This window comes from Paraburkholderia caffeinitolerans (genome assembly GCF_902859945.1).
In the GTDB taxonomy this organism is placed as follows: Bacteria; Pseudomonadota; Gammaproteobacteria; order Burkholderiales; family Burkholderiaceae; genus Paraburkholderia; species Paraburkholderia caffeinitolerans.
Genome location: NZ_CADIKL010000022.1, coordinates 57,282 through 113,860, shown reverse-complemented (window position 1 = coordinate 113,860; position 56,579 = coordinate 57,282). Strand labels below are relative to the sequence as shown.

Annotated in this window: 53 protein-coding genes; 23 read left to right on the top strand and 30 right to left on the bottom strand. The window is 62.6% G+C overall.

The window, feature by feature from the left end; translation table 11 throughout:
• Positions 1–282: 282 nt before the first annotated feature.
• Positions 283–888 carry a recombinase family protein gene (locus tag HV773_RS21350; RefSeq protein WP_129562398.1) on the bottom strand — a complete coding sequence of 202 codons (606 nt, stop codon included), beginning with the start codon at positions 886–888 and terminating at the stop codon, positions 283–285.
• A gap of 551 nt (positions 889–1,439) precedes the next feature.
• On the opposite strand from HV773_RS21350, the gene HV773_RS21345 reads away from it, so the two are divergent.
• The 4 genes from HV773_RS21345 (at position 1,440) to HV773_RS21330 (ending at position 8,337) form a co-directional block, all read left to right on the top strand.
• Positions 1,440–3,944 (top strand): type VI secretion system Vgr family protein, encoded by a 2,505-nt coding sequence (locus HV773_RS21345; RefSeq protein WP_129562397.1) that lies wholly within the window; start codon positions 1,440–1,442, stop codon positions 3,942–3,944.
• A 65-nt stretch (positions 3,945–4,009) separates the two neighbouring features.
• The gene (locus HV773_RS21340; protein WP_129562396.1) at positions 4,010–6,997 is read left to right on the top strand and encodes a muramidase; all 2,988 of its coding nucleotides are present in this window, start codon (positions 4,010–4,012) and stop codon (positions 6,995–6,997) included.
• Complete coding sequence (locus HV773_RS21335; RefSeq protein WP_129562395.1) at positions 6,975–7,880, top strand: hypothetical protein; 906 nt, start codon at positions 6,975–6,977, stop codon at positions 7,878–7,880. Before HV773_RS21340 ends, HV773_RS21335 begins: the two co-directional genes overlap by 23 nt.
• A gap of 205 nt (positions 7,881–8,085) precedes the next feature.
• On the top strand, positions 8,086–8,337 hold the full coding sequence (locus HV773_RS21330; RefSeq protein ID WP_129562394.1) for a PAAR domain-containing protein: 252 nt from the start codon (positions 8,086–8,088) through the stop codon (positions 8,335–8,337).
• Positions 8,338–9,085: 748 nt separating this feature from the next.
• On the opposite strand, the gene mauJ is transcribed toward HV773_RS21330, so the two are convergent.
• Entirely contained in the window at positions 9,086–10,066 is a 981-nt protein-coding gene (mauJ, locus tag HV773_RS21325; RefSeq protein ID WP_129562393.1) for a methylamine utilization protein MauJ, read from the bottom strand.
• Positions 10,067–10,340: 274 nt separating this feature from the next.
• Entirely contained in the window at positions 10,341–11,024 is a 684-nt protein-coding gene (locus tag HV773_RS21320; RefSeq protein ID WP_160113456.1) for a response regulator, read from the bottom strand.
• 546 nt (positions 11,025–11,570) lie between these two features.
• Between HV773_RS21320 and imuA the strand changes: the two genes are divergently transcribed.
• The 3 genes from imuA to HV773_RS21305 are packed head-to-tail and all read left to right on the top strand — an operon-like array spanning position 11,571 to position 17,517.
• Positions 11,571–12,428 carry a translesion DNA synthesis-associated protein ImuA gene (imuA, locus tag HV773_RS21315; protein WP_129562391.1) on the top strand — a complete coding sequence of 286 codons (858 nt, stop codon included), beginning with the start codon at positions 11,571–11,573 and terminating at the stop codon, positions 12,426–12,428.
• Positions 12,310–13,968 carry a Y-family DNA polymerase gene (locus tag HV773_RS21310; RefSeq protein WP_129562390.1) on the top strand — a complete coding sequence of 553 codons (1,659 nt, stop codon included), beginning with the start codon at positions 12,310–12,312 and terminating at the stop codon, positions 13,966–13,968. Before imuA ends, HV773_RS21310 begins: the two co-directional genes overlap by 119 nt.
• 21 nt (positions 13,969–13,989) lie before the next feature.
• Positions 13,990–17,517 (top strand): error-prone DNA polymerase, encoded by a 3,528-nt coding sequence (locus tag HV773_RS21305; protein WP_129562389.1) that lies wholly within the window; start codon positions 13,990–13,992, stop codon positions 17,515–17,517.
• A 125-nt stretch (positions 17,518–17,642) separates the two neighbouring features.
• On the opposite strand, the gene HV773_RS21300 is transcribed toward HV773_RS21305, so the two are convergent.
• Positions 17,643–18,560 (bottom strand): dTDP-4-dehydrorhamnose reductase family protein, encoded by a 918-nt coding sequence (locus HV773_RS21300; RefSeq protein WP_129562388.1) that lies wholly within the window; start codon positions 18,558–18,560, stop codon positions 17,643–17,645.
• A gap of 13 nt (positions 18,561–18,573) precedes the next feature.
• Positions 18,574–18,780 carry a heavy-metal-associated domain-containing protein gene (locus HV773_RS21295; RefSeq protein ID WP_129562387.1) on the bottom strand — a complete coding sequence of 69 codons (207 nt, stop codon included), beginning with the start codon at positions 18,778–18,780 and terminating at the stop codon, positions 18,574–18,576.
• 161 nt (positions 18,781–18,941) lie between these two features.
• Between HV773_RS21295 and cueR the strand changes: the two genes are divergently transcribed.
• The 3 genes from cueR (at position 18,942) to HV773_RS21280 (ending at position 20,360) form a co-directional block, all read left to right on the top strand.
• The gene (cueR, locus tag HV773_RS21290) at positions 18,942–19,358 is read left to right on the top strand and encodes a Cu(I)-responsive transcriptional regulator (protein ID WP_129562386.1); all 417 of its coding nucleotides are present in this window, start codon (positions 18,942–18,944) and stop codon (positions 19,356–19,358) included.
• Positions 19,359–19,686: 328 nt separating this feature from the next.
• Complete coding sequence (locus tag HV773_RS21285; RefSeq protein WP_129562385.1) at positions 19,687–19,833, top strand: DUF3563 family protein; 147 nt, start codon at positions 19,687–19,689, stop codon at positions 19,831–19,833.
• A gap of 239 nt (positions 19,834–20,072) precedes the next feature.
• A complete protein-coding gene (locus HV773_RS21280) occupies positions 20,073–20,360 on the top strand; it encodes a hypothetical protein (protein WP_160113455.1) in 288 nt (95 codons plus the stop codon).
• 42 nt (positions 20,361–20,402) lie between these two features.
• Here HV773_RS21280 and HV773_RS21275 read toward each other — a convergent pair whose 3' ends face one another.
• Together HV773_RS21275 and HV773_RS21270 are read right to left on the bottom strand one after the other, a co-directional pair.
• Positions 20,403–21,248 (bottom strand): 23S rRNA (adenine(2030)-N(6))-methyltransferase RlmJ, encoded by an 846-nt coding sequence (locus tag HV773_RS21275; protein ID WP_129562384.1) that lies wholly within the window; start codon positions 21,246–21,248, stop codon positions 20,403–20,405.
• Between the two features lie 169 nt (positions 21,249–21,417).
• Positions 21,418–22,389 (bottom strand): potassium channel beta subunit family protein, encoded by a 972-nt coding sequence (locus HV773_RS21270; protein ID WP_129562383.1) that lies wholly within the window; start codon positions 22,387–22,389, stop codon positions 21,418–21,420.
• Between the two features lie 238 nt (positions 22,390–22,627).
• On the opposite strand from HV773_RS21270, the gene HV773_RS21265 reads away from it, so the two are divergent.
• Positions 22,628–23,431, top strand: coding sequence for a 3-hydroxybutyrate dehydrogenase (locus HV773_RS21265; protein ID WP_129562382.1), 804 nt, complete (start codon positions 22,628–22,630; stop codon positions 23,429–23,431).
• Between the two features lie 114 nt (positions 23,432–23,545).
• Entirely contained in the window at positions 23,546–24,805 is a 1,260-nt protein-coding gene (locus HV773_RS21260; protein WP_129562381.1) for a DUF3734 domain-containing protein, read from the top strand.
• Between the two features lie 94 nt (positions 24,806–24,899).
• On the opposite strand, the gene HV773_RS21255 is transcribed toward HV773_RS21260, so the two are convergent.
• Complete coding sequence (locus tag HV773_RS21255) at positions 24,900–26,099, bottom strand: amino acid aminotransferase (protein ID WP_129562380.1); 1,200 nt, start codon at positions 26,097–26,099, stop codon at positions 24,900–24,902.
• Between the two features lie 267 nt (positions 26,100–26,366).
• Here HV773_RS21255 and uvrB point away from each other — a divergent pair, with 267 nt between their 5' ends.
• The 6 genes from uvrB (at position 26,367) to HV773_RS21225 (ending at position 32,477) form a co-directional block, all read left to right on the top strand.
• Positions 26,367–28,448: an excinuclease ABC subunit UvrB gene (uvrB, locus tag HV773_RS21250; RefSeq protein WP_129562379.1), complete on the top strand. Its 2,082-nt coding sequence runs from the start codon at positions 26,367–26,369 to the stop codon at positions 28,446–28,448.
• Between the two features lie 179 nt (positions 28,449–28,627).
• On the top strand, positions 28,628–29,176 hold the full coding sequence (locus HV773_RS21245; RefSeq protein WP_129562378.1) for an iron transporter: 549 nt from the start codon (positions 28,628–28,630) through the stop codon (positions 29,174–29,176).
• A gap of 50 nt (positions 29,177–29,226) precedes the next feature.
• Complete coding sequence (locus tag HV773_RS21240; RefSeq protein WP_129562377.1) at positions 29,227–29,580, top strand: cupredoxin domain-containing protein; 354 nt, start codon at positions 29,227–29,229, stop codon at positions 29,578–29,580.
• A 70-nt stretch (positions 29,581–29,650) separates the two neighbouring features.
• Positions 29,651–30,496 carry an FTR1 family iron permease gene (locus HV773_RS21235; protein WP_129562376.1) on the top strand — a complete coding sequence of 282 codons (846 nt, stop codon included), beginning with the start codon at positions 29,651–29,653 and terminating at the stop codon, positions 30,494–30,496.
• A complete protein-coding gene (locus HV773_RS21230; protein WP_129562375.1) occupies positions 30,493–31,923 on the top strand; it encodes a 4Fe-4S binding protein in 1,431 nt (476 codons plus the stop codon). The genes HV773_RS21235 and HV773_RS21230 overlap by 4 nt, the downstream gene beginning before the upstream one ends.
• Before the next feature lie 146 nt (positions 31,924–32,069).
• On the top strand, positions 32,070–32,477 hold the full coding sequence (locus tag HV773_RS21225; protein WP_129562374.1) for a heme-binding protein: 408 nt from the start codon (positions 32,070–32,072) through the stop codon (positions 32,475–32,477).
• Positions 32,478–32,775: 298 nt separating this feature from the next.
• Here the strand turns inward: HV773_RS21225 and hemP are convergent, their stop codons facing one another.
• The 4 genes from hemP to HV773_RS21205 all read right to left on the bottom strand — a co-directional run bounded on the left by hemP (position 32,776) and on the right by HV773_RS21205 (position 35,198).
• Positions 32,776–33,030 (bottom strand): hemin uptake protein HemP, encoded by a 255-nt coding sequence (gene hemP, locus HV773_RS21220; protein WP_129563360.1) that lies wholly within the window; start codon positions 33,028–33,030, stop codon positions 32,776–32,778.
• Positions 33,031–33,232: 202 nt separating this feature from the next.
• The gene (locus HV773_RS21215; RefSeq protein WP_129562373.1) at positions 33,233–33,718 is read right to left on the bottom strand and encodes an SRPBCC family protein; all 486 of its coding nucleotides are present in this window, start codon (positions 33,716–33,718) and stop codon (positions 33,233–33,235) included.
• Positions 33,719–33,756: 38 nt separating this feature from the next.
• Positions 33,757–34,155 (bottom strand): OsmC family protein, encoded by a 399-nt coding sequence (locus HV773_RS21210; RefSeq protein WP_129562372.1) that lies wholly within the window; start codon positions 34,153–34,155, stop codon positions 33,757–33,759.
• A gap of 161 nt (positions 34,156–34,316) precedes the next feature.
• Positions 34,317–35,198: a pirin family protein gene (locus HV773_RS21205; RefSeq protein ID WP_129562371.1), complete on the bottom strand. Its 882-nt coding sequence runs from the start codon at positions 35,196–35,198 to the stop codon at positions 34,317–34,319.
• A 122-nt stretch (positions 35,199–35,320) separates the two neighbouring features.
• Between HV773_RS21205 and HV773_RS21200 the strand changes: the two genes are divergently transcribed.
• Positions 35,321–36,340 (top strand): LysR family transcriptional regulator, encoded by a 1,020-nt coding sequence (locus tag HV773_RS21200; protein WP_129562370.1) that lies wholly within the window; start codon positions 35,321–35,323, stop codon positions 36,338–36,340.
• A gap of 432 nt (positions 36,341–36,772) precedes the next feature.
• Here the strand turns inward: HV773_RS21200 and HV773_RS21195 are convergent, their stop codons facing one another.
• From HV773_RS21195 to HV773_RS21155, 9 genes are all read right to left on the bottom strand, one after another.
• A complete protein-coding gene (locus HV773_RS21195) occupies positions 36,773–37,192 on the bottom strand; it encodes an ExbD/TolR family protein (protein ID WP_035522840.1) in 420 nt (139 codons plus the stop codon).
• Between the two features lie 19 nt (positions 37,193–37,211).
• A complete protein-coding gene (locus HV773_RS21190) occupies positions 37,212–37,937 on the bottom strand; it encodes a MotA/TolQ/ExbB proton channel family protein (RefSeq protein ID WP_129562369.1) in 726 nt (241 codons plus the stop codon).
• 55 nt (positions 37,938–37,992) lie between these two features.
• A complete protein-coding gene (locus HV773_RS21185; RefSeq protein WP_129562368.1) occupies positions 37,993–38,745 on the bottom strand; it encodes an energy transducer TonB in 753 nt (250 codons plus the stop codon).
• A gap of 285 nt (positions 38,746–39,030) precedes the next feature.
• Positions 39,031–39,282: a (2Fe-2S)-binding protein gene (locus HV773_RS21180; protein ID WP_129562367.1), complete on the bottom strand. Its 252-nt coding sequence runs from the start codon at positions 39,280–39,282 to the stop codon at positions 39,031–39,033.
• 259 nt (positions 39,283–39,541) lie between these two features.
• Positions 39,542–40,402: a glutamate racemase gene (murI, locus tag HV773_RS21175; protein ID WP_227875305.1), complete on the bottom strand. Its 861-nt coding sequence runs from the start codon at positions 40,400–40,402 to the stop codon at positions 39,542–39,544.
• Between the two features lie 8 nt (positions 40,403–40,410).
• The gene (gene bfr / locus HV773_RS21170) at positions 40,411–40,890 is read right to left on the bottom strand and encodes a bacterioferritin (RefSeq protein WP_129562365.1); all 480 of its coding nucleotides are present in this window, start codon (positions 40,888–40,890) and stop codon (positions 40,411–40,413) included.
• Positions 40,891–41,122: 232 nt separating this feature from the next.
• A complete protein-coding gene (locus tag HV773_RS21165) occupies positions 41,123–42,646 on the bottom strand; it encodes a fumarate hydratase (RefSeq protein ID WP_129562364.1) in 1,524 nt (507 codons plus the stop codon).
• A gap of 57 nt (positions 42,647–42,703) precedes the next feature.
• Positions 42,704–43,321 (bottom strand): TIGR00645 family protein, encoded by a 618-nt coding sequence (locus HV773_RS21160; protein ID WP_129562363.1) that lies wholly within the window; start codon positions 43,319–43,321, stop codon positions 42,704–42,706.
• A 124-nt stretch (positions 43,322–43,445) separates the two neighbouring features.
• Positions 43,446–44,363, bottom strand: a complete 918-nt coding sequence (locus HV773_RS21155; RefSeq protein ID WP_129562362.1) for a DMT family transporter — start codon at positions 44,361–44,363, stop codon at positions 43,446–43,448.
• A gap of 226 nt (positions 44,364–44,589) precedes the next feature.
• Here HV773_RS21155 and acs point away from each other — a divergent pair, with 226 nt between their 5' ends.
• The 4 genes from acs to HV773_RS21135 all read left to right on the top strand — a co-directional run bounded on the left by acs (position 44,590) and on the right by HV773_RS21135 (position 50,007).
• Positions 44,590–46,572, top strand: coding sequence for an acetate--CoA ligase (gene acs, locus HV773_RS21150; protein WP_129562361.1), 1,983 nt, complete (start codon positions 44,590–44,592; stop codon positions 46,570–46,572).
• 114 nt (positions 46,573–46,686) lie between these two features.
• Positions 46,687–47,052, top strand: a complete 366-nt coding sequence (locus HV773_RS21145; protein WP_129562360.1) for a DUF4212 domain-containing protein — start codon at positions 46,687–46,689, stop codon at positions 47,050–47,052.
• Positions 47,049–49,067 carry a sodium:solute symporter family protein gene (locus HV773_RS21140; RefSeq protein WP_129562359.1) on the top strand — a complete coding sequence of 673 codons (2,019 nt, stop codon included), beginning with the start codon at positions 47,049–47,051 and terminating at the stop codon, positions 49,065–49,067. Before HV773_RS21145 ends, HV773_RS21140 begins: the two co-directional genes overlap by 4 nt.
• 685 nt (positions 49,068–49,752) lie before the next feature.
• On the top strand, positions 49,753–50,007 hold the full coding sequence (locus tag HV773_RS21135) for a head-tail connector protein (RefSeq protein ID WP_227875304.1): 255 nt from the start codon (positions 49,753–49,755) through the stop codon (positions 50,005–50,007).
• A gap of 263 nt (positions 50,008–50,270) precedes the next feature.
• Here HV773_RS21135 and arsN2 read toward each other — a convergent pair whose 3' ends face one another.
• The 9 genes from arsN2 to HV773_RS21090 are packed head-to-tail and all read right to left on the bottom strand — an operon-like array spanning position 50,271 to position 56,111.
• The gene (arsN2, locus tag HV773_RS21130; protein WP_129562358.1) at positions 50,271–50,720 is read right to left on the bottom strand and encodes an arsenic resistance N-acetyltransferase ArsN2; all 450 of its coding nucleotides are present in this window, start codon (positions 50,718–50,720) and stop codon (positions 50,271–50,273) included.
• Between the two features lie 53 nt (positions 50,721–50,773).
• A complete protein-coding gene (locus tag HV773_RS21125) occupies positions 50,774–52,018 on the bottom strand; it encodes an MFS transporter (protein WP_129562357.1) in 1,245 nt (414 codons plus the stop codon).
• 3 nt (positions 52,019–52,021) lie between these two features.
• Positions 52,022–52,771, bottom strand: coding sequence for an arsenical resistance protein ArsH (gene arsH, locus HV773_RS21120; RefSeq protein WP_129562356.1), 750 nt, complete (start codon positions 52,769–52,771; stop codon positions 52,022–52,024).
• A complete protein-coding gene (gene arsC / locus HV773_RS21115) occupies positions 52,737–53,171 on the bottom strand; it encodes an arsenate reductase (glutaredoxin) (protein ID WP_129562355.1) in 435 nt (144 codons plus the stop codon). The genes arsH and arsC overlap by 35 nt, the downstream gene beginning before the upstream one ends.
• 19 nt (positions 53,172–53,190) lie before the next feature.
• Complete coding sequence (arsB, locus tag HV773_RS21110) at positions 53,191–54,261, bottom strand: ACR3 family arsenite efflux transporter (RefSeq protein ID WP_129562354.1); 1,071 nt, start codon at positions 54,259–54,261, stop codon at positions 53,191–53,193.
• 22 nt (positions 54,262–54,283) lie between these two features.
• A complete protein-coding gene (locus tag HV773_RS21105; protein ID WP_129562353.1) occupies positions 54,284–54,778 on the bottom strand; it encodes an arsenate reductase ArsC in 495 nt (164 codons plus the stop codon).
• A gap of 13 nt (positions 54,779–54,791) precedes the next feature.
• Positions 54,792–55,286, bottom strand: coding sequence for an arsenate reductase ArsC (locus HV773_RS21100; protein WP_129562352.1), 495 nt, complete (start codon positions 55,284–55,286; stop codon positions 54,792–54,794).
• A gap of 9 nt (positions 55,287–55,295) precedes the next feature.
• Positions 55,296–55,775 carry an ArsI/CadI family heavy metal resistance metalloenzyme gene (locus tag HV773_RS21095; protein ID WP_129562351.1) on the bottom strand — a complete coding sequence of 160 codons (480 nt, stop codon included), beginning with the start codon at positions 55,773–55,775 and terminating at the stop codon, positions 55,296–55,298.
• A gap of 12 nt (positions 55,776–55,787) precedes the next feature.
• On the bottom strand, positions 55,788–56,111 hold the full coding sequence (locus tag HV773_RS21090) for an ArsR/SmtB family transcription factor (protein WP_129562350.1): 324 nt from the start codon (positions 56,109–56,111) through the stop codon (positions 55,788–55,790).
• Positions 56,112–56,579: the final 468 nt, after the last annotated feature.

Sequence of the window (56,579 nt, the reverse complement as noted above, 5' to 3'; positions counted from 1 at the left end):
CAGAAGCGCCTGCTTTCTATCCAACCACGCCGTCGCTTATTTTTTCGACGTTTGATGATATACGAACACCAGGTTCATCGGAACCGTGAACCTGCCAGCCCTCGGCGGGAATCGGAAGCTGAGATGGTTGAGCCACCGCCAGTGCGTGCAGTATCTTATGCTGCAATGCATTCTCCGCAAAAAATACGCCCAACAAGGAACAGCGCCGCTGGCGTCCCAGAAAGCGAAAGACAACTGCAACCACACTTGTTGATCGCCGTTGGCACACCTTTCCGCGCGTGGCTACAGGCTAGGAACTCTTTGCTCTGCACATGCACGCTTTACCGTTGCCGTTCCCACTCCAAATTTCTCAGCGGTCTCCCGTATGCTCGCGCCGCTTTCAGCCCGCCATGCCTTGATGGCTGCGTAGTCGTGGGATCGCGCGCGCCCCTTGTATTTTCCTTCTGCTTTCGCAATCGCTACGCCGCGACGCTGCATCTCTGCTCGGTTGCGGTAGTCCGCTTCGCCCTGTGCCGCCATGAATGCCAGCACTGCATCGCGCGTCGCTTTCTCGATGGGGTCTTTAGCTTTCCCGTCAAAAGCCATCCCATTGAGTGTGCATTCGACGCGAACACCGAGGTCCATCAACCGGCGCATCGTCCGGTGTAGTTCGTCGTAGCGTCGGCTGATCCGGTCAAGCCAGCGTACGATGAGGACGCCGCCGTGGCGCAGATCGTGCTCCGCTTTTCGCCACTGTTCCCGCTCGTCGGGCGCGACGTGGTATCCGCTCACGCCCTCGTCAATGAAAACGTCCTTGTCCTGCACGCCGTGGGCTTTGGCGTCGTCGTACTGACTTGCCGAGGACTGGCCGTCCGTGGTGGAAATCCGCCCGTAGTAGAGCTTGCGCATGATTTGTATGGATCATTAATATATATGGATCAATTATAGCATGGCTCAAACTTACGGTTGATCCTGTTGATCCAAGTGCCAGCATCCGTGCCGCTGACTCGTTACGGTGTACCCAAAAGAGCTAGTGGTTCTCCGTCTACTGTGGCAGCCGTCTCCGCCCGGGCCAGCAGAAGCGGCAAATGTTTCGATACGCATCGAGACAACACTCAAACGGGCCCAGCTATCGCTTTTCCGGACATGTAACTGCGTTGAGGTTCGACACGTTGAATATATATGGTGCATGGACGCCCATGCTGGAGCTGCGAGAATCCGGCATGGCCGGCGATGCTGGATGCATAGTATTCAGGCTATCCCTGTCAGATATTGCAGCCTGATTTCCAGTAACTGCATTCTTCACACTAAAATGCGGGGTCGCGTTGCCTTGCGGGATTATGTCTGGGGGCAATGTGATTTTCCGGATTACCGCTCTCTGATTATTTTGACTGTATCCGCGCCCAAGCGGCATGCGTCGTGAAAGAGCGGTTTCTTCAGACCCAGATCGGGGAAACGGGATGAGCAACGTGCTGTTGAATACACTGCGCAGTGGATATGTGCAGACCAACCGGCTGGTCAGGCTGGATACCCCGCTCGGTGCCGACTGGCTCGTTCCCTTGCAGGTGCGGGGCTTCTCGCGTCTTGGCAGGGATTACGAGTTCGTGGTCGATGCCGTCAGCACGCATGGCAGCCAGATCAAGCTCAAAGCGCTGATCGGCCAGCCCGTCACGCTGTGGATACAGCAGACCGATGGGAGCTATCAGCCCCATCATGGCTACGTTCACCAGTTCAGTCGCCTCGGATCTGACGGGACACTGATTTTTTATCAGCTTCGGTTCTCGTCGTGGATGTACTTCCTGCGGCTCAGGCGCGACATGCGCGACTGGCAGGAGCAGCCACTGGAACAGATTCTCAGCGATGTGTTCAATGAGCACGAGCAGGCGAAAGGCGCATACCGGTTCGTGACATACCGCCCCCTGCCGTCGTATTCGAACCGTGTGCAATACGAATCCGACTGGAATTTCGTACATCGCAATCTGGAAGAAGTGGGTGTCTTTGGTTATTTCGAGCAGGCATCGAATGGCAAATCACACACGCTGATGCTGACGGACGACCTGTATGCGGTACCGCAGCTTCGCGACCGAACGGTTCGGTTTGCCCGCCATGGTGTCGGTCAGGAAACGGATGGCCTGACGCAGTGGAACGAGCGGCTGCAGATCGACAGTGAGCAACTCACCACACGCACGTTCGACTACAAGCACGAAGCGCAGCCCAATGAGGCGAGCGGCCCGACCGGCGACCTGCCTGCGCACGGCGAGATATACGACTACACCGGTGCCTACCGCGGCTCGGACAGCACACAGCGTGAGCGGTTGCTGTCGGTACGGCTGGAGGAGCGGCTGTCGCGCATGAAGCGATTCGTGGGTGTGGGCGGCCTGCGCAGTGCGATGCCGGGTTACTGGTTCGACCTGGCGAATCACCCCGTGCATGATGCGGAGCCGCAACAGGACCGGGAGTTTGCGATCCTCTCGGTGGAGTGGACCATCCGCAACAACTTGCCGGGTGCGTCCGGCGTGGTTGAACTGCCGGGTGGCCTCGGTGCTGAAGTCGCGCAGGCCGTGGCCTCGAAGCTGGGCGACGCGGTCGGTCATGAAGATGGCAGCGAAGGGTTTTTCCATGTTCGCATCGAGGCCCAGCGGCGCCGGGTGGCGTTCAGGAGCCCATTCGAGCACGTGAAGCCGGTCATGCAGTTGCAGTCGGGTATCGTGGCGGGGCCGCAGAAGGAAGAGGTTTATACGGACTCATTGAACCGCGTGAAAGTGTGGCTGCCCTGGAATCGCCGCAACGAACGCAACGAGCAGTCTTCGTGCTGGATACGGGCGGCGTTTCCCGACGCCGGATCGCGCCGGGGTGGCCATTTCCCGCTGCGCACGGGCGATGAAGTCATCGTCGGGTTCATGGACGGAGACTGCGACCGCCCCGTGATCCTGAGCCGCATGTATGGAGGCTCGACGCCGCCGATCTGGAATACCAACGGGTTGTTGTCGGGGCACCGGTCGAAGGAATACGGGGGTAATGGCTATAACCATCTGCTTTTCGATGACTCGACGGCGCAGAATCGCGTTCACCTGTACTCGACGAGCAGCCAGTCACACCTGCATCTGGGGTATCTGGTGCAGCACTCGGACAACACGCGTGGGGCATTTCTCGGCAACGGCTTTGATCTGAAATCGGATGCGTACGGTGCGATTCGCGCCGGTCAGGGGCTCTACGTCTCGACCCATCCTGCTTCGGTGGCGCAGCCGCTGAACGCGACACAGGCAAGCCAGCAACTGGTAAGTGCGGAGGCGCTGGTTGAAACGCTGTCGCAGGCCAGCGTCGCGGGGCGGGCGGAGAGTCTGCAACCCGGGCAGGACGCGCTCAAGGCGTTCACCGACGCCACACAGCACAGCGTGGCGGCCAATGCCTCGGGCGGGCAGACTGCGGGAGGCGGCATGGGTAACGCCAATGGCTTCGCGAAGCCGGTCCTGCTGATGGCGAGCCCGGCGGGCGTCGCGATTTCCACGCAGCAGTCGACACAGGTGACGGCCGACCAGCACGTGAACATCGTGAGCGGCCAGAACACCCAGGTCGCCACCGGCAAGTCGTTGATCGTGAGCGTCGCGGAGAAGATCAGTCTGTTCGTGCAGAACGCGGGCATCCGGTTGTTTGCAGCGAAGGGCAAGGTGGAGCTCCAGGCACAGACCGATGCGATGTCCCTGAGCGCGCTGAAGGACCTGACGATCACAAGCGCAAACGGGCGGCTTGTGCTGACAGCGGACAAGGAGGTGTGGATTGGCGCGGGCGGCTCGTACATCAAGATCGGGCCGAACCTGATCGAGAACGGGACCGCGGGCCAGATTCTCGAGAAGTGTGCGTCGTGGGACAAGCCTTCGGCGTCGTCGTCGACGCTGGCGAACACACTGGCCACGCCTGGCAACCTGGCATCGAAGCCGGGGCATCTGCTCGATTACTCGGGCTAGAAGCGGCCCAGACCAGCACCCGACAATTACGATACGGCTGAACCAGAAGAACGCCAGCGCACACCATGAGTACACAGAGCCCCACGCAGCCCCAGACCGCTCCTGCGGCCACGACCGCGCCGAATGCCACGCAGGCGCAGCCGGCACGACTACCGCTGAAATGGAGCTATCCGTTTGCGCCGAACAACGACAAGGCGACGGGGAGCCCGCAACCCTATCTGGACGCACTTGGCAAGGCCGAAGACGGGTTCTATCCGCTCGGTGCGAACGGCATCTGGCACGGCGGCATCCATTTCGACGAGAAAACGGCCGGCATGCTCAGGCAGGATGCGGGTGTGAGCGTGATCGCCGATGGCGAGATCGTTGCATACCGGCTCGACAGCAAGTATCCCGAACTCGATTACCCGGACGGCCACAAGGCCCTGTACTCGACCAGTTTCGTACTGGTACGGCACAAACTCGTCATGCCCGCAGCACCAAAACCGGCCGCATCGTCCCCTGCGCCCTCGGGTGCGCAAGGGGCCTCAGGCGCGTCGTCTACTGGTGCACACAGTCCCGCTTCATCTTCTTCCCCTTCAGCCACGCCGGCTTCGTCTGCATCATCGACGTCCACGGCAGCGTCAAACGCCCCGCCACCCGCCGACGAAGTGCTGGAGTTCTACAGCCTGTACATGCACCTGCTCGACTGGGCGCACTACGACTCTGCGGAGAAGGACGCGGCGGCCCACAAGGGGACACCCACGGTCCAGCGCATGCCGTACTGGAAAGGCGACCAGAAGTTTACCGTCGGCAGCAAGGCACGCGACAAACAGACCGAGCCAGCCGGGCAGCCGGTCGCCGGAGACGACCCGATCGGCGATCTGATCCGCAACAATTACCGGGCGCCCACGGCGGTCCCCGTCATTACTGGTCTCCATATCCGCGAACTTCCCGACAGCCGGTGCAAGATTCTCGGCCTGCTACCGCAGGGCAGTGAAATCACTGTCGCGGGCACGGCGGGCCAAGGCTGGGCACGAATCTCGAAGGTGCTGAAAGGTACACCGGTCGGAAAAGTCGCAGGAGAGGATGCGCCAGCGGCGGCAGCGACCGGCTGGGTCTTTCTCGGTGAACTCGATCCGGAGACGATCCCGAATCCGCTCGACACGGTGGTCGTGCTCGACCCACCCGTCTCCGTCAAGGCGGGCGACAAGGTTGGGTATCCCGGCCACTATCTGCGCTACAGAGACACATCTGAACTGCCACCGCAGGCTTCCCGGCCACTGCTGCATCTTGAAGTCTTTGCGGGCGACAAGCTCAAGGCATTCATCGAGAAAAGCGCGGCGCGGGCAAAAAATGCGCCGGATTCGGCGAAGACCATGCTGGTTGTCTCGCCGGGCGCGAAGCTCGTCACGCTTCCGAGGCCCGGCCAGGTTGTTGGGCAGGGGCTGAAGCTCCTGCCTGTCGCGGGTGCGTCGACGAGCGGCCGGTGGGCGAAAGTACAGCCCACGCGGATGCCGGCTCCTGCCGCGCACGGGCACGGGCATGCGTCGTCACACCAGGTGCAGGGCACACCGGAAGGCCAGCCGGTGTGGGTCGAGCGAAATCTGAGTGGTCAGGTGGTGCCAGCCGGCGGTATCACGGGATGGGCGGATTTCCCGCTGAAGATCGCAAACGCGCAGGGACCGGCAACCACGTTTCAGGATGTGTTCACACCGGGCGAGTTGCAGCAGCTCCACTCGACGGAAGACGACCAGAAGCATAAATGGTGGGAAATCACGGTCGGGACTGGCAAAGGCGAGAGCACGACCGGCTGGGTTTGCGGCAAGGATCATCCGAACGTTGCATGGCAGAGCCCGTGGCAGTGGCCAGGGTTCGAGATCGTCGATAACAGCAGCGTCTCGATCGTGGACGCGTTCAAGCGATCCCTCTATGTCAAGCGGGAGCTGTTCGACAGCGAAGAGCAGGAGTTCAAGCCGACCGCGCTGGATGTGAGCGGCAGCCCGCTGATCACGAAGCTTGAGAAGGCGATCGACCATGATGGCAACGGCACGATCACGGCGGTGGAACTAGCGCAGGCACAGGGCACGCCATGGCTGTCCGAGGCGCTTTCGCATCTGATCGTGCGCTACGAGAGCGAATGGGGCGGCAGCATGGGCAAGTGGGACGAGCTGTCGTCGCTGATGAAGGAGCACAAGGACATCTGGCAGAGTGAGCTGGAACGGATCACGAAGCTGCAGTGGTGGGACAAGGTCAGTACGGTGAAGGGATTTCCGGCTTCGCCGGTCGTGTATCACTTGCATCCGATCGGGTTGATCGGGAATTTCCTGCAAAGTACTTGTTCCTGTAATAAAGATATTACCGAGGAAGAACTGGATTTACTCTTGCCAGCAGATGTCAAGTCGAAGGGGCTTTTTCATGCGGCTCACGATACGTCAGTGCGTGGGTTTGATAAAGGCAAATTTCTTGGATTGCTGAATAAGTACATGCGTGAAAATGACATGATGACTTGTGTTAGAAAGGTACATTTTTTGTCTCAAATGTCTCATGAATGCGATGAGCTCAGGACAAATGAAGAATATCGCAATAGGGATGGATCGATACCTTCTGGTTGGAATAATTATCATGGTGGATCAAATTTCCACGGTCGAGGTTTGATTCAGCTTACTCATGATGCAAATTATATTGCCTATGGAAAATTTGTTGCAGATCCAGCCATTGGGACTAGTCCGGACAAAGTAAGCTGCAGTGTTGAGCATACCACTCACTCCGCATGTTGGTATTGGAGGCAGGGAAGCCATTGGGGAGATATTAATCCAAAGGCGGATATGAATGATTTTTATGCTATTACGGTTGCGGTCAACGGTGGCTTCAATCATGTGGATGATAGATTTGTTGCATTGAATAAGCTGGCAAAATTGCTCGGGGCGCAAAAATGCACAACGAACCCGGGATTGGTCTTTGATGATTATCAAATTGAAAAAAGTACTCTTTATGGGACTAAATTTTACAAAGGGCACTCGGAAGGCATCCGGAAAGCTGTGGAGGCTGTTAATGAAAAGAAATCGAAAATTTGATTCAGGAATAAGATTCCTGTTTTCGCTTGTGTTCTGGATATTCGTTGCGTCTGGTGCTGCGAGAGCGGAATCCGTGCACGGGAAATTTTTCAATGGTCAAACGTATGAAGGGGATTATTCCGTTACGGAAGGTAGCAATTCGGACGGAATGCGGGTCAACCCTTTGACCATAAAACTGAGGGTGGACGGAGGGAAAAGCCCATTGATCTATACCTATGTTGCCGATGATCTTCCGTCTGTCAAAGCAAGTGATATGGGTTTTCTGTCAGTTGTTGTAAATTCGGGCGGTATGGAGGGGAGTGTTACATATAATTATGTGATTCCAGATCGAGGGGCGCTTGTGTCAATTGGCATTGTTCAAACAACACTCCATCTTGGGAAGGTCGAAAGCATCGATGTGCAGCCAAATAGCAGGTTGACTAAAAAAGAAGTCAATGAATTTATTGAAGGGATTGTGAGATTTAATCTCCCTGCGTTGAGTGCCCCTTTAAACGCGTATTCAATTTCGATATTGCTACTTCTTGGTCGTGGTGATTTTTTGACACCTGAGGATAATTCCAGATTGTCAGCTATTTATATGAGCAAGGAAATATCCAATGATCCAGTTCTGTTGAGGGCAATTGAGAAAATAATTGGTCCCGGGATTCAAAGTGGCAGTGACGCTCGGGGGGTGAATGATAGGGTGATTGTTAATAATCGGGCATATTTTTTCAATTCCCCTGAAGGTGCGGGGGTCGAGAAATCTTATTTGATTAAAGGGGATGTCGTGAGTTTGGTGAAAAAATCAAATGACGGCCGATATTGGCTCGCGGACTACGTGTCGCCCCGTGGTAAAAAAGTAGAAAAATGGCTTCGTTGTGAAGATGTGGATTATTGTCGCTGATGTGTGAATTTTTAACCCGCCTATCACTATCACTTTCATGCTATTGAATTGATTGGATGTTTTCGCCAAATGAATTTTCTTTGGAGGGAGTGTGTGCGGGCGGGACATGTCAAGTAATTGGCTGCATGTGAAATGACCCTGCAAATATAAGCGTCATATCGATAACGATAAGGCTTGGATATTTCAGAAATGGATTGTGGAAAAAATGATGAATCTTATTCGCCTTGACGACGATACTGACCACGGAGGCAAGGTCATTACGGCATCTTCAACAATGAGTTTCGATGGCCGCTTTGTCGCTCGCAAGGGTGATGAAGTATCGTGCCCGAAACACCCGGATACCAAACCGAATGTCATTATCGAAGGCGATGAGTCTATGACGGACGGGGGTATCCCGATTGCCCGGCATGGGCATCGGGCAACATGCGGATGTCATCTGATATCCAGTCTGGTGTAGGGCACAATGTCATGGTCGAGTGCAACCGGTAACACGCGCAGTCTGTATGGCAACGGCGAATGATCGCATCTCAAGGATTCGGGCCTATCTTGCTGCCGACGGATTTACCCTGCTGGAGCGGGAGTGGCTTGGGGTGTGGGAGCAACACCGCTTCTGCTGCGCGAACCAGCACATTTCCTCCCAGTCCGGAGCGAGTCTCATACGTCGCCTGCGCGGGCAGCGCGGCGCACTGGTATGCGAGCAATGCTGGACTGAGCAGACCATGGCGCGTCTGCATGACACTGCCCGTCTCGCTGGCGGTCAGTGCCTGAGCACGCAGTATCAGGGCACGCGGGCAAAGTACCGTTTCGTCTGTGCGGCGGACCACAGATTTGAGATGTCGGCCGCAACGGTTCTGGATGGGCATTGGTGCGCGAAGTGTGCGAGCCAGAGAGTCGCTGACAGACGCCGTTATCGAGGCAGCCTCAAACCGATTCAGGATCGCGCGCGTGAACGCGGTGGGGAATGTCTCTCAACCGAATACCACGGCCGGATGGCGAAGTACCGATTCAGATGTGGGCAGGTCACTTAACCATGAGCCCGACGAAGCAAACGGGCGTCGTAGCGCGTTCTATGTGGGCACTGAGCCGTCGCAGTGGACTCACGCAATCGTGCAAAGTCTGTAATAACGCGATGCGCTACGAACGCTGCTACTGGTAATTGCCCATACCGCCTCAACCGGCAGTTTTCTCCAAGGCGGGGCTATCCATCAAAGTATGGGCGTTTGAAGTTCTGCCAGCAGCATCTGCCGAGCGATATACCTGAGCGGTGGTATATGTCCGAGGCACCGTTTAACGTCGCTGTACTTGTCTGCCATAAGATGACTATCCAGCGGGTTCAAGTGCGCCAATGCATTCCTGACCGTTGCACGCATGTCATCTATGACAGCGTTGTAGCGTTTACCCGAAAGCCGCGCCGCAAAGCTCGAAAGGCCTTCCGGGAATGCAGAAACATCGGCGGGGAACCGTTCAACAGCCTCGCTGGTTCCAGCCCCTTTATTTTTTTGAGTCTTCCGCCTGTGCGTGCGTAGCTTGTGAACGCCTTCGACCACTTTGAATAACGAGAGAAATTGATAGAAAGGATTTGTGGCGTTTATCCCCTCACGGTACGCGGCGAGGAGTGCTCGACGTTCGGCGGTGGAGGGGCCTCCAAAATTGATGTCAAGTGTCTTAGGGGCTCCGACAATACCAAAGTTAGCCCGCAGAACTTGTGACGCCGTTTCCCGAATTTGATACCCACTAATATCGACTGCGGTGTCGTGCCGGAACGACCAGACACTGAGCATATTGCTTATCAGATTCCATGCAATTTCCTCCGCGGCGTCAAAAGAAGCGGCATCGAATGTCATCTCAGCTTGTGCCAGTCGGTTTTCCGCGTTCGGCAAGAAGCTGATCTTTGCAACAGGCCCGTCGCCTTGGATAAGGCATTCAACCTTGACGGAATCCTTGGGCATCGTCAGGAGCGAGTCCCCCGACTTCAGCAATTCGGGAATGTCAAGCGCCTCTTGGAACAGCGCAGTCCCCGGCACGCCTAGAACGAATATGGCTTCGTAAGTGCCCTGTGTTCCGGTCGGAGATGCTTTCGGCCGATCATCAAAAATCGGCACGATGGTGATTGTTACCCGGTCGTTTACGCTGGGTCTCGGCATCGATGCCGTAGTCCCGGTTGTCTCAGTAAGCAAATCGGCCATAGTGGTTTTCCCTTGGGGTCGGGGAGCCGACTGTTTCGACGCACAGTCGAGAATTCCTACATTGTACTAATTGCCCAAACCACCAAGAGAGCCCATGCTACACTCTGCGAAACTGTGTCAATCGACACGGCGGAATGCCCTGACGCATTCCCCGGAGAGCCTTATTGCACCGTGGTTCTGAGCAGATTCGAATCCTATCGCTCCGACCACGATATTCAAGGGCTTAGCGCATGCTAAGCCCTTTTTCTTTTTGCGCGGCTGGGGGCGAGTTGCCTCAAGAACTGGCCAGCCCGTGAAGCATTGCATACTGAATCAGCTCGGCGTTGGATGTCAGGTGCAGTTTGCGCATCGCCGCCATTTTCTGAGTGCCTATCGTAGACGTCGTTCGGCCAGAGCGGCGCGCAATTTCGGTTAGTGACATGCCGCGCGCGATTAATTGGACGATTTCGCGTTCCTTGCGGGAAAGCGCAAGTTTGCGCTTGATCTCTGCTGGCGGGGCAGATGCCGAAAGCCTTCGCGCGACCATATCGGAGACGGCGATTTTGCTGCCGGACTGCGCATACTGACAGACCTTCGTGAGTTCGCTCAGCGGCTCGTCTTTGGTGACGATTCCAGCAACGCGTGCCTGTATTAGTTCTCTGATTATGCTGATGCTCGTTGTCATCGTGAAGACGACAACGGGGATGGCCGGATATTTGAATCTGAGCCACCGGATCAGCGCCATGCCATCCGTTTCGGGAGCATCCCAGCACATTGCGAGATCGGTAACGATCAGATCGCAGTGGTTTTTGTACAATGCGCTCAGCAGGTCGAGTCCCGATTTTGCGAGCGCGACAATCTCATAACCAGGCAGGCTCGTAAAGGTTGCGGCAACGGCCAGTCGTACGATGGGATGGTCATCGGCAATAATGATGCGGACGCGATCGAGAGTATCAGTGGGGTTTTTATGATGCGTCAAGATTAGCACTCCTGTGATATTTGTATTTCGATTTATTCGTGACCTGATTGCGCGGATTCGCTGCATCTCTTTTCTCTTCCCGATCACGGCGCTTTCCTGCGGGAGCGAAATTTCCTCGTTAAATAAGGGGCTGTGGAGCACTCTGTCAAATATCGCGGGGTCAATAAATAAGATTATTTCTACGCGGATTTATTTTTATGCGTAGCAAATATGCTTTCAGCTGTGTAATTACTCTTGAAGAGGAATTTTTCGAAAATGTCGCCAGTTTCATGAGGCGATATCGAGGCGAGATGCAAACGCGCATCGAACGGATGGGAATTTAATCATGCGGGTCTTGCAGGGATGCTCCATCTGGCGGTGCGCAATCATGCGCTGCTGCAAGACAGATCGAAGTTTGGGGGGATGAACACATCCGCTTCCCCAACCCCGTCAAATACTGTATAAATATACAGGTATCGGCGAGGTCTTTCATGCGCGTCGACAATCCTGTCATGCCCCGTTTCGTGTTGGGCAGGGCGTTCTATTCCCTTTTTCCAGAGCGCAATCATGGCGGCATTCCAGTTTGCGGCGGCACACCTGCCGCCCCGGCTGCAAAGCCGGGTCTGGCAGGGCAATCAGCTCGCGCACGCGGGCGAGCGCACGGTGGCGAGCGGCCATGCCGCGCTCGATGCCCAGTTGCCTGGCGCGGGCTGGCCTGCGGGCAGCCTGACCGAGCTGCTCGTCGAGCAGGGCGGCATCGGCGAGATGCGGCTCGTCGCGCCTGTGCTGCGCATGCTCACTGCGCGGGCCGGGCGGCACGTACTGCTCGTCGCGCCGCCGTGGCGGCCGTACGCGTGCGCACTCAAGGCGTGGGGAATCGCGCTCGAGCGCCTGATCTGGGTGCGCGCGAGCGAGGCCGAGGCGCCGTGGGCCGCCGAGCAGGCGCTCAAGCAGGACGGCATCGGCGCCGTGCTGCTCTGGCAGTCGAGGGTGCGCGCCGATGCCCTGCGGCGTTTGCAGGTCGCCGCGCAGGATTCGCAGTCGCTGGCGTTTCTGATGCGTCCACCCGCTGCGCGCAGCCAGTCGTCGCCGGCGCCGCTGCGCATGGTCTGTACGCCGGTGCCGCCGCCCGAGGATGCGCGTCTGAATCGCCGTGAATGGATGCAGCTCACCGCTGTGTCCGTCGATATTTTCAAGCGTCGCGGGCCGCCGCCCGCCCAGCCACTCGTCATCACTTTGCCGCTGCAGGAGTCGGTGCTGCCCCAGCCGGGCGCATTGCCGGCCACGCCGTGGCCCGGGATCAATCATGTTGTGGATCGCCGTCACCTTGCCGTTGTTGCCGCTGGAGGCCGTGAGGCCGCCCGTGCCGCTCACGTCGCCAGCGCTGGCGTCAGCACTGGAGTCACCGCGGGCCAGTCGACCTGACGAGGCCACGGGGGAGGACGCGCTGAGCGCGCGCTGCTACGCGCTAGCCGATCACGCGCGCATTCTGATCGCCGATCTCGACGCGTTTCGTCTCGGCGTGCAGCCGGGCAGCACGCGCGCTCATGCGCTTGCGCTCGCGCCGGGGCTCGTGTTGCTCGAGCCCGATGCGGCGCGCGAGGTGCGCGCGTTCGAGGCGCTTGCGCTCGCGCTGCTCGTCTACACGCCAAAGGTGTCGCTCGCGCAGTCGCATACGCTTTTGCTCGAAGTCGGGTCCGGGCTGCGTCTTTTCGGTGGCGTGCGCGCGTTGCTGGCCAAGGTGGCGGCCACGGTGGCCAGTTGCGGCCACGCCGCGCGCATCGCCTGCGCGCCCACCGCCTGGGGCGCGTGGGCGTTAGCGCAGGCGCGCGCGAGCGCCGGAGCGCACGCGGCGCGGCGCTTTCGCGTGCTCAAGGACACTACGCTCGTGCGCGCGCTCGATGCGTTGCCGGTCGCGCTCGCGCCGTTCGCCGCGCAGCACGAGCAGGCGCTCACGCAGATCGGCTGCGCGACGCTCGGCGATTTGCGGCGGCTGCCGCGCGACGGCATCGTGCGCCGCTTCGGCGACGGCGTGCTCGCCTGGCTCGCGCAGGCGCGCGGCGAGGCACCCGATCCGCGCGCCTGGTTTGCTGCGCCGCCGTCGTTTCATGCTTCGCTCGAATTGCAGGCGCGCGTGGAGAGCGCCGAGGCGCTGCTGTTTGCCGCGCGCCGTCTCGTGCTGCAGTTGGCCGGCTGGCTGGCCGTCCAGCATGGCGCTCTGAGCGGCTTCGAGCTGCGTCTCGAGCACGAGCTGGCGTCGCGCCATGCGCCGCGCACGTCGAGCCTCGCACTATCGTGGGCTGCGCCTTCGCGCGATGCCGAGCATCTGCTGTGGCTGTTGCGCGAGAAGCTCAATCAGACCGCGCTGTCCGCGCCTGTGATCGGCCTTGCGCTTGTCGCCGATCAGGTGAGCGCGTATGCGCCGCCCACCGACACGTTGTTTCCCTCGCCCGAGGCGTCGGATGCGTCGCTCGCTCAACTGTTCGAGCGCATTGGCGCGCGCATCGGCGAGCAGAACGTGCTGCAGTTGTTCGTCGAGGACGATCACCGGCCCGAACAGGCGATGTCGGCGCGAACCTGGCGTACGAACCGCAGCGCGGGCGCGCGCCGGACGGCTGCGCGCAAGCCGCGCGATTCACGCAAGGCGGGCGCTCGATCCGACGCGCAGCAGGAAGCCGCGCCCGTACAGACGGCCTTCGATTTGCCCGAGGTGCCGTTGCCGTCGCAGCCCCGCCCGGCATGGCTGCTCGAAAAGCCGCTCAAGCTCGCGATGCGCGGCGACCGGCCGGTTTATCGGCGGCCGCTCAAGACGCTCACGCGCACCGAGCGCATCGAGGCGGGCTGGTGGGACGGCGAGGGCGTCGGGCGCGACTACTACGTCGCCGCCGACGACCAGGGGCGCATGTTCTGGCTGTACCGCGAGCGCATTGGCGGGCAGTGGTATCTGCAAGGGCTTTTTGGCTAACGCCGCTTCATCTTCAGCATCATGTCGAACAGTGGGGCTGGCACATCGTTGCCTGCACAACTTTATTCGCCGGGATCGGCGCTGCCCGATTATGCGGAGCTGCACTGCCTGAGCAACTTCTCGTTCTTGCGCGGCGCGTCGTGCCCGGGCGAGCTGGTCGAGCAGGCGATCCGTCACGGCTATCGCGCGCTCGCGATTACCGACGAATGCTCGTTCGCCGGCATCGTGCGCGCGTATAGCGCGCTCAACGAATACGACGAAGCGCGCAAAAAGGCGCATGACCATGCCGCGGCGGCCGGTGCCGTGCCGGCGCCCGGCCCGTTCGTCCCCTCGCTGCATCTGCTGATCGGCAGCGAGTTGAATCTCGTCGATGAAAGCGGCGCGCCGTTCTGCACGCTTGTTGCAATCGCGATGAATCGCGAGGGTTACGGCAACCTGTGCGAGCTGATCACGCTCGCGCGCTCGCGCGCGGACAAAGGCCACTACCGCGTGCATCCGTCCGACTTCACCGATCCCGAGCCGGACTTCGTGCATCTAAAGCATCTGCGCGACTGCGTGCTGCTGCTCGTGCCCCAGCGCGCGGCCACGCTTGCGCAGACGCTGCGCGCCGCGCACTGGCTCGCGGGTTTCGCGGCCGAGCGCGCATGGCTCGCGCTCGAACTCTGGCAAACGGGCGGCGACGACACGCAGATCGAAGTGCTGCGCCACGTCTCGCAGGAAAGCGGTCTGCCGCTCGTCGCGGCGGGCGGCGTGCTGATGCACGCGCGCTCGCGCAAGCCGTTGCAGGACACGCTGAGCGCGGTGCGTATCGGCAAGCCGCTCGCGTCGTGCGGCCGCGCGCTGGAACCGAATGCCGAGCGCCATCTGCGCTCGCGCGTGCGGCTCGGCGCGCTGTATCCGCGCGATGCGCTCGATGCGACGCTCGAAGTCGCGCGTCGCTGCACGTTTTGCCTGAGCGAGCTGGCCTACGAGTATCCCGAGGAGCTCGTGCCTGCGGGCGAGACGCCCGCCTCGTGGCTGCGCGCGCTCGTGATGAAGGGCGTCGCCGAGCGTTGGCCTGACGGCCTGAACGAGAAGCGCAGCAAGCAGATCGAAGAAGAACTGGGACTGATCGCCGAGCTGAAGTACGAAAAGTACTTTCTCACGGTGCACGACATCGTTCGCTTTGCGCGCTCGCAGAATATTCTGTGCCAGGGGCGCGGCTCGGCGGCGAACTCGGTGATCTGCTACTGCCTCGGCATCACGGAGATCGACCCGGTGCGCATGAACATGCTCGTCGCGCGCTTTCTGTCCCGCGCGCGCAACGAGCCGCCAGACATTGACGTCGACTTCGAGCATCAGCGGCGCGAAGAGGTCATTCAGTACATCTATCGCAAGTACGGCACGCGCCGCGCTGCGCTGGCCGCAACGCTCATCACATACCGTTCGCGCAGCGCGCTGCGCGACGTGGGTAGGGCGCTCGGTCTCGACAACGCGCTTCTCGAGAAACTCTCGGGCGCGCATCAATGGTGGGACGGACCCGATTCGATCGCGAGCCATCTGGAAGAAGCGGGCTTTTCGCCCGACTCGCACGTCACGCAGCAACTGATTCGCCTCACACGCGAACTGCGCGGCTTCCCGCGTCATCTCTCGCAGCACGTGGGCGGCTTCGTGATCGCGCGCGACAAGCTCTCGCGCCTCGTGCCGATCGAGAACGCGGCGATGAAGGACCGCTACGTGATCGAATGGGACAAAGACGATATCGATGCGCTGCGTCTGTTGAAGGTGGACGTGCTCGCGCTCGGCATGCTTTCGGCGATCCGGCGCTCGCTCGAATGCGTTGCGCTTCGGCTCGGGTTGCCGGAATATCGCGTGCAGGACATTCCGCGCGAGGATCGGGCGGTCTACGAGATGTGCTGCCACGCGGACACCGTGGGCGTGTTTCAGATCGAGTCGCGCGCGCAGCAGAGCATGCTGCCGCGTTTGCGTCCGCGCGAGTACTACGACCTCGTGATCCAGGTGGCGATCGTGCGGCCCGGGCCGATTCAGGGCGACATGGTGCATCCGTATCTGAAGCGCAGACATGGCGACGAAAAGGTCGAGTACGCGAAAGAGGACTTGCGCCCGGTGCTCGAGCGCACGCTGGGCGTGCCGATTTTTCAGGAACAGGTGATGCATCTCGCGATGGTCGCCGCCGACTACACCGGCGAGGAAGCCGACAAGCTGCGCCGCGCGATGGCCGCGTGGCGGCGCGATGGCGATCTGCGGCCTTATCAGGACGACCTCAAGCAGCGGATGTTGAGGAAGGGCTACTCGGAGGGTTTTGCGAACCGCATCTGCAAGCAGATCGAGGGCTTCGGCGACTACGGCTTTCCGGAGAGCCACGCGGCGAGCTTTGCGCTGCTCGTCTACACGAGCTCATGGCTCAAGCGCTACGAACCCGCTGCGTTTCTTGTCGGACTGCTGAACAGTCAGCCGCTCGGGTTCTATTCGCCGTCGCAGCTCGTGCAGGATGCAAAGCGGCATGGCGTGCTGGTGCGCGCGCCCGATATCGCGCTGAGCGACTGGGCGTCGGTGCTGGAGGTGCGCGGCCAGCCAGGCGTGCGGCTCGATGCCGATGGCGTGCAAGCGCGTTGCGCCGAGGTGGGGCATTATCGCGCGCTGTTGAGTGCCGCCGTGTTCGCGCGCATGCACAACGGCGCGATGGGCGCAGACGCCGGCAATGGCGGCGGGCGTGGCTGGGAGCGCGACGGTTTGCGCGACTGCGATGACGGGCGCAAGCAGCGCCGTCCGTTCATGCACGGTCTCAAGCGCATCGTGCATGCGCGCGTCGCGCTGCCGTCCCGGCATTACGGGCGCAGAGGTCCGGCGGTGCGCCTGGGCTTCAGTCTCATCAAGGGTTTTTCGGAGGATGCCGCGCAGCGCGTGATGGCCGCGCGTGCGCGTGCGCCGTTCGTCGACGTCGACGATCTCGCGCGCCGTGCCGCGCTCACGCGCCGGGAACTCGAGGCGCTCGCGGCGGCCAATGTGCTCGCGAGCATCGCGGGGCATCGGCGCGAGGCGTGGTGGGCTGTGACCGCGCAGCATGCGGTGCCCGCGCTATTGCGCGATGCGCCCGTGGCCGAGGCGCGGCTCGCATTGCCGCGCGCCTCGGAGGGGGCCGAGATCGTCGCCGACTACGCGAGCCTGCGGCTCACGCTCAACCGCCATCCGCTCGAACTGCTGAGGCCGGGGCTGGCGAAGCAGCGCTTTCGCAGCGCGGCGCAACTGGCGCAGTGCCGCCACGGCATGCTTGCGCGCGTGTGCGGCATCGTTACGGTGCGGCAGCGGCCCGGCACGGCGAACGGCACCATCTTCGTCTCGCTCGAGGACGAAACCGGCTCGGTCAACGTGATCGTGCACGCGGCGCTCGTGGAGTCGCAACGCAGGGAACTGCTCGGGGCGTCGCTGCTGGCGGTGGCGGGTGTCGTGCAGCGCGAGGGCGAGGTCGTGCATCTGGTCGCGCATCGGCTGGAGGATCACAGCCGGCTGCTCGGACGGCTTGCGACCCAGAGCCGCGATTTTCACTGAGCGGGCATTGGCCAGGGAGGGGCGCCGGGCAGCGACGCCATGCATGCACAGCATGCAATGGAGCCGGGTTGCGCGCGCCCGGCGGTTTGCGGTTTGCCGGGCGCTTGCAGCGCGTACTGTGTCGGCTATGGTGTCGCGCCGTCGCGCATGAACGCATCGAGCACCGCGCGAATGCCTGCGTCGAAGGGCGTGCGCCGCCCAATCCCCAGCGCTTCGAGCCGCCCCGAGTCGAGGTGGCAATCGCGCGGACGCGGCGTCGCGTCCGTGGGCGCCGTCTGCGCGACGAGTTGCGCCTCGATGCCGAGCGCTCGCGCAATGCGTTGCGCGATGTCGTATTTGGTCATCGGCTCGTCGCCGGACCATTGCGCGATGCCGCACACCGCGTTGCCGTCTGCCCAGCGCGTCAGCAACTCGCGAATCACGAACGCGACGTCGGGCGTGAAGGTCGGGTAGCGCGTGGCCCAGGCGTCCATCACCGCGGGCGCGGCGTCAGCCCGCGCCGACGCGCGGATCGCCGGCACGAGGCTCGTAACCGCCGATTCCTGCCAGTCGACGATCGGACCGTACAGCAGCGGCAGGCGCAGCACCAGTGCGTTGTCGGTGGCGTCGAGCAGCGCGCGCTCGCCTTCGAGCTTGCTGCGGCCGTAGGCGTTGAGCGGGTTCGGCGCGGCGTCGGGTCGATAGGGCGGGTGCGCCCCGTCGAACACGTAGTCGGTGGAGATCGACAGCACCCACGCGCCGCGCCGCCTGGCTGCGGCGGCAATGCTGCGCACGGCGTCGACATTGAGTGCGCGCGCCGCCGCCGGGTCGTGCTCGCACACGTCGGGGCGGCGCTCGGCAGCGGCAATCACGATGGCGTCGGGCGCCTCGCCGGCGACGAATGCGTCGACCGCGCGGGCGTCGCGCACGTCGAGCGGTACTTGCCCCGCACCTACGCGGCTGAACGCGGTGGACACGACCTGCCAGTCCGTTCCGGCCGCAAGCTCACGCACGAGCGCGCGCCCGAGCAGCCCGGAAGCGCCTGCTACGGCAACCTTGAACATGGCGCGCCTCGCGTCAGGCGCCGGCCGTGCCGGTGACGGTGTAGCCTGCCTCGTCGATGGCGGCCTTGAGCACCTCGGCGCTTTGCTTCGATTCGACGCTCACGCGGCCCGAGGCCAGATCGATTTCGACCTTCGCGGCGGCATCGTGTTCGTGGATCGCGCGCGTGACGGCGCCGACGCAGTGTTGGCAGCTCATGCCTTCGACGTTGAACTGGATCATGGTGTTTTCCTTCTGGAAGAGAGCGGATAAGTGGCAAATGGGGCCGTGGCCGGATTTTGCCAGTGACTGACCTTGCTGGTGACCAGGCTGAGAGGATGCTATACCTTCCCATCGTGGGAAGGTATAGCATCGAATCATTGAAAGTAATTCAGGGGCACAGCATGAATATCGGCGAAGCGGCGCGCGAATCGGGCGTCACCGCAAAAATGATCCGTTATTACGAGAGCGTCGGCCTGCTCGCGCCGAAGGGGCGCACGGAGTCCGGCTACCGCGTCTACGGCATGGAAGAGGTGCACGCGCTGCGCTTCATCCGCCAGGCGCGGCGCCTGGGTTTTCTTGTCGAAGATATCCGGCGCCTGCTCGCGCTCTGGCATGACCGCTCGCGCGCGAGCGCCGAGGTCAAGGCGATCGCGCTCGAACACGTGTCCGAACTCGACCAGCGCATTGCCGAACTCACGCAGATGCGTGACACGCTCAAGCATCTGGCGGCCCACTGCCACGGCGACGAGCGGCCGGACTGCCCGATCATCGAACGGCTTGCCGACCCGGAACCGGTGGGGCACGACGCCACAGCCTGAGCCGGCCAGCGAGCCGGATTGGATGCGGAGCGAAGCCCGGAGGTGCAACCCATGCTGGCAAATTGTCGCAACTTTCGCGATGCGCTGCACAATTCTGGTGCGTTTCAGTGCAAGATGCGCGTGAGTTTGCCGGAGTTGCAGGGAAATTTGCCGATAAATCATGATGTTGTACAAAACACTCTGATGCGCCATTCCAGAATGGAATGCACCGCATTCGATCAATTCACTAGCCAAGCCGATTGTAATCGTTATAATGCGGGTTATCCCTTACGAGGGTAATCCCTGATGCAAATCCACCGGGGATACACCAATCCTTGGAGAACACATCATGTTTGCATACCTTCTTGAAAAGCTGAGCAACTGGTTTGAAACTGCAGAGCGTCGTCGCCGTGAAGCGTATCTCTCGACGTCCGCAGACCTCGTGCAACTCGAGCAACGCATCCGTTTGATCGAAATGCACGGCTACACGCGCTAAGCAGTCAGCAGAATTCCGCACTGTCACAAGCCCCGCATCTGGCGGGGCTTTGTCATTTCTGGGCCGGTTTCGGCATCCCCCGGTGCTCACGCGAGGCAGTCTGAACCCTGCCACGGTGGCAAGGTAAAGTCTTTTTGCGACATGCCGATATAGCGTCTTGTATAGAACCAGAGACGCATTGATCGGGGGTGCTCATGAAGTCAAATCGTTCTCGTCGCAGGTGGACGAGCCACGCGCTCATGGCGAGCGCCGTTCTGGCGACAACGCTGGCGAGCGCAGGAGCGTATGCAGGCGGCAAACCATTGATTCTGGATACGCAGCACGGCATTAGCGACGGCCAATCGGGCACGGTGCTGCAGAACGCACCGCTTTCGTCTCAACCGATGGTGCAGACCCAGTCGTTGCCCACGCTGAACGGGACGGGCGCGGACAACTCGCAGGTGCCGATCATTGTCTCGCCCTATGTCGAGGTGCCGGGTGGCGGTGGACGGCCGCCTCGGCCGATGCCGAGACCCACGCCGCAATAGTGGCGACGCGCATCATGCAGCGTCGCGCCGGGGGCGTGAATTTCAGTCGCCGCGCGATTCGATCTTGAACTGCGCACCATCGTCGAGACCAAGCGTCTTGACGAGCCACGGCATGGTTTCCTTGAGGGTGGCGGCGAGTGTGTAGGGCGGATTCAGAATGAACATGCCGCTTCCGAACAGCCCGAAACCGTCTTCGGGCGGACGGCTGACCGAGAGCGAGACGTGCAGCCAGTTCTTTTCCTGGATGCGCTTCAACTGCTCGGGAAAGCGCTGCGATTCGGGCCGCGTAACTTGCGGATACCAGACCGCGTAAGTGCCGGTGGCAAAGCGCTCAAGCCCTTCCTCAACACACGCGATGGTGCGTGCGTAATCGCGCTTGTCTTCGAACGACGGGTCGATCAGCACGAGCGCACGGCGCGGCGGCGGGGGCAACAGCGCCTTGATGCCGTCGAAGCCGTCGCCCGCGTGGATCATCACGCGGCGGCCCGCATCGCGAAAGCGGTGGCGCAGCACGTCGATCTCCGTGCTGTGCAATTCGAACAAACGCATGCGGTCCTGCTCGCGCATCAGCCGCCAGGCGAGATAAGGCGAGCCGGGATAGAAGCGCAACTCGCCGTCGGGATTGAGCGCCGCGACTTCATCGACATATTCGGCCAGCATCGCCGGCAGATCGGTGCGGCCCCAGAGCTTGCCAATGCCGGTGTCGAACTCGGCGTTCTTCGTGGCGTAGCCTTCGCGCAGCGCATAGGCGCCAGCGCCCGCATGGGTGTCGATGTACCAGTACGCCTTGTCCTTCTTGCCGAGGTATTGCAGCAACTGCACGACGACGGCGTGTTTGAGGACATCGGCGTGATTGCCGGCGTGAAAGGCGTGACGGTAGCTCAGCATGATGGGGCGGACGCGAGGTCGGTGGGGATCGAAAAAAATGCAGGCAAGTGCGAGTGCGGCCTGGTAATGCAGGCGGGCGCGCCGACGAGGTCGCGTATTGTACAACCGCGGTACCACGCCAGCGCTTTGGCCCGACGCATCACTCCGATCTTCGTGCGCGCAGCGCGCCTTAATCGTAGCTGTCGCCGACTATCGCTTCGATTTTTTCCTTCACTTCGGGCGTGATCTTCTGCGCCACTTCGCGCGCCAGCATGTTTTCGCCGATTTGCTCGACGCGCGACGCGCCGGTAATCACCGTGCTCACGTGCGGATTCTTGAGAATCCACGCGAGTGCAAGCTGGCCCACCGTGCAGTCCAGTTCCTTGGCGAAGTCCGCGAGTCTGCCGACGATCTCGTTCTTGTCGGCGTCGGTGACCTCCTTGCGCAGCCAGTCGTAGCCCTGCAACTGGGCGCGGCTGCTGGCCGGCACGCCGCCGCGATATTTGCCTGTGAGCAGCCCGGAGGCGAGCGGGCTCCAGGTGGTGAGGCCGAGACCGATGTCCTCGTAAAGTCGCTGGTATTCGTTTTCCACGCGGCGGCGGTGAAACAGGTTGTACTGCGGCTGCTCCATAACGGGCTTGTGAAGATGATGTCGTTCCGCGATGTCCCACGCGGAGCGAATTTCGTCGGCGCTCCACTCCGAAGTGCCCCAATAGAGCGCCTTGCCGCGCGAGATCATGTCGCTCATGGCCCAGACGGTTTCCTCGATGGGCGTGTTCGGATCGGGGCGATGGCAGAATACCAGGTCGACGTAATCGAGTTGCAGCCGCTTGAGTGAGCCGTCGATGGCGTTCATGAGGTACTTGCGGTTGAGCGTGTGATACTGGTTGGGCGCCTCGTTCAAGCCCCAGAAGAACTTGGTGGACACCACGTAGCTCACGCGCGGCCAAGCGAGTTCCTTGACCGCCTGGCCCATGATTTCCTCCGATTTGCCGCCGGCATAAGCCTCGGCGTTGTCGAAGAAGTTGACGCCCGCGTCGCGCGCCGCAGCAAGCGATTCGCGCGCGAGATTGTGGTCGACCTGATTGCCGTAGGTGACCCACGAGCCGATGGACAGTTCGCTGACTTGCAGGCCCGAGCGGCCCAGTCGCCGATAGTTCATGAACGCCTCCTTGTAGAGCGGCCAAACTTAGCATGATCTGTGCGGGTGTGCTGAGGACTCGCGGTGCGACAACATTGTTCGCCCCGACGTGCGGGGTGCTCGGCTTCATGCACAATAGCGCGGTTGGCCGCGGCGCAACATCCGGCCGAATGGCGTAGGTAAAGCCTTAAGCCATTCGACAGGTTTGACCGCGTGCGCGCGCCGAGGTCTCATTCCGTCTACTACCTGGAGGTGCTCGATGTCGTCTCTCACTCTGAATACGAAGCTCGATGGCAAAGTTGCGGTCGTTACTGGCGCGGCCAGCGGCATCGGCAAGCAAATCGCGCTCACGCTCGCGCAGGCGGGCGCGGCGGTCGCCATCGCTGACCTCAACCAGAGCGGCGCCGACGCCGTGGCCGAGGAGATCAAGGGCGCGGGCGGCAAGGCCATCGGCGTGGCCATGGACGTCACCAGCGAAGAGGCCGTGAACCAGGGCATCGACCGTGTGGCGGCCGAGCTTGGTCCGGTCGACATCCTCGTTTCGAACGCCGGCATCCAGATCGTGAACCCCATCGAAAACTACGCGTTCTCCGACTGGAAGAAGATGCAGGCCATTCACGTGGACGGCGCATTCCTCACCACCAAGGCCGTGCTCAAGCACATGTACAAGGACGATCGCGGCGGCGTCGTGATCTACATGGGCTCGGTGCATTCGCACGAGGCGTCGCCGCTCAAATCGGCGTATGTGGCAGCCAAGCATGCGCTGCTGGGTCTCGCACGCGTGCTCGCGAAGGAAGGTGGCAAGCACAACGTGCGCTCGCACGTGGTTTGCCCGGGCTTCGTGCGCACGCCGCTGGTGGAAAAGCAGATTCCCGAGCAGGCCAAGGAACTGGGCATTTCCGAGGAAGAAGTGGTCAAGCGCGTGATGCTGGGCGGCACGGTGGACGGCATCTTCACGACGGTCGAAGACGTCGCGCAGACGGTGCTGTTCCTCTCGGCATTCCCGAGCGCGGCCTTCACGGGCCAGTCGTTCGTGGTGAGCCACGGCTGGTTCATGCAATAACGCGGAGGACCGGCCATGGCGCAGCGCAAGAAAGGGCGGGTCGAATCGGGCGCGGTCGGAGATGAGACCGGCGCGCGCACTGGAACCGGGTTGCGGTCCGATGCTCAATCCGATATGCGATCCGATAAGGAGTCGGGCTCGCCGGCGCGGGCGAAGCCGGCGCCTTCGTCAGCTGCGCGCCCGCAGCCGTTTGTGTCGAGCTGCGCGAGCGAGTCCGGGCAGTGGGAAACCATCGCGCTCACGCTGCAGGGCGGCGGCGCGCTGGGTGCCTACCAGGCGGGCGTTTACGAAGGCTTGGTCGAAGCCGGCATCGCGCCCAACTGGATCGCCGGCATTTCGATTGGCGCGCTCAATACGGCGCTGATCGCGGGCAATCCGCCCGAGCATCGCGTGGCGCGTCTGCGCGAGTTCTGGGAGACGATCTGCCAGCCGGCGTACACGCCGCCATTGCCGGCCTTCATCGAGCACGCGCTGTTCAACTCGGGCGAGGCTATCCGCAAGACCTTTACGGCCATGCAGGCGGCGAGCGCGGTGGTCGAAGGCCAGAAGGGCTTTTTCGTGCCGCGCGTTCCACCGCCGCTGCCGCAGGCGTCCGGGCATCCGGAGAGGGCGAGCTACTACGACACCAAGCCGCTCAAGGCGACGCTAGAACGTCTGTGCGACTTCGACCGCATCAATTCGCGCGAGACTCGCGTGTCGGTCGGAGCCGTGAACGTGGCGAGCGGCAACTTCGTCTACTTCGACAACACCACCACGAAGCTGCGTCCCGAGCATTTCATCGCCTCGGGGGCGCTGCCGCCGGGTTTCGCGGCGGTGGAGATCGACGGCGAGTATTACTGGGACGGCGGGCTGATGTCGAATACGCCGCTCTACGAGGTGATCCAGACTTCGCCCCGGCGCGACACGCTCGCATTCCAGGTGGATCTCTGGAGCGCGCGCGGGCCGGTGCCGGACAGCATCGCCGACGTTCAGGGCCGCGTGAAGGACATTCAGTACTCGAGCCGCACGCGTCTCGTGACCGATATGCTGCAGCGTGCGCAGCGTTATCGGCACGTCTTGCGCGAGGTGCTCGATCGCGTCGCGCCCGAGCATCGGGACGACGCGTGGGTCAAGCTGGCCGACGAGCTCTCGTGTTCGAAAAAATACAACGTGATCCACCTGATCTACCGGCAGAAGGAGTACGAGGGCCACTTCAAGGACTTCCAGTTCGGCGTCTCGACGATGCGCGAGCACTGGGCGAGCGGTCTGGAGGACATTCGCGCGTCGCTTGCGCAGCCGGACTGGCTCGACAAGCCCGACAACGACTCCGGCTTTGTCACGCACGATATTCACCGTGACAGCCGCGGGCCCGGCAGCGGGGAGCACGGCGGCTAACAGCTAGCAGCTGGAAGCGCGCCCCAGAAAACAAAAAGCGCCCGTTCTTTCGAACGGGCGCTTTTCTTTGTGCCGGTGTTGTGCCGGTTTTGCCTTACTTCAGCACTTGCACAACAGCGTTAGCCACGGCGTCGAGGTTGCGCAGGTTCAGCGCGGCCACGCAGATACGGCCCGTGCTCACGGCGTAGATGCCGAATTCTTCGCGCAGGCGATCGACTTGCGCCGCGGTCAGGCCCGAGTACGAGAACATGCCGCGCTGCACGTTGATGAAGTTGAAGTCGCGGTCCACGCCCGCTGCCGCGAGGCGCTCAACGAGGCCCGTGCGCATCGCGCGAATACGGTTGCGCATTTCGCCAAGTTCGGTTTCCCACATCGCGCGCAGTTCGGCCGAGCCGAGCACCGCTGCGACCACCGAGCCGCCGTGCGTCGGCGGGTTCGAGTAGTTCGTGCGGATCACGCGCTTGAGCTGCGAGAGTACGCGCGCCGATTCTTCCTTGCTGCTCGTGAGGATCGACAGCGCGCCCACGCGCTCGCCGTACAGCGAGAACGACTTCGAGAACGACGACGAGACGAACACGTTGAGTTCCGAAGCGGCGAACAGGCGCACGACTTCGCCGTCTTCGGCGATGCCGTCACCGAAACCTTGGTAAGCGATGTCGAGGAACGGCACGAGGTGACGCGCCTTCACGGCTTCGATCACCTGCTTCCACTGGTCGATCGTGAGGTCCACGCCGGTCGGGTTGTGGCAGCACGCGTGCAGCACGACGACGGTGCCCGCCGCGTAGCTGTTGAGCGCGTTCAGCATGCCTTCGAAGTTCACGCCGTTGGTTTGCGCGTCGTAGTACGGGTAGGCGATTACCTCGAAGCCCGCGCTTTCGAACAGCGCGCGGTGGTTTTCCCAGCTCGGGTCGCTGATCGCGACCTTGGCGTCCGGATTCACGCGTTTCAAAAAGTCGGCGCCGATCTTCAGCGCGCCCGTGCCGCCCAGCGCCTGCGCCGTGACGACGCGGCCTGCCGCGATCAGCGGCGAATCGTCGCCGAGCAGCAGCTTTTGCACGGCTGCGTCATAGGCGGCAATGCCTTCGATAGGCAGGTAGCCGCGCGGCAGTCCGGCTTCGACGCGGGCCTTTTCCGCTTCGCGCACCGCGCGCAGCAGCGGAATCTTGCCTTCTTCGTTGGTGTACACGCCCACACCGAGGTTCACCTTGGTCGCGCGCGCATCGGCGTTATAGGCTTCGTTCAGACCCAGGATCGGGTCGCGGGGGGCGAGTTCGACAGCGGAAAAGAGGGACATGATGATTCGGCAAAAGTGAGTGGGAAGCTCGGTAGGCCGCGCGCTGCGGGTGTTTCGGGTTGCGTCGGGCAGCCGGCCACGCAACTCGCTATTGTAACGAATCCTCGGGCCGGTTTTTCGCCGACTGCGACGTTGGCGGGGCCATTTTTCTTTGCGGACCGAAGGCTCCGCGTTCGATGGCCCGCTACGGTCTGCCCGGGCCTGCCCATCGGCAAGATTCGGCAAGACGCTAGAATGGTTGTTTGCTCCGCGCCCAGGATGTCACCCATGTCCGACCACACCGTCGCCGACGCGCACGCGCTCGACGAGTCGAAGTTCGTTCAGTATGAAGGCTCGCCGTTTCAGCTCTACCAGCCGTATCTGCCGGCCGGCGACCAGCCGACCGCCATCGAAACGCTCGTCGAAGGGGTGGGGGACGGTCTTTCGTTTCAGACCCTGCTTGGCGTGACGGGCTCGGGCAAGACCTTTACGATGGCCAACACCATCGCGCGCCTGGGCCGCCCGGCCATCGTGTTCGCGCCCAACAAGACGCTCGCTGCGCAGCTCTACTCGGAGTTCCGCGAGTTCTTCCCGCGCAACGCGGTCGAGTATTTCGTCTCGTACTACGATTATTACCAGCCGGAAGCCTATGTGCCGCAGCGCGATCTCTTCATCGAGAAGGATTCGTCGATCAACGAGCACATCGAGCAGATGCGGCTCTCGGCCACCAAAAGCCTGATGGAGCGCCGCGACGTGGTGATCGTCGCAACGGTTTCGGCGATCTACGGTATCGGCAATCCGTCCGAGTACCACCAGATGATCCTCACGCTGCGTCAGGGCGACCGCATCGGCCAGCGCGACGTCATCGCGCGCCTGATTGCCATGCAGTACTCGCGCAACGAGCAGGATTTCCAGCGCGGCACCTTCCGCGTGCGTGGCGACACCATCGACATCTTCCCGGCCGAGCACGCCGAAATGGCCGTGCGCCTCGAACTCTTCGACGACGAAATCGAAACGCTGCAGCTCTTCGATCCGCTCACGGGCCGCGTGCGCCAGAAGATTCCGCGTTTCACGGTCTATCCGTCGTCGCACTATGTGACGCCGCGCGAGACCGTGCTGCGCGCGGTCGAAACCATCAAGTCTGAATTGCGCGAGCGCCTCGAGTTCTTCCATACGGAAGGCAAGCTCGTGGAGGCGCAGCGTCTTGAGCAACGTACCCGCTTCGATCTGGAAATGCTCCAGGAACTGGGCTTCTGCAAGGGCATCGAGAACTACTCGCGGCACTTCTCGGGCGCGCTGCCCGGCGAGCCGCCGCCCACGCTCGTCGACTACCTGCCCACCGACGCGATGATGTTCCTCGACGAATCGCATGTGCTGATCGGCCAGTTGAACGGCATGTACAACGGCGACCGCGCGCGCAAGGAAAATCTCGTCGACTACGGTTTTCGCCTGCCTTCGGCGCTCGACAACCGGCCGCTCAAGTTCAACGAGTTCGAGCGCAAGATGCGCCAGGTGGTATTCGTCTCGGCCACGCCCGCCGACTATGAGAAAAAAGTCACGGGTCAGATCGCCGAGCAGGTGGTGCGCCCGACGGGTCTCGTCGACCCGGTGATCGAAGTTCGCCCGGCCGCGACCCAGGTCGACGATGTGCTTGGCGAGATCAACGAGCGCGTGGCCGTGGGCGAGCGCGTGCTGGTGACCACGCTCACCAAGCGCATGGCCGAGCAGCTCACCGAGTTCCTTGCCGACCACGGCGTGAAGGTGCGCTATCTGCACAGCGACATCGACACCGTCGAGCGCGTGGAGATCATCCGCGACCTGCGCCTCGGCACCTTCGACGTACTGGTGGGCATCAACCTGCTGCGCGAGGGCCTCGACATTCCCGAGGTATCGCTCGTGGCGATTCTCGATGCCGACAAGGAAGGTTTCCTGCGCGCCGAGCGCTCGCTCATTCAGACGATCGGCCGCGCGGCGCGCAACGTGAACGGCAAGGCGATTCTCTACGGCGATCGCATCACCGACTCGATGCGCCGTGCCATCGACGAGACCGAGCGCCGCCGCGCCAAGCAGATGGCCTTCAACGAGGAGCACGGCATCGTGCCGCGCGGCGTGGTCAAGCGCATCAAGGACATCATCGACGGCGTCTACAACGTGGACGAGGCGCGCGCCGAGCTGCGCGAGGAGCAGGAGCGCGCGAAGTTCGAGGACATGAACGAAAAGCAGATCGCGAAGGAAATCAAGAAGCTCGAGAAGCAGATGATGGACTACGCGAAGAACCTCGAATTCGAAAAGGCCGCGCAGACGCGCGACCAGCTCGCGGTGCTGCGCCGGCGCGTGTTCGGGGCCAACGTGGACGACCATCCGGCCTGAGCGGCCGGAGCGTTGCTAAAACCCTGTTGCAGTGAGGTTTTCCACGTGCGGCACTTTGTTCCGCGCCGACATCGGTGTTAAACTCCGCCATTATTGAGAATTGTTCGCATTATCGTTATTACGTACATGTGCGAGACGGTTCGATGGTCATATCACTCATAAGAACACCAGGAGTTTCGATGCGGATCCATTCTCTCTTGCGCGGCACCGTTGTCATTGCAGCCGCGAGCGCGGCGTTCGCGGCCCAGGCGGCCGAATATCCGATCGGCAAGCAGCAAATCCAGGGCGGCATGGAAATCGGCGCGGTCTATCTGCAGCCGATCACGATGGATCCGGAAGGCATGATGCGCAAGGCGTCGGACTCCGATATTCACCTGGAGTCGGATATCCACGCGGTGAAGAACAACCCGACGGGCTTTGCGGAAGGCGACTGGATGCCGTATCTGCAGGTTCACTACGAGCTGACCAAGCCGGGTTCGAGCTACGTGCAAAAGGGCGACCTGATGCCGATGGTCGCGAACGACGGCCCGCACTATGGCGATAACGTCAAGCTCGCGGGTCCGGGCAAGTACCACCTGAAGCTGATCGTGGATGCGCCGATGCAGACGGGCCACATGGCATTCGGTCGTCACGTCGACAAGGAAACCGGCGTGGGTGCGTGGTTCAAGCCCATCACGCTCGAATATGACTTCCCGTTCGCGGGCATCGGCAAGAAGGGCGGCTATTAATCGTTGTTAGTCGCTGAAAATCGCTGGACTCGATGGAGCAGGTAACACCGATGACTGGAATCCGGAAGTTTGCGGCGCTCGCGCTGTGCGCGTCTTTTGCAGCGTCGCTCGCGGGCGTGGCCAATGTGGCGCATGCCGAAGATCTGCCGACGTTCAAGCTGGAAATGGCCGACGGCAAGCTCAACCCCGCGCGCATCGAGGTGCCGGCGGGCAAGCGCATCAAGATCGAGGTGCGCAACACCGGCAAGGGCGCGGCGGAGTTCGAGAGCGTCCAGTTGCGCAAGGAGAAGGTGCTTGCGCCGGGCGCGGACTCGTTCGTCGTGATCGCGCCGCTGGATCCGGGCGAGTACAAGTTCTTCGACGATTTTCATCAGCAGGCGCAGGGCGTGATTGTTGCCAAGTGATTGGCATCGTCGAAACGTCGCGCAGCAGGAAACGCGGCCGGCGCGTGAGCCGGCGGCAGGAGGTGTGTCAATGGGTCAGGTCTTGTTCATCGTCTGGCGGGAGAGCGTCGAAGCGCTGCTCGTCGTCGGCATTCTTTATGCGTGGCTGAGAAACGGCGACGCCGATGCGCGTCGCGGTTTGCCGTATCTGTGGGCCGGCGTGGGTCTCGGCGTGCTGGCGGCGCTCGCGCTGGGCGCGGCGCTCGTGGGCTTCACGGAGGTGCTGTCCGGCGACGCACAGGACTACTTCCAGACCGGCATGGTGCTGGTCGCGTGCGTGCTGATCGTGCAGATGGTGCTGTGGATGAAGCAGCACGGACGCACGCTCAAGCGCGAGATGGAGCAGTCGCTCGAGCAGACCACGCGCGATGCCAACTGGTGGGGCATCACCGTGCTGGTCGCGCTCGCCATCGCGCGCGAGGGCAGCGAGACGGTGATCTTCCTGTACGGCCTCGGTTTCGGCCAGTCGGGCCACGTGGATGCGGGCCAGTACATGGCCGTGCTGCTGGGCCTCGGCCTCGCGTTCCTCACGTTCTACCTGTTGCAGTTGGGCGGCAAGGTGTTCTCGTGGCGCCATTTCTTCCGCGTCACTGAGATCATGCTGCTGTTCCTCGGCGCAGGTCTGTTCCAGACCGGCGTGGACAAGCTCATCGACAAGGAAGTCCTGCCGACGATCGTCGACCAGGTATGGAATTCGTCGGCGATCCTCGACGATTCGAGCACCTTCGGCTCGCTCGTTGCGACGCTCACGGGCTACCGCGCCCATCCCGCGCTCATGAACCTGATCGCCTATGCGGCGTACTGGCTCGTGGTGTGGCTCCTCGCTCGCCGCGCGGGCGGCCGCGCGGCCGCCGTGACCAAGAGGAAGGCAGCATGAGTTGTTCGTTGGGCCAAGGCCCGGCCCAGCAACCGCTGAGGCAGGGCTGGCTCGCTCAGGCGGGCCAATGGATGCAGCGGCACGGAGCGGTCATTCGCGCCGTGCAGTGGGTCGTGGTGGCGGTCTATGCGTTCCTGATTCTCGTGCCCGCGGTCATGCCGCTGCCCGGCGACACGGCGCATCTGTGGAACAACCTCACGCTCGCCGCGCAGTTCGTGTTCTGGGGCATCTGGTGGCCGTTCGTGCTGCTCTCGATGGTGCTGCTCGGACGCGTGTGGTGCGGCGTGCTGTGCCCCGAAGGCGCGCTCACCGAGTTCGCCAGCAAGTTCGGGCGCGGCAAGTCCATCCCGCACTGGATGCGCTGGGGCGGCTGGCCGTTCGTGGCGTTCGGCCTCACCACCATCTACGGACAGATGGTGAGCGTCTACCAGTATCCCAAGGCGGTGCTGCTCGTACTGGGCGGCTCCACGCTCGGCGCGATGGTGATCGGCTTTCTGTACGGGCGCGAAAAGCGCGTTTGGTGCAAATATCTCTGCCCCGTGAACGGGGTTTTTTCGCTTCTGGCGCGTCTCGCGCCGTTTCACTTCAAGGTCAACGAAGACGCGTGGCGCAACTCGTACACGCACGGCGAGCATGGCGGCAAGCGCGTGATCCCCGTAAATTGCGCGCCGCTCGTGCCGCTGCGCAACATGAAGGGCGCCGCGGCGTGCCACATGTGCGGCCGCTGCAGCGGCCACCGCGACGCGATCGCGCTCACGTGGCGCTCGCCCTCGGAGGAAGTGGTGGCGCTCGGCGACAAGCAGGCGAGCGGCTGGGACACCGCGCTCATTCTGTACGGACTCCTTGGTATTGCGATCGGCGCGTTTCACTGGACCGCTTCGCGCTGGTTCGTCGACCTCAAGCAGTCGATCGCGGGCTGGCTCATCGACCAGAACATCACCTGGCCGCTCGAGACCAATGCGCCGTGGTTCCTGCTCACGCATTATCCGGAGCAAAACGACGTGTTCTCGTGGCTCGACGGCACCATGATCGTCGGCTATATCGTCGTGACGGGGCTCGTCTACGGCACGGTGCTGCTCGCGATTCTCGCGCTCTCGACCGTATTCGTCGGACGTTTCGAGCTGCGCCGGCTCCATCACTTCGCTCAGGCGCTCATTCCGCTCGCGGGCGCGGGCGTGTTCCTCGGCCTGTCGGCCACCACGCTCTCGCTGTTGCGCGCCGAACACATGCAAACCGACTGGGCCGCAAGCGTGCGCATTGCAATCCTCGTAATCACTAATGCGTGGAGCGCGTGGCTCGCGTGGCGCGTCACGGGCCGCTACAGCACGCGTCTGTGGCAGCGCGCACTGGCGCTGGCAGGCTTCTGCGCGGCGCTTGCCGTGGTCGACAGCGCGTGGTGGCTAATGTTCTGGGGCTGGGCGCATTGAGTGCGAAGTGACCCAAGCCGCATAGCTTCGTCAATCGCGAATGGCGGGTATACGGAGAAGGACAGAGCCACGGCGCAAGTGTGCGTGTACTCTCAAAAATCGGATTGGCAGTGCGCCACCCGTTTTTTGAATAATCGGAGACACGTATGCGAACCAGAGCAGTACTAACCGACGAAGACGTGATTAAAGTGGCCGATGCGGCCATCGCGCACGCTCGTGCGAACGAGTGGAAGGTGACGATCTCGATTGTCGACGACGGTGGGCATCTGCTCTATCTGCGTCGCCTCGACGGCGCGCCGCCGATCAGCAGCGACGTGGCGCCGGGCAAGGCGCGCACGGCCGCGCTGGGGCGCCGCGAGAGCCGCTTCTTCGAAGAGATGATCCGCGACGGCCGCACGGCGTTCCTGAGCGTGCCGCTCACGGCGATGCTCGAAGGCGGCTTGCCGATCGTCGTGAACGGCGACGTGGTGGGTGCGGTGGGCGTTTCGGGCGTGAAGGCCGACCAGGATGCGGCTATCGCACTGGCGGGCATCAAGGCACTGAACCTCGAGTAAGCATGGCGTTCATGGCGCGGTTCATCGCGTCATGACGTGTGTGGCAGTAAAAGCAAAAAGCCGCGGCATTGTCCGCGGCTTTTTGCTTTTTGGCTTCGTGCGGCAAACGCTTCGCGCGCCGCTACGGTTTTGAGCATGAGAACAAAAAAACGGCCTGGCTGGCTGCGACGGCTGCTTGAAGGAGGGATGCACGAACGAAGGGGTCTAGTCTCGCGTGCAAGCCGTCGTTGCTGGCTAATGCCCAACGCCTCTCGGTGGAGGCGGTCCCCACAATACCCGGTACTAAAAAACTAAAACGTCACTTGGTCAGAATCAGCTTGCCGAGCCGCGTCGCGCGCAACTGGTAAGTCTCGCCGTTGTGCACGATGCTCACGTGGCTGCGGCCTTGTAGCAGCGCGTCGCTGGCGAGCGTGCGACCGGCGCTCGCTTGCGGGTCGGCCGTGGCCGACGTGTTGGCCTTTACGCTGGCCGGGCTGGCGCTCTTTTGCGTGCCGGTTAGGGCGGAGCCAGTGCGGCGCACGCTGAGGGTCGACGAGCGGTTGAATTCGGTCATGAGCGTAACGGGGTTGGATCTCGATTCGATGAATTCATCATAAATGATAATCGTTCCCATTTGCAACTTCGAGAAATTCATCGAAATTCTGCGGCGATAGCATGGCTTGCAAAAGACAACGCCCGGCATCGAGCCGGGCGCGTGGCAAGGGGAGTGCTGCCGCTCAGTGCTGCCGCTCAGTGCAGCCAGTCCGTGAAGCCGCTCAGTGCAGCGGCGCTTCCGGCTCGCCCGGCCCCTGCACGTACTGACGAATGAGCCGCACGGTGTCGATATCCGACTCGCGATACGCCGACTTCACGATCTCCGAGGTCTGGCGGTCGTCTTCCGTGTCGGCGGTCGGCAGCGTCGTGCGGTACTCGAAGCGCAGGAACAGCTGTAACTCGTCGGGTTGCTCGATCGTCATCGTGAGCGAGCCGCCCACGTAGTCGGCAGTCGGAAGGATGTCGTAGCGCACGTTGTCGTTCGGCGTGAGCGTGACGCGGTCGCGCACCGTGGCCTGGCCGTAGTGCAGCTCGCGTTCGAGCGTGTTGCCGTCGCGCGAAAGGATCGTGCAGTCGTCTAGACCGATCACGAAAAGCTGCGGCTGCTCGGCGCGCAGTACGAGACCTTCCCAAAGCTGCTCGCGCGTCATGGGCAGGACGAGCGGGTTGAGCGGGTCGTTGATCTGTATGAGGTGTTCGAAATTCAAGGCGCGGCCTTCTTGTGGCTATTTCCGTCCGCCGCCGCTCATGCGGCGACAAGCCCCGAGCGGATCGTGATCGAGTTCGTCAGGACCTTGTGAACCGGGCAGGCGTTGGCGATCTGCAGCAGACGCTCGCGCTGCTCGTCCGAGAGCGCGCCTTCGAGCGCGATCTGGCGATCGATCGTGGTGCCTTCGCTGCCGGTTTGCATCGAGAGCTTCACACGCACGCCTTCGAGCGGCCACTCTTTGCGCTGCGCATACATCTTCAGCGTGATCGACGTGCAGGCGCCAAGGCTCGACAGCAGCAGCGCAAAGGGCGCAGGGCCACTGTCGCCGCCGCCGGCCGATGCCGGTTCGTCGGCGAACCACGTGTGGGTGCCGTCGTCGAACTGGACCTTATAGTGGGTCGAGCCAATCTGTGCGGTGACTGCGGTTTCGGCCATGCGCTCCTCGCGGACGGAACGGTTGAAAGGGAACACGCCGCGGCCCGTAGGGCTGGCCCATTGGGGCGCGCGGCACGCAAAGTCTTATTGTGACGGAAAGCGGCTCAGGTTGCGGAGGTGTCGACAACGCGCGCCGCTCGCTTTCGACACGCCCGGTGCACTCAGTGAGCGATGCGCCCCATGCGCCCGGCCTGATAGTCGAGCACGGCCTCGCGGATTTCCTGCTCGGTGTTCATCACGAACGGGCCGTAGCGCACGACCGGTTCGTTGAGCGGCAGGCCGCCGATCAGCAGCACTTCAGCGGGCTCGGTCGCGTCGGCAGGCGTGGCGATCGTGACGGTGTCGCCGTCGCCCGCGAACGCCACCATCTGCTGCGCGCCGATCGCCTCGCCATTGCCGGCGTATTGCGCCGTACCGGAAAGGCCATAGGCGAACACGTTCCAGCCCGCGGGCACGGGCTGCTCCACGCGCGCGCCGGGCGCGAGCGTGAAGTGCAAGTAGAGGATGGGCGTGCGCGTCTCGATGGCCGCCTTGGCGCCCAGCGACTCGCCCGCGATTACCTTGACCGTGGCGCGGCCGTCCGCCGAGCGGCCTTGGGGAATCCGGGCGTGCAGCATCTCCTGATAGCGCGGCGCAATCATCTTGTCGCTGGCGGGCAGGTTCACCCACAACTGCAGCCCGTGCATGCGGCCGCCGGTGCGCACGAATTCGGGGTCCGGCATTTCGCTGTGGACCACACCGGCGCCCGCCGTCATCCATTGCACATCGCCAGGCGCGAGCATGCCCGAATGGCCGGCCGAGTCCTTGTGGCCGGAGCGGCCCTCGAGCATATAGGTGACCGTTTCGAAGCCCCGGTGCGGATGATCGGGCGCGCCCTTGGCCGCGCCGGGCGCGTAATCGACCGGTCCCATCTCGTCGAGCAGCAGGAACGGGTCGAAATCCATCAGCTGGCGGGTGGGGAAGGGTCGATTGACGATGAAGCCTCCGCCCTCGGTGGTGCGAACAGCGGGAAAGACGTGGGCGATCGAGCGGACGGCCGACATGGATATCACCTCGAAAAAGTGGGAATTGCGCGATTTGCGAAACAAACCGCTATTATAGATAGCCGATTTGGCCTGTTTGGTGGCCTGATCGCAATGGATTGTCCCATCGCTGGAACGACGACATGCAAATCGATTCGCACAACCTGAACGACCTGATGTACTTCTCGCAGGTGGTGGAGCACGGCGGGTTCTCGGCGGCCGAACGCGTGCTCGGCATTTCGAAGTCGCGTCTCTCGCGGCGGGTGAGCGAACTGGAGGCGTCGCTCGGCGTGCGCCTGCTGCAACGTTCCACGCGCAAGCTCGCGCTGACCGAGGCCGGCGAACTCTTCTACCAGCACTGCCGCGCGATGCTCGCGGAGGCGCAGGCCGCGGTGAACGTCGTTCAGTCGTTGCGTTCGTCACCGCGCGGCACCGTGCGCGTGAGCGTGCCGGTCACGCTGTCGCAAACCATCTTTTCGCAGATCATCCCCGAATTCATGCATCGCTACCCCGAAGTGCGGGTGGTGATGCGCGTGACGAACCGCGTGATCGACCTTTTCGAAGATTCGGTCGATATCGCCTTGCGCGTGCGCTCAGAGCCGCCGGAGAACGCCAATATCGTGGTGCGGCCGCTCTGGCGCACCGAGCAGATGCTGGTGGGCTCGCCGAGCCTGCTCGCGCAGAACGCGCCGCCGCTCACGCCCGAGGATCTCACGCGCTTCGAAACGCTCGACACGCCCACTAGCGATGGCCGCCACGTGTATCACCTGATTGCGCCGGACGGCACGCACCACGCGCACGAGCACGAGCCGAGACTCATCACCGGCGACCTCGCGATCATTCGCGAAGCTGTGCTGGCCGGCCTCGGCATCGCCGCGATGCCGGAAATGATGTACGGCGCTGCGCTGCGCACGGGCAAGCTCTCGCCCGTGATGCCGGGCTGGACGTTGCCGGTGCCGCAACTCTATGCGGTATTTCTCTCGCGCCAGGGCATGGTTCCCGCCGTGCGCGCGTTCGTCGACTATCTGGTCGAAGCGCTTGATGCGGGGCAGGGCCTGCAGCAGGAATGCCCGCTCAGGAGCGACGTGGCTGCGCTGATGGGGCAGGGCGGCGCGGGCGGCGTGCCGCCAACGAAGGCTGCGCGCAAGAGCGAAACGGTTTGAAGGCCGCATGGCGCATCGCACATGAAAACGTGAGTTTTGCGAACATATGCGCTTGCTCGTGGATGAACTTCGAGCCGATGCGCAGGGTGCGAAGTGGGCCGTTTATGTTTAGGCATTTAAGCGCCGCCGGCAATCGTTACTTTCAATGGCCGAAGTATTGAACGCGGACGGCGGGAGGAATATATTGAAACCCTCTCGCCAAGCACCGGTCTTGTGCGGGAATTGATGGCCGCTATCATAGTGAGCCTTCAGGGCTGAAAGCGCAGTCCGTGTCGACCACGGTAGTCGCATGTGCCGATGTGAACCGAACGATTGTCGGGGATCGTCGCCACCGCCCGAATGCGCCGCGTGCGCACGAAAAAAGGCCCTCATCTGACGATGAGGGCCTTTTACTTTGGACTTCGAAATGGGTGTTTCGAACCCGCCCCGGGCTCAATGGCGTGCGGGATCGGTGACGAAGCCGAGCTTGGTCAAGCCGCCGCTCTGCGCGGCCGACATCACCTGCGCCACCTTTTCGTAGGCGACCTTGCGGTCCGCGTTCAAGTGCAACTCGGGCTGCGGTTGCTGCTGCGCCGCTGCGGCGATCTTCGTCTTGAGCGCGTCGTCGTTGACGGCTGCGCCGTCCCACAGCACCGTGCCGTCCGCTTCGATCGCGATGTTGATCTGCGCCGGCTTGGCGTCTTCCTTCTGGCTGCTCGCGTGCGGCAGATCGATCTTCACGGCGTGGCGGATCACGGGAATCGTCACCATGAAGACGATCAGGAGAACCAACATGACGTCGACGAGCGGCGTCATGTTGATCTCGTTCATCAGGCCGTCGTCGTCGTCGCTGGCAAAGGGGCTCATCGCCATGTTGCTGGCCTCCGCTCGATTAGTGGTTGCGCGCGGCGACGCGCAGATTGCCGCCCTTCGCCGTCGACGACAGGCGCGCGCCCGTCACGAAGAACGCATGCAGGCCGTGCGCGAAACGGTTGAGCTTCGTGACGACCGACTTGTTGGCGCGCGTGAGCGCGTTGTAGCCGAGCACCGCGGGAATCGCGACGAACAGGCCGAACGCGGTCATGATCAGCGCCTCGCCCACCGGGCCCGCCACCGCGTCGATCGAAGTCTGGCCCGTCGCGCCGATGGTCAGCAGCGCGTGATAGATGCCCCACACCGTGCCGAACAGGCCGACGAACGGCGCCGTGCTGCCAATCGAGGCGAGGATCGCGAGGCCCGACTGCATCTTCGCGATCGAGTCATCCATAGTGTCCTTCAGGCAGCGCGTGATCCAGTCCGAGACGTCCATGCGGTCATGCAGATGCGGCTGCGCCTGGTGATGATGCTCGGAGGCCTCCTGGCCCGAGAGCGCGAGTGCGAGGAACGGATTGTCTTCGCGCGTGCCGCTGCCGAGCTTTTTCACGCCGTCGGCGAGATCGTCCGAATGCCAGAACGAGGTCTCGGCATTCTTGGTGAGGCGCTTCAGCCGCGCGACGTTCCAGCCCTTCACGACGATCACGCACCACGACAGCACCGACATGATCAGCAGCGCGAGCGCGATGCCGCGCGTCACGAAATCCCCTTGCGCCCAGACGTGGGCGATACCGTAGTTCTGCATGGTTTTTTCCTCTAGTTCAATTCGTCTAAACGGTGCAATTCAGATAACCGCGTATTTAGTTTTGCAGGCTGAAATCGAATGGCTGCGTGTAGGCCGCGCGCACCGGCTGACCGTCTTCCATGTACGGCTTGCAGGTGCTGTTGCGCATCGCGGCCAGCGCGGCGTCGTCGAGGCGGCTGTAGCCGCTGCTCTTCCTGAGCTCGATGTTTTCGAGCTTGCCGGTGAGCCCCACCACGAAGTGCACCTGGGCCACGCCGGTCTCGCCGCGACGCTTCGAGAGCATCGGGTAATCGGGCTCGACGATATTGCAGTCGAGATGCGAGACGTTCTTGGGCGCGGAGAGCGCCATCGTCGGCTTGCCTTGCGCGGGGGCGGCGGCCTGTGTGGCGGGCGCCGGAGCGGGCGGGGTGGGCGCGGGCGGCGCCGGTTCGGCGGGCGCGCTCGTTTCCACCACGTGCTGCGAGGGCGCGTCGGCGACGGGCAGCGGCGTGGGTGCCGGCTTGGGTTTGGGCTGAACCTTGGGTTGCTCGCGGCTCACGCGCTGCACCGGCTTGGGCGGAGGCGGCGTGGGCGTCGACTGGATCGCGGCCGGCGCGGCGACCGGTTCTGGCTGGAGCAACTCGGCCGTGATGGTCCGCGATTCGAGCGAGACCGGCGTGACGGCATTGCGTTGGTACAGCGCGACGGCAATGAGTCCGGCGTGCAGCGCGACGACAATCGCGCACGCGGTCACGACACGGCGTTGCGTGCCCGAGGGACGAAAAGCTGGAAGCACTTGCGCGTGGGCGGTAGTTTGGGAAGCCTGCATATTAGCGTGGCCGCCAGAAAGGCAACGGCGCGCAGGCTGGGCAACGCGTCGCGACAGGCGGCTTTATTTGCGAAAGATCAACAGCGAAATACACACAGTGGTCACGAATCCGATCAGCAATTCCATCCCGGCACATTCCTCATCAAAAGGATACGGGGGGGCTAGCTGGCTGGTCGTGAAACTGGCTTGCTGTCGGCGGTAAGGCGGGCAATAAAGCGCCCGGGCGTGAACGCGTGCGAGCGGTACAGCAAAGGCGCGCGCCGCGAGGGGCGCGCAGCGCGGGAATCAGGCGGCCTTGCGCTCGTAGAACGTCAGGGGAACGGCTTGCGGGATGGCTGCCGGGTGCGCATGGCTCACGCCGCAGTGCGTTGCGCAGGCGCCGCTTTGCGCCATCACTTCGCGCACGGATTCCTCGCACTTGCCGCAGCAGGTCGCGACGCCGAGCTCGAACTGCAACTCGTCGAAGGAGTCCATGCCTTCCGCGATGGAGGCGCGGATCGTTCGGTCGGAGACGGACTTGCACACGCAGACAATCATGATGGACCGCAATAGAGAGAGTTAATGCGAATTATTATCATTATGTTTGCCTGCTTTGGCAAGCGTGCGGACAGATTTTTTGTAACTGAACCGGACCCTTAGTACGGGCTTTGCGCAGGGGCAATGTGGACGGGCGTCCGGTAGGGGCGGTGCGAAACGGGGCCGGAAGGCGGGAGCGAGAGGCGAGTGGGGCGTGGACGGGTTTTGACCGGAGGAAGGGCCAGTAGCTGACCGCCGGCGCGGGCGGCCCGGACGATGTTCAGGCCGCCTCGGGTTCGCGCGTGCGCGGCGAGGGGATGCTCACGCATTCGACTTGCGCGTCGATGCCGAGCAAGGCCGCCGCGAGCGTGCGCAGATGCGCGCCGTCGCTGGTCGAGCAGAAGCGCGCGGGCGTGCCTGCGGTTGCGCCGGCGCCGTCGGCCGGCTGTGCGCGCAGGCCATGCTGATCGAGCACGCGTTCGAGCTGGCGCGCGATGGCCACGCTCGTATCCACGAGCGTCATGCGTTCGCCCACGATCGAGCGGATGGCCGCGTCGAGAAAGGGGTAGTGCGTGCAGCCGAGCACGAGCGTGTCCGCACCCGCCTCGAGCATCGGTTCCACATAGCCGCGCAGCAGCTCGACTAGCGCGGGCGAGTTCACGTCGCAGCGCTCGACCGCCTCCACGAGTCCGTGGCCCGGCTGGCACAGCACGCGCAGGTCGGCGGCGTGACGCTCGATCAGCGCCTGAAAGCGCGCGCTGCGCAGCGTCACCTGGGTGGCGAGCACGCCCGCCACGCGCGATTTGGAGAGCGCCGCCGCAGGCTTGATGCCGGGCTCCACGCCCACGAGCGGGACCGCGAGCCGCTCGCGCACGAGCGCAATGGACTGCGCGGTGGCCGTGTTGCAGGCCACCACGAGCGCCTTGGCGCCCTGCGCCACGAGCCATTCGCAGATGGCGAGCGTGCGGTCGGCAATGAAATCGTCGTCGCGCTTGCCATAGGGCGCATAGCGCGAGTCGGCCACGTAGATGAGGCTTTCGGCGGGCAATTGCGCGCGCACGGCGCGCAGCACCGAGAGGCCGCCGAGCCCGGAATCGAAGATACCGATGGGCGCGGCGCAGGAAGAAGCCGGAGCGTTCAAGTGAGTGATCAGGATTCCGCCGAAGCCATTGCCGACTGCTGGTAGTTCTGGATACCGACCTTGTCGATGAGATCGAGCTGGGTTTCGAGCCAGTCGATGTGTTCTTCGGTGTCATGAAGAATCGTCACGAAAATCTCGCGCGAGACGAAGTCACGCACCGATTCGCAGTAGACGATGGCTTCCTTGCAGGTGGACTGCGAAATCTGCTCGAGCTTCAGATCGCATTCGAGGATTTCCTTGGTTTCCTCGCCGATCAGCAGCTTGTGCAGGTCTTGCAGATTGGGCAGGCCGTCGAGCATGAAAACGCGCTCGATGAGCAGGTCGGCGTGCTTCATTTCGCCGATCGACTCGTCGTACTCGTGCTTGCCGAGCTTCTCGAGGCCCCAGTGCTTGTACATGCGCGCATGCAGGAAATACTGATTAATGGCGGTCAGCTCGTTCTTGAGCTGCGCGTTCAGGTATTCGATGACTTTTTTATCGCCTTGCATGATGTTTCGTCCTTTGAGGGCGTGCGGTTTTCAACCACGGGGTTCAACCACAGAATTCGATCGCGGGTTTCCAACAATAAACGCTCGATCCGCAAATGCCAAGGCCGAATCCGCATGGAAATCGAGCTTGAATCAGACCTTTTCGCGTTATTCAATAAAAAACCGGGGCGCAGTTCATTCACTGGGCCCCGGTTTTTTGCATCGGCTGAATCAGCCGCGCATCAGGTGCGGATCAAGCCGTCGCGACCGGAATCTTGCCGATCTTCGCTTGCCATTCGGCGGGGCCGGTCTTGTGGACCGAAGTGCCCGACGAATCCACGGCAACCGTCACCGGCATGTCCTGCACGTCGAACTCGTAAATGGCTTCCATGCCGAGGTCTTCGAACGCGAGGACCTTCGAGCCGCGGATCGCTTTCGAGACGAGGTAAGCCGCGCCGCCCACGGCCATCAGGTAAGCGGCCTTGTGCTTCTTGATCGCCTCGATCGCCACGGGGCCGCGCTCGGCCTTGCCCACCATCGAGATGAGGCCCGTTTGCGAGAGCATCAGTTCGGTGAACTTGTCCATGCGGGTGGCGGTGGTGGGGCCTGCCGGGCCGACCACTTCGTCGCGCACCGGATCGACCGGGCCGACGTAGTAGATCACGCGGTTCTTGAAGTCCACCGGCAGCTTCTCGCCCTTGGCGAGCATGTCGGCGATGCGCTTGTGCGCGGCGTCGCGGCCCGTAAGCATCTTGCCCGAGAGCAGCAGCGTCTGGCCCGGCTTCCACGAGGCGACTTCTTCGGGCGTGAGCGTGTTCAGGTCGACGCGCTTGCTGGTTTCCGTGTTCGGCTCCCAGTTGACCTTCGGCCATGCGTCGAGCGAGGGCGCTTCGAGCTTGGCCGGGCCCGAGCCGTCGAGCACAAAGTGCGCGTGGCGCGTGGCGGCGCAGTTCGGGATCATCGCGACCGGCTTCGAAGCCGCGTGCGTGGCCGTGGCCATGATCTTCACGTCGAGCACGGTGGCGAGGCCGCCCAGACCCTGCGCGCCGATGCCGAGCGCGTTGACCTTTTCGTGCAGTTCCACGCGCAGTTCTTCGACCCAGTCCTTCGGGCCGCGCTTGATGATGTCCTGAATGTCGATGGACTCCATCAGCGATTCCTTCGCCATCAGCATCGCCTTTTCAGCGGTGCCGCCAATGCCGATGCCGAGCATGCCCGGCGGGCACCAGCCCGCGCCCATCGTCGGCACGGTCTTGAGCACCCAGTCGACGATCGAGTCGGACGGGTTGAGCATCACGAACTTCGACTTGTTCTCCGAGCCGCCGCCCTTGGCCGCGACTTGAACGTCGACCTTGTCGCCCGGCACGATCTCGTAGTGGATCACGGCCGGCGTGTTGTCCTTGGTGTTCTTGCGGCCGCCTTCGGGCGGGTTCACGATCGACGCGCGCAGCACGTTGTCCGGGTTCAGGTAACCGCGGCGCACGCCTTCGTTGATCATGTCGGTCACGCCCATCGTGGCGCCGTCCCAGCGCACGTCCATGCCGACCTTCACGAAGATCGTGACGATGCCGGTGTCTTGGCAAATGGGGCGCTTGCCTTCGGCGCACATGCGGCTGTTCGTGAGGATCTGCGCGATCGCGTCCTTCGCGGCCGGGCTCTCTTCGAGCTCGTACGCGCGGCCGAGCGCCTCGATGTAATCCTGCGGATGGTAGTAGCTGATGTATTGCAGCGAATCCGCAATGCTCTGGATCAGGTCTTCCTGTTTGATGACGGTCATGGCTGGCTTCTGTGGGGACAGTGGGGTTTCGAATCGTTTATATGGCGCGCCGGGTGGCTATTCCGACGTTGCTGCCTCGCGCACCACGGTGCTCGACGGCACCGGATGGCGCGCGGCGAGTTCGTGGTAATGCTCGGGGTGCGTATGCGTGGTGATGCGGTCGATCCACGCCATCACGAGCGCGGAGAGCAGGAAGGCGATGTGAATGGCGACTTGCCAGATCACCGTGCGCTCGGACACCGCGTCGGGATTGATGAAAGTTTTCAGCAGATGAATCGACGAAATGCTGATGAGCGCCATCGCGAGCTTCACCTTGAGCACGCCGGCGTTCACATGGTCGAGCCATTCGGGCTCGTCGGGGTGGCCTTCGAGGCCCATGCGCGAAACGAAGGTTTCGTAGCCGCCCACGATCACCATGATGAGCAGGTTCGAGATCATCACCACGTCGATCAGGCCGAGCACGGCGAGCATGATGCTGGTCTCGTCGAGCGACATCGCGTGGCTCACGAGGTGCCAGACTTCCTTCACGAACAGCACGCAGTAGACGGTTTGTCCGACGATCAGCCCGAGATAGAGCGGCACCTGGAGCCAGCGGCTCATGAAGATGATGCTGGGCAGCAGGCCCATGCGGCGGGGGCGAGCGGCGGACGGCGGCTGGTGGCGTGCAGCGGACATGGATGTTTCTGGAGTGGCGAAAAATCGGGCGCAAACCTGTGGCCGGGAGGGCCTGGCGGGCGTCATTGTAACGCGTCGGCACGCCGCTTCGCCGCGATGCCGACAGGCCATCTTTACAAAATAATTACGACGCCACGGGCGGCAGCCGCCGGGTCTTGAGGCTCGCGAGCGCGATGCCGCCGATCACGCAGGCGAGCGCAATGCCGTGCGCGGGCGTGGGCCGCTCGCCGAGAAAAGCGATGCCGTACAGCGCGGCGGCCACCGGCAGCACGGCGGAAAACACTCCAGCGACGCTGCCCGGCACGTGGCGGATGCCCATCATCCAGAGGCAGAACGAGAACACGCTGGCCGAGAGCCCGTACCAGATCACGAGGGCCCAGACGCTCGCGGGCACGCTTGCATGAGCGGACGACAGCACGAACGACACCGCGCTCGGCAGTCCGACCGGCAGCATCAGCAAAAAGCCGAACAGATGGGTATAGGCGCAGATTTCGAGCGGCGCGAGCGTTTGCGTGAGGCGGCGCGAAAGAATCACGTAGAACGATTCGCAGCACACCGCGCCCAGCACCATCAGATTGCCCGCGAAGTTGTCAGCGAACGAGCCGGCGTTTTGCGCGCCGCTGCCCGCATGCGCGAGACTGATGACGGCGATGCCCGCGATGGCGAGCGCGATCGAGGCGAACGCCCGTGCGTCGGGGCGCTCGCGCAGGAACAGCCACGAGAACAACGCGACCACGGCAGGGATCGTGCTGGTGATGACACCGGCGGCCACCGCGCTCGTGCGATGCACGCCGCCGAGCATCAGCAGCGTAAACCCGAATGTACCGAAGAGGGCCTGAAGGAACAGATTGAGCCATTCGCCGCGCTTCACGCGCCGCATGCGGGAGACGCGCAGCAGGGGCCAGAGCACGGCGAGCGCGATGACGAAGCGCAGCAGCGCGAACATCGGAACCGGCAGAAATGCAACGATCGTTTTGCCGATGCCGACATTGCTGCCCACCAGCAGCATGGCGGCGACGAGGAAAAGGGAATAGCGGTTCAAGCTGGAATCCAGACGCACAGATCAGTTAGCATTCTAAATGCCCGCTTAACTTTAACTGACTGCTATTGCGTGGCTGCCCGCGTAAGTAGCGGGTAAGTTGCCATGTTTAATCTTGCGTGCATGGGTTCGCGCGTGGACCCGCATCAGGAGACGGCGCGCAGGCGGTATCAAAGATCCTGCGACGCATTTACGAGTTTGACGTTTCATCTTCACCAAGGGGTTGTCGATGTCTGCGATTGAATCGGTTCTTCAGGAACATCGTGTGTTTGCGCCGTCCGCGCAAACGGTGGCGGACGCCAACGTGTCCGGCATGGACGCATACAAGGCTTTGTGCGCCGAAGCCGAACGCGATTACGAAGGTTTCTGGGCGCGTCTCGCGCGCGAAACGCTGACGTGGCAAAAGCCCTTCACCAAGGTGCTCGACGAGTCGAAGGCGCCGTTCTACACCTGGTTCGAGGACGGCGAGCTCAACGCCTCGTACAACAGCCTCGACCGTCACGTTGAAGCGGGCAATGGCGAGCGCGTCGCGATCATCTTCGAAGCCGATGACGGCACCGTCACCAACGTCACCTACAAGGACCTGCTCGGGCGCGTTTCGCGCTTCGCCAACGCGCTCAAGAAGCGCGGCGTGAAGAAGGGCGACCGCGTAGTCATTTACATGCCGATGTCGGTCGAAGGCGTGGTGGCCATGCAGGCCTGCGCGCGCGTTGGCGCGACGCATTCGGTGGTGTTCGGCGGCTTCTCGTCGAAGTCGCTCAACGAACGCATGGTGGACGTGGGCGCGGTCGCGCTCATCACCGCCGACGAGCAGATGCGCGGCGGCAAGGCGCTGCCGCTGAAGAACATCGCCGATGAAGCCATCGCCATGGGCGGCTGCGAAGCGGTCAAGAGCGTGATCGTCTACAAGCGCACGGGCGGCAAGGTCGGCTGGACCGAAGGCCGCGACCACTGGATGCACGAGCTCTCGCAAGTCGAGAGCGAGACCTGCCCGCCGGTGCCCGTGAGCGGCGAGCATCCGCTCTTCATCCTCTATACCTCGGGCTCGACCGGCAAGCCGAAGGGCGTGCAGCACAGCACCGCCGGCTATCTGCTGTGGGCCGCGCAGACCATGAAGTGGACCTTCGACTGGAAGCCCACCGACGTGTTCTGGTGCACGGCCGACATCGGCTGGGTCACGGGCCATAGCTATATCGCCTACGGCCCGCTCACGATCGGCGCGACGCAGGTCATGTTCGAGGGCATCCCCACGTACCCGAACGCGGGCCGCTTCTGGGAGATGATCCAGAGGCACAAGGTCACCGTGTTCTACACGGCGCCCACGGCCATCCGCTCGCTCATCAAGTCGGCGGAAGCCGATGTGAAGGTCCACCCGAAGAGCTATGACCTGTCCTCGCTGCGCATCCTCGGCACGGTGGGCGAGCCGATCAACCCCGAAGCGTGGATGTGGTACTACGAGAATGTGGGCGGCAAGCGCTGCCCGATCGTCGACACCTGGTGGCAGACCGAGACCGGCGGCCACATGATCACGCCGCTGCCGGGCGCCACGCCGCTCGTGCCGGGCTCGTGCACGCTGCCGCTGCCGGGCATCATGGCGGCGATCGTCGACGAAACCGGCCAGGACGTGCCGAACGGGCAGGGCGGCATTCTCGTGGTGAAGCGCCCGTGGCCCGCGATGATCCGCAACGTGTGGGGACAGCCCGAGCGCTACAAGTCGGGCTACTTCCCCGAAGAGCTCGGCGGCAAGCTCTACCTCGCCGGCGACGGCAGCGTGCGCGACAAGGAAACCGGCTACTTCACCATCATGGGCCGCATCGACGACGTGCTGAACGTCTCGGGCCACCGCCTCGGCACGATGGAGATCGAGTCGGCGCTGGTGGCGAACCCGCTGGTGGCCGAAGCCGCCGTGGTGGGCCGCCCCGACGACACCACCGGCGAAGCCGTGGTGGCGTTCGTGGTGCTCAAGGCCACGCGCCCGCACGGCGAGGACGCCGTGAAGCTCGCCGCCGAACTGCGCGCGTGGGTGGGCAAGGAGATCGGGCCGATCGCCAAGCCGAAGGACATCCGCTTCGGCGAGAACCTGCCGAAGACGCGTTCGGGCAAGATCATGCGCCGCTTGCTGCGCTCGCTCGCGAAGGGCGAGGCGATCACCCAAGACGTCTCCACGCTCGAGAATCCCGCGATTCTCGATCAACTTGGCGAGGCGCTTTGAGCATCGCTTGAGCGTTGCCTGATTGACGGATCGAGTGCTACGGCACTCGATCCGGTCCCGGCAAGGCCGGATGTTCCCGATTGCCGGCCATGCGCGTTTTTGCTACACAAGCGCATGGCCGCGCCACACACTCCCCCGCAGCACCCTCTCAATACCTTGCCCGAGCCGCCGCCGGTGAGCGAGGCGATGGCGCTCGCGCATCGTCGCTACTGGCGCTTCAACGTTGCGCTGATCGCCGTGCTCATGAGCATTGGTTTCGCGGTGTCGTTCATCGTGCCGCTGTTCGCGCGCGCGCTCGCCGGCGTGCGCTTCGCCGGCTTCAGCCTGCCGTTCTATATCGGCGCGCAAGGGGCGATCCTCGTCTATATCGTGCTCGTGGCCGTGTACATCGTGCTGATGCAGCGCGCCGACCGCGAACTGCAGGCCGCGCGCGAAGCCGACACGGCCATTCGCGAGGCCAGCCAGGCGCAGCAACGATGAGGCTCGCGCACCGGCTGATCCGCTCCTACGCGCTCTATACGCTCGGCTTTCTCGGCTTCATCTTCGTGATGTGGCGCATCGAGCTCGCCACCGGCCCCGGCATGTGGATCGGCTACGTGTTCCTGTTCGTGCCGATCGCCGTCTACGCCGTGATCGGGCTGCTCTCGCGCACCTCGGACCTTGTCGAGTACTACGTCGCGGGACGCCGCGTGCCGTCGTTCTTCAACGGCATGGCGACGGCCGCCGACTGGCTCTCGGCGGCCTCGTTCATCGGCCTCGCGGGCTCGCTCTACGCGAGCGGCTACGACGGCCTGGCCTATCTGATGGGCTGGACGGGCGGCTACTGCCTCGTCGCGTTCCTGCTCGCGCCCTACGTGCGCAAGCTCGCGCGCTACACCATCGCGGACTTCCTCGGCACGCGCTTCTCCAGCAACCTCGTGCGCGCGCTCGCCGTGCTGGCCACCCTCATCTGTTCGTTCGTTTATCTCGTCGCGCAGATCCAGGGCGTGGGGCTGATCGCAGTGCGCTTCATCGGCGTCGACTTTGCCATCGGCATTTTTTGCGGGCTCGCCGGCATTCTCGTGTGCTCATTTCTGGGCGGCATGCGCGCGGTCACGTGGACCCAGGTGGCGCAGTACATCATTCTGATCGCGGCGATCTTGATTCCGGTTTCGTTGATCGCGCATCGAGATGGCCTGGGCTGGCTGCCGCAATTCGATTACGGCAAGGTGATGCAGCGCGTGGAGACGCTCGAGCGCGAGGTGCGCGACACCAGCGCAGAAACGAACGTGCGCGAAGAGTACGCGCACCGCGCCGCGCTGTGGCAATCGCGGCTCGATGCGCTGCCGCAGTCGTACGCTGAAGAGAAGACGCGCCTCGTCGATGCGCTCGCGAACATGCGCCGCCACAACGGCCCGCTGCGCGACATCGATTCGCTCGAGCGCGAGATCGAGCGTTTCCCGCGCGACCCCGAAGCCGCGCGCGTAGCGTGGACGCAGCAGCGCGACGACCTGCTCGCGCGCGCCGCGCCGCCCGTACCGATGCACGAACCGTTTCCCGCCGATAGCGACGAAGCGCGGCGCATTCACGAACGCAATTTCCTCTCGCTACTGCTGTGCCTTTCACTTGGCACGGCGAGCCTGCCGCACATCCTCACGCGCTATAACACGACGACATCGGTGGCGTCGGCGCGGCGCTCGGTGGGGTGGACGCTGTTCTTTGTCGCGCTGTTTTATTTGACGGTGCCGGTGCTGGCGGTGCTCATCAAGTTCGAAATTCTTTCGCACCTCACGGGGCTGCATTTCGCCGATTTGCCGCACTGGGTGATGCAGTGGCGGCGCATGGAGCCGACCATGATCGGCATCGCCGATATCAATGGCGACGGCATCGTGCATTGGAGCGATATTCAGATGCAGCCGGATATGGTCGTGCTGGCCGCGCCCGAGATTGCGGGGCTGCCGTATGTGATGTCGGGGCTCGTGGCGTCCGGCGCGCTGGCGGCGGCGCTTTCCACGGCGGACGGGCTGCTGCTCACGATCTCGAATGTGCTCTCGCACGATGTCTACTACCACATGGTGGACCCGAACGCGTCGAGCCAGCGGCGCGTGACCATGTCGAAAATTCTGCTGCTGGGCGTGGCCTTGTTTGCTTCGTGGGTGGCCTCGCTCAATGCGGGCAATATTCTATTTCTGGTGGGCGCGGCGTTTTCGCTGGCGGCGTCGAGCCTGTTTCCGGTGCTCGTGCTGGGGGTGTTCTGGAAGCGCACGACGCGGCTGGGCGCGGTGGCGGGGATGGTGGCGGGGCTGGCCGTGTGCGTGTATTACATCGTCTCGACGTATCCGTTTTTTACGCAGCTTACGGGGTTTGAAGGCGCGCGCTGGTTTGGGATCGAGCCGATTAGCTCAGGGGTGTTTGGCGTGCCAGCGGGGTTTTTGGCGACGATTATCGTGAGCTTGGTGGACAGGAAGCCGGATGAGTATACGGTCGCGCTGGTGGATTATATTCGGCATCCTTAGTTCGCCCGAGTTGGGCTGTAAGCCGGGGACTGGATCGCAACCGCGGGCGGGCAGCGCGCGCGTGCTCCAACGTCTCGGCATCGCTCGCGCACTTGGCGTGCAGGTCGTTCGCGGTGAAGCGCTCTTTTACCTTCGTCGTTTCCCGCACCTTGCCCATGAAGTTGCGCCACATGGTGTCCCACACGCCGGCGCGCCCTGTGTCCTCGTCGAAGCAACATTCGCCGCGCATCGTGCAAAAGAGCCACGATGCGATCTGCACGGGCCGCGCTGCCTTGGCGATAAAGATCGCTTCGCGCAGTTCATCCGACCATTCTGATTTCCCAGTCTTCTACGTAGCGTGTGCGCGGCTTCTCGCCGTCGAGGCGCACCTCGCCTTTGAACGGATGGCGGCCGAGGTAGCCCCTTTCGACAGCCTTCGTATATAGGTGTGAGAGCACCTCAATCTCGCGGCGCGCAGGCGCTTAATTGCGACGCTGTTTTGCGCCTGCGTGGTGATGCTCTTCGTCGGCACAACCTGTAGCACATAGCGGTCGAGCAGCTCGCCAATGTTCTTCGCGTCGTCGAGCGTGCTCAGCCGATCAGCCCATGTGCGGTACGACTCGGGCAGCGACCTTCCGAGCCGGAAAAGTTGCTTGCCGTCCCACTGCGCTTCGAGCCCGATGGGCACTTCGTAGTAGTACGCCCTGTGCTTGAAGCGCTAGCGTGTCGGTACCTAAACCGGCAGGTATTTGAGACGCAGGGTGCGTTCGATGTTGCCGAAACGGACGGCACCGCCGGCGATAGCCCAATCGTCGTCAACGGCGCAATCAAGGCGGCGATCCTGGAGACGACGGCCGAGTTGTACGCGAATCGCGAGGACTCGACTGTCGGCAAGGCGGCCGAATTGCCGTTCAACGCTCGGACGCTACTGCGGCCGCATCGAATCGTTCCAGGGGGGTGATGTGTGCAGGCACTCTCAACCGCCGCGTGCGCATCGAGCGGCGCAACCAGACCACAGACGATCTCGGGCAGCCAGTCAAAGCATGGGGCGCGATTGCGCTGCCGCTCTGGGGGATAGACAGCATAATTGGGACCGGCGCCAACGCGGCTATGATGATGGCTCGCCACCTGGAGCCACCCATGTGCACGTATATGAACGCCGCGGACAAGCAAGGGCGTTTTTCGGGGTGCGAAGATGAACCTCTAGAACGACACGCTGATTACTCAAACCGGTCCCTCGCCGACATCGAGTGCTCTCAGCATCGTGGCCGCAGATGCTGGACACACGCCCTGGAACTGGCTGGACGCCAAGAGAGGCTGTGGCACTTCGTGGCGCGTTACGGGCGTAAAACCTTGACCTGCAAAGTAACGTTCAGCCGTAGTAGTCAGTAACACCACCGACTGAACGGCCCGCGTGCGGCATTCTGCTAACAAACGCGCAACGATAGCTTTTCCGAGACCGTGACCACGGACTTCCGTCGCAATAGCAATCGAGCGAATGAGCGCGAACTCAGCGTAATATTCGACGCCGCCACACGCGATGATCCCTGATGGCACCACTCCGACAATGAAATTGGTTAAGTGCTCCGCGACGCCGACCGTAGGCAAATCATTGGCTGCAAGCAATGCAGTAATCGCGAAGAGGTCGGATGCGGCTGCCGATCGAACTTGCATGGTGTGGGTCCCGTTGTGCCGCTAGCCTTCGCCGAAGCACGAAAATAAGTCGTTCATTCTGTTGCCGCCGCCGCTGTAGGACTCTGGCGGCGCGCGGAGAACGCGACGAAACCGAACGCAGCCGTGGAAATGAGTGAAATGAGTAGCACAGCCCACTCGACCGCCACGTAGTTTTGCCCGATCGTCCAGATCAGGGCCGCGGAGATCGGTGCAATCCCCTTCGCGATGTTCGACGGCGCCGAGAGCAACCCGCTGATTGCCCCATAGCCCTCGGTCCACATCGCATCCTGCACGATAGTGCCGCGCAGTATCGTCATCATGCCATTCGCACCGCCATAGATGACCGCGAAAAAAATCAGCGCAACAGGCGAGGTTCCAGCGACCAGAAGAATCACAACAGAAGCCGGAAACGCCGAAGTGATGACCAGGCCAACGATCTTTGGCGACACGTTTCGCCCGACAGTGAACCAGAGAATACGGGCCAAAACCTGTGCCGGACCGATCACCGCCATCGTCGCAAGAATGATGGGCTGCGACACGTGGCGCTCAACCATCAGGGGTACCAGGTGAAACGTCAGGGCAGCGAAGGTCGCGTAGTAGGCGGTAAAGCAGACCGCGAGCGCCCAGAACACCGGGGTTCGCAGCGCGCGCGCGACCGACGCCTCATTCTCTGCCCTGATCCGCTCCTTGTTGACGGCAGGTGCCGCCACGTTCGGATCATTGCGCAGGGCCAGCCAGTGAATGGGCAGGCACACGCAGACATTGATCCCAGCGAGCGCGAGTAGCGCGTGGCGCCAGCCAAGCGCATCGACAAGTTCCTGCGTGAGTGGAATGAATGCTGTGCTCGCAAAGCCCGCAACGAGCGTCACCAGCGTGATTTTCGTGCGGAAGCTGCGGGGATAATCCCGGGTCAGAATCGCGAACACCGGATCGTAGAGCGTGGCTGCCATGGACACGCCAAGCCCGACCCAGGCCGCAAAGAGGGTCGCGAGGCTCGCCGCCTGCGACCAGAGAACCAGCATGATCGAGGCGAGCAGCGAACCTGCCGTCAACACCATGCGACCATGCCCGTGATCGATCCACTTGCCGACCGGATACGCGGCCAGACCAGAGACCAGCAGGCCGCATGAGAGCGCTGCATTCGTCGATGCCCGGCTCCATCCCAGTTCCTGTTCCATCGGCACCACAAAGAGCGAAAACGCGTAATAGACCGCGCCCCACGCTACCAGTTGGCCGAAAGCCAGCGCCCAGGTTGCTGTATTGCTCTCAGCTTTGCGGTCGGAAGCGGAAGGCGGCATGGGTCAGATACGGGCCTGGTTCACGCGTTTCATCAGTTCTTCGGCGCTCTCCTTGCGCTCGCTGTAGCGATCGACCAGATAGGGACCGATATCACGCGTGAGCAAGGTGAACTTCACCAGTTCTTCCATCACGTCCACGACGCGATCGAAATAGGCTGATGGCTTCATGCGCCCGGCCTCATCGAATTCCGTGAACGCCTTGGCCACCGACGACTGGTTCGGGATGGTCAGCATGCGCATCCAGCGCCCGAGCACGCGCATCTGGTTGACGGCGTTGAACGACTGCGAGCCGCCGCTGACCTGCATCACGGCGAGCGTCTTGCCTTGCGTCGGCCGCACGGCCCCAACCGACAGCGGAATCCAGTCGATCTGCGCTTTCATGATGCCGGTCATCGCGCCGTGGCGTTCGGGCGAACACCAGACCATGCCTTCTGACCACAGCACCAGTTCGCGCAGCTCGGCTACCTTGGGGTGCGTATCGGGCGCGTCATCGGGCAGCGGCAAACCGCTCGGATTGAACGTGCGCACCTCGGCGCCCATTGCCATGAGCAGACGTGCAGCTTCTTCGCTCAGCAGGCGGCTGAACGAGCGCTCGCGCAGCGAACCGTAGAGCAGCAGGATACGGGGCGCATGTGCGGAAGCCTTCGTTGCCTGAAGGCGCTGGATGTCGGGCACGCGGAACAGTGCCGCATCGACCTGCGGAAGCTCAGCGGCGAGATCAGTTACCGGAGCGGACACGCTTGCCCTCCGCATCGATAACCGTTTCACCGTCCTCTTTCGTGAACGCGCCGCGTTGCGATTCAGGCAGGATATCCAGCACGACTTCGGAGGGACGGCACAGGCGCGCGCCCATCGACGTCACCACGAAGGGGCGGTTGATGAGAATGGGGTGCGCCATCATCGCGTCGAGCAACTGGTCGTCGCTCAATCCCGGGTTGTCCAGGCGCAGTTCGGCATAGGGCGTGCCTTTCTGGCGCAGCACCTCGCGCACGCTCAGGCTCGACTGCGCGATCAGCTCGACCAGCTTCTCGCGAGACGGCGGATTTTTCAGATATTCGATGACGACGGGTTCGATGCCCGCATTGCGGATCATCGCGAGGGCGTTACGCGAGGTGCCGCAGTCCGGGTTGTGATAGATGGTGACTTCGTTCATTGCGTTGTTTCCGTTACGTTCAGGCGCACTCGTACCAGTTCTTCGACCGGTTGACGATGCGCACCACGAGCAGCATGACCGGGACTTCGATCAGCACGCCTACGACCGTGGCGAGCGCTGCACCCGAGTTGAATCCGAACAGGCCAATTGCGGTGGCGACGGCCAGCTCGAAGAAGTTCGACGCGCCGATCAGTGCAGACGGGCAAGCGATGTTGTGCTTCTCGCCGACCGCGCGATTGAGCCAGTACGCGAGCGCCGAGTTGAAGAACACCTGGATCAGGATCGGCACGGCAAGCAGCACGATCACGAGCGGCTGCTTCAGGATGGCCTCGCCCTGGAAGGCGAACAGCAGCACCAGCGTGGCGAGCAACGCCGTGATCGACCACGGGCCGATCTTCGCCATCACAGCTTCGAACGCGGCCTTGCCACGTGATAGCAGCACCTTGCGCAGGATCTGCGCGAGGATCACGGGAATCACGATATAGAGCACGACCGACGTGAGCAGCGTCGCCCACGGCACCGTGATGGCCGAGATACCGAGCAGCAGGCCGACGAGCGGCGCGAACGCGACCACCATGATGCTGTCGTTGAGCGCAACCTGTGAGAGCGTAAAGAGCGGATCACCACCGGTCAGCCGGCTCCAGACGAACACCATCGCCGTGCAGGGTGCGGCGGCCAGCAGGATCAGTCCAGCCACATAGCTGTCGAGCTGCGCCACGGGCAGCATCGGCGCGAACAGATGCTTGATGAAAAGCCATGCGAGGAACGCCATCGTGAACGGCTTGACGAGCCAGTTGACGACGAGCGTGACGCCGATACCCTTGATGTGCTGACGCACTTCATGTAGCGAGCCGAAGTCGACCTTGACCAGCATCGGAATGATCATCACCCAGATCAGCAGGCCGACCGGCAGATTGACCTGAGCGTATTCCATGCGGCCAATGGCCTGAAAGACACCAGGCAGAACCTGGCCAAGCAGGATGCCAGCGACGATGCAAAGGGCAACCCAGACGGTCAGGTAACGCTCGAAGAAGCTGATGGCCGGTTTCGACGCGCTTTTGCGCGCAGCGGCGATGTTGGGGGTGTTCATGGGGAACTCGATGGAGAGGGAGTCAGCTTTTCAGAATGCCGTCGAGCGCCTGCTGAAGCTCGGCATTGTCCAGGCGGTCCAGGGGCAGCAGAAGCAGTTGCAGCATCCGGTAACCGATGGCCTGCCGGGTAAGCTCGAAGGCCTGCCGTTTGCCGTCGTCACCGCCTTGCGCGTTTGACGGATCGGCGTAGCCCCAGTGAACCTTGACGGGGCTACCAGGCCAGAACGGACACTCTTCGGCGGCCGCGCTGTCGCACACCGTAATGACGATCCGCATCTTCGGCGCGCCGTCTTGCGAGAATTCGTCCCAGCTCTTGCTGCGATAACCCTCGGTTTCGATGCCCGCGTTCGTCAACGCCTCGAGCGCAAACGGATTGATGCGACCGCTCGGCGCGCTGCCGGCGCTGAATGCGCGCACGTCCTTGCCGAGCCTTTGTGCCCAGTGGTTCAGCATGCCTTCGGATAGCACACTTCGCGCGGAATTGTGCGTACACAGAATGAGTACGTTCGTGGTCATGGCAGTAGTCACCTTATTGCTTGCCGATGTCGCTGACAGCCTTGTTCAGGGCCACGGCGTCGAGCTTGGCGAGAGGCAGCGAGAGAAGCAGTTCGATACGGCGTTTGAGCGTAACGGCGGCATCGCGGATCGCCTGCTGCTTTTGCTCATCGGAGCCCTCGACCGCAGCGGGATCGGCGACGCCCCAATGCGCCGTGACCGGCTGGCCGGGCCAGACCGGGCACACTTCGCCCGCCGCCTTGTCACAGACGGTGAACACGAAATCGAGGTCGGGCGAGCCATCGGGAGAGAACTCGTCCCAGTTCTTGCTGCGCAAGCCGTTGGCTTCGATCCCGAACTTCTGGAGCGCCTGTAGTGCAAACGGATTGACCTCGCCCGTGGGATGGCTACCTGCGGAATGGGCCTTGAAGCGGCCAGCACCGTAGTGGTTCAAAAGCCCTTCGGCCAGGATCGAGCGGGTGGAATTGCCCGTGCAGATGAACAGGACGTTATAGATCTTGTCGGTCATGAAGGTCTCTCAGCAACAGGCCGAACCGGCCGGTTTGACGGGGATGCCCACAGGTTTGCGACGGGGCGCGCAGCAGGCTGGCGATTCGGACTGCGAAGTGCTCGTCTCACGACTTTCGCCATATACCGATGCGCGATCGAGCGTGTGAAAGTGTTCCCAGGCGACTCCCTGCGGATCAACGATCCAGTGCTTGTCACTACGTGCGTAGCAACAGGTCGTTTCGCCCTGGTCGAGCAGCGTCATGTCCGCGTCCTGTGCACGCTGCGCGAGTTCGTCCAGCTCGGCTGCGTCGTCCACCTGAAAACCCAGATGATCGACACCAGACTGCGAGCCGCGCGTCGAGATCGCAAAGTTCACGCGCGGATCTTCCAGCATCCATTTCGCGTAATCCGGCTCGATGCGCGCAGGCTCTGCGCCGAACAGCTTCGAATAGAACGCGACACTGGCCGCAATGTCGTCAACGTGGACGTGGACGTGAAACCGCTTCATGACTGTTCTCCGTCAGCATTGGCACGAATCTGTGCCGGGAACCAGGCAAGCCTGCCCCTGGCAGCAGTTCTCGGTCAGGAAGCCGAGAACTGCGTTCATCTGTTCGTAGGCGGCTCGATAGATCAGGCTGCGCCCATCACGCTCCTGCGTGACCAGCCCCGCGTGCATCAACTCCTTCAGGTGAAAGGAGAGCGTCGCGTTGGGCACGTCAAGCTGCGCCGCGATGGTTCCGGGTGTCAGGCCGTCCGGACCGGCCACGACCAGCATGCGGAACACGCGCAGGCGCAGATCGTGGGCGAGCGCCGCCAAGGCGCGAATGATATCTTTCTCTTCCATATTTCCAATATATTCGAAATAATGGGGCAGCGCAAGGCAATCTGGGTTGGCCCCGGGGCAGGGTCAGTTTTCCGGCGTCACGCAAATGATGCCAGTCGACGTTTGTTCGAGCTTGCCAGCGACCTTGGCGCTCCAGCGCACACCCTTCTGGATGTCGAGCTCCGACATCCACGCTGAGATACCTGCCGCTCCTGAACGCAAAAAGGCCCCGCAATGCGGAGCCAATCTCGATCTTGCAAAGGTACAGGCGAACTGCTTATGTCGGCTGGAACCCTTAACCCTTGTGTGCTGGGTGGCGGAGAGACGGGGATTCGAACCCCGGATAGGTTATTAACCTAATGACACAACGCCGCGCATCGCCCGTTACGCATACAAGCAACGGGTAGAAGCTGTACCTTAGGTACGAGTGCGCTACCTCGATAAACCTTTGATTTCGCAATATCGCCCTGACGCTTAAGGTACACTCTT

What these genes read in the sequence shown, in the direction of transcription:
- HV773_RS21280 (WP_160113455.1), top strand. Translation starts at nt 20,073, where the DNA reads ATGGCGAGCGCCGTTCTGGCGACAACGCTGGCGAGCGCAGGAGCGTAT.
- uvrB (WP_129562379.1), top strand. Translation starts at nt 26,367, where the DNA reads ATGTCCGACCACACCGTCGCCGACGCGCACGCGCTCGACGAGTCGAAG.
- HV773_RS21230 (WP_129562375.1), top strand. Translation starts at nt 30,493, where the DNA reads ATGAGTTGTTCGTTGGGCCAAGGCCCGGCCCAGCAACCGCTGAGGCAG.
- HV773_RS21350 (WP_129562398.1), bottom strand. Translation starts at nt 888, where the DNA reads ATGCGCAAGCTCTACTACGGGCGGATTTCCACCACGGACGGCCAGTCC.
- HV773_RS21165 (WP_129562364.1), bottom strand. Translation starts at nt 42,646, where the DNA reads ATGACCGTCATCAAACAGGAAGACCTGATCCAGAGCATTGCGGATTCG.
- HV773_RS21285 (WP_129562385.1), top strand. Translation starts at nt 19,687, where the DNA reads ATGTTTGCATACCTTCTTGAAAAGCTGAGCAACTGGTTTGAAACTGCA.
- HV773_RS21235 (WP_129562376.1), top strand. Translation starts at nt 29,651, where the DNA reads ATGGGTCAGGTCTTGTTCATCGTCTGGCGGGAGAGCGTCGAAGCGCTG.
- imuA (WP_129562391.1), top strand. Translation starts at nt 11,571, where the DNA reads ATGGCGGCATTCCAGTTTGCGGCGGCACACCTGCCGCCCCGGCTGCAA.
- HV773_RS21195 (WP_035522840.1), bottom strand. Translation starts at nt 37,192, where the DNA reads ATGGCGATGAGCCCCTTTGCCAGCGACGACGACGACGGCCTGATGAAC.
- arsN2 (WP_129562358.1), bottom strand. Translation starts at nt 50,720, where the DNA reads ATGCAAGTTCGATCGGCAGCCGCATCCGACCTCTTCGCGATTACTGCA.
- HV773_RS21190 (WP_129562369.1), bottom strand. Translation starts at nt 37,937, where the DNA reads ATGCAGAACTACGGTATCGCCCACGTCTGGGCGCAAGGGGATTTCGTG.
- HV773_RS21265 (WP_129562382.1), top strand. Translation starts at nt 22,628, where the DNA reads ATGTCGTCTCTCACTCTGAATACGAAGCTCGATGGCAAAGTTGCGGTC.
- acs (WP_129562361.1), top strand. Translation starts at nt 44,590, where the DNA reads ATGTCTGCGATTGAATCGGTTCTTCAGGAACATCGTGTGTTTGCGCCG.
- HV773_RS21105 (WP_129562353.1), bottom strand. Translation starts at nt 54,778, where the DNA reads ATGACCACGAACGTACTCATTCTGTGTACGCACAATTCCGCGCGAAGT.
- HV773_RS21295 (WP_129562387.1), bottom strand. Translation starts at nt 18,780, where the DNA reads ATGATCCAGTTCAACGTCGAAGGCATGAGCTGCCAACACTGCGTCGGC.
- HV773_RS21345 (WP_129562397.1), top strand. Translation starts at nt 1,440, where the DNA reads ATGAGCAACGTGCTGTTGAATACACTGCGCAGTGGATATGTGCAGACC.
- HV773_RS21335 (WP_129562395.1), top strand. Translation starts at nt 6,975, where the DNA reads ATGAAAAGAAATCGAAAATTTGATTCAGGAATAAGATTCCTGTTTTCG.
- HV773_RS21305 (WP_129562389.1), top strand. Translation starts at nt 13,990, where the DNA reads ATGTCGAACAGTGGGGCTGGCACATCGTTGCCTGCACAACTTTATTCG.
- HV773_RS21225 (WP_129562374.1), top strand. Translation starts at nt 32,070, where the DNA reads ATGCGAACCAGAGCAGTACTAACCGACGAAGACGTGATTAAAGTGGCC.
- mauJ (WP_129562393.1), bottom strand. Translation starts at nt 10,066, where the DNA reads ATGGCCGATTTGCTTACTGAGACAACCGGGACTACGGCATCGATGCCG.
- HV773_RS21090 (WP_129562350.1), bottom strand. Translation starts at nt 56,111, where the DNA reads ATGGAAGAGAAAGATATCATTCGCGCCTTGGCGGCGCTCGCCCACGAT.
- HV773_RS21095 (WP_129562351.1), bottom strand. Translation starts at nt 55,775, where the DNA reads ATGAAGCGGTTTCACGTCCACGTCCACGTTGACGACATTGCGGCCAGT.
- HV773_RS21260 (WP_129562381.1), top strand. Translation starts at nt 23,546, where the DNA reads ATGCGATCCGATAAGGAGTCGGGCTCGCCGGCGCGGGCGAAGCCGGCG.
- HV773_RS21245 (WP_129562378.1), top strand. Translation starts at nt 28,628, where the DNA reads ATGCGGATCCATTCTCTCTTGCGCGGCACCGTTGTCATTGCAGCCGCG.
- HV773_RS21210 (WP_129562372.1), bottom strand. Translation starts at nt 34,155, where the DNA reads ATGGCCGAAACCGCAGTCACCGCACAGATTGGCTCGACCCACTATAAG.
- HV773_RS21125 (WP_129562357.1), bottom strand. Translation starts at nt 52,018, where the DNA reads ATGCCGCCTTCCGCTTCCGACCGCAAAGCTGAGAGCAATACAGCAACC.
- HV773_RS21270 (WP_129562383.1), bottom strand. Translation starts at nt 22,389, where the DNA reads ATGAACTATCGGCGACTGGGCCGCTCGGGCCTGCAAGTCAGCGAACTG.
- HV773_RS21100 (WP_129562352.1), bottom strand. Translation starts at nt 55,286, where the DNA reads ATGACCGACAAGATCTATAACGTCCTGTTCATCTGCACGGGCAATTCC.
- arsH (WP_129562356.1), bottom strand. Translation starts at nt 52,771, where the DNA reads ATGCGGAGGGCAAGCGTGTCCGCTCCGGTAACTGATCTCGCCGCTGAG.
- cueR (WP_129562386.1), top strand. Translation starts at nt 18,942, where the DNA reads ATGAATATCGGCGAAGCGGCGCGCGAATCGGGCGTCACCGCAAAAATG.
- arsB (WP_129562354.1), bottom strand. Translation starts at nt 54,261, where the DNA reads ATGAACACCCCCAACATCGCCGCTGCGCGCAAAAGCGCGTCGAAACCG.
- HV773_RS21240 (WP_129562377.1), top strand. Translation starts at nt 29,227, where the DNA reads ATGACTGGAATCCGGAAGTTTGCGGCGCTCGCGCTGTGCGCGTCTTTT.
- HV773_RS21310 (WP_129562390.1), top strand. Translation starts at nt 12,310, where the DNA reads ATGTTGTGGATCGCCGTCACCTTGCCGTTGTTGCCGCTGGAGGCCGTG.
- HV773_RS21160 (WP_129562363.1), bottom strand. Translation starts at nt 43,321, where the DNA reads ATGTCCGCTGCACGCCACCAGCCGCCGTCCGCCGCTCGCCCCCGCCGC.
- HV773_RS21205 (WP_129562371.1), bottom strand. Translation starts at nt 35,198, where the DNA reads ATGTCGGCCGTCCGCTCGATCGCCCACGTCTTTCCCGCTGTTCGCACC.
- HV773_RS21340 (WP_129562396.1), top strand. Translation starts at nt 4,010, where the DNA reads ATGAGTACACAGAGCCCCACGCAGCCCCAGACCGCTCCTGCGGCCACG.
- HV773_RS21140 (WP_129562359.1), top strand. Translation starts at nt 47,049, where the DNA reads ATGAGGCTCGCGCACCGGCTGATCCGCTCCTACGCGCTCTATACGCTC.
- HV773_RS21255 (WP_129562380.1), bottom strand. Translation starts at nt 26,099, where the DNA reads ATGTCCCTCTTTTCCGCTGTCGAACTCGCCCCCCGCGACCCGATCCTG.
- HV773_RS21330 (WP_129562394.1), top strand. Translation starts at nt 8,086, where the DNA reads ATGATGAATCTTATTCGCCTTGACGACGATACTGACCACGGAGGCAAG.
- HV773_RS21300 (WP_129562388.1), bottom strand. Translation starts at nt 18,560, where the DNA reads ATGTTCAAGGTTGCCGTAGCAGGCGCTTCCGGGCTGCTCGGGCGCGCG.
- arsC (WP_129562355.1), bottom strand. Translation starts at nt 53,171, where the DNA reads ATGAACGAAGTCACCATCTATCACAACCCGGACTGCGGCACCTCGCGT.
- HV773_RS21185 (WP_129562368.1), bottom strand. Translation starts at nt 38,745, where the DNA reads ATGCAGGCTTCCCAAACTACCGCCCACGCGCAAGTGCTTCCAGCTTTT.
- HV773_RS21145 (WP_129562360.1), top strand. Translation starts at nt 46,687, where the DNA reads ATGGCCGCGCCACACACTCCCCCGCAGCACCCTCTCAATACCTTGCCC.
- HV773_RS21200 (WP_129562370.1), top strand. Translation starts at nt 35,321, where the DNA reads ATGCAAATCGATTCGCACAACCTGAACGACCTGATGTACTTCTCGCAG.
- HV773_RS21275 (WP_129562384.1), bottom strand. Translation starts at nt 21,248, where the DNA reads ATGCTGAGCTACCGTCACGCCTTTCACGCCGGCAATCACGCCGATGTC.
- bfr (WP_129562365.1), bottom strand. Translation starts at nt 40,890, where the DNA reads ATGCAAGGCGATAAAAAAGTCATCGAATACCTGAACGCGCAGCTCAAG.
- hemP (WP_129563360.1), bottom strand. Translation starts at nt 33,030, where the DNA reads ATGACCGAATTCAACCGCTCGTCGACCCTCAGCGTGCGCCGCACTGGC.
- HV773_RS21180 (WP_129562367.1), bottom strand. Translation starts at nt 39,282, where the DNA reads ATGATTGTCTGCGTGTGCAAGTCCGTCTCCGACCGAACGATCCGCGCC.